Here is a 49,349-nt window from a genome sequence, read left to right on the forward strand (position 1 = left end):
CTATATTCTGGTAACTTTGCCCCCATTTGTTCTCCGTTTCGATTGAGTCGAGCCATCGGCGCGCCGGGTCGGTACTCATCCAATGTTTCGACATCCTGTCGTGACAAGAATTTTACGCGCGGGGCGTAAAATTCTTGCGGTCAGTTGTCTTTATGCCGCGTCCATGCGGCAGTTTCAAATTCGTATGATTATTAATCTCACATATATAATTCAATTAATTGCTTCAATTCATTAGTAGCACAAGTTTTTAAGTTTTGATACAAAAGCTCATCATCATGCAATACTTCTAAAAACCCGACAATAATTATATTTTCTTTATTCTTTCCATCTAATTGCAATGTCAAAAAATAGTTTAAAATATAATTAACATTATTCATATCAATAGAATCCCCTTTGCCCTCTATATAGCATACAAAATCTCCGATGAACAAATAAGGAAATTCATTGATATCCCATTCAGTAAAAAAATCAGGAAAAAACTTTTTCAACATAACAATAAAATTATTCACCTTTAATTTCCCCCTATGGCTTTTTGTAAATCATCAATCATAAATTTTACAATTGCTGTATCTTCTAGAGATAAATCTTGTGTTTGCAATAATTTTTGTAAACCTGCTAACGCTTCTTTTCCCTTTTGTAAGTGACCAGTAGGAGACAGAAGATTACCTGTTTGTAATTCATATCTTATTGCATCAGCTGTGCTGCCAGAACCTATTTGTGCACCAGGGCGATAGAGCATATTTACAAAATTCTTTAATTTTCCATTTGATACAGAATTTAATAATGAATCTCTATTATTTAAGACCTTGCCAACTATTGGAGCTAGCATGGAACTTAGCCCAGCAATTACCTTTCCGCCAATAACTGTACCACACGCGGCAATTTCTGCCTCTTCAGCAAAGGCTGTTACAGTAGCCGCACTACCAAGTGCTGTAGCACCTAAAGATACAGCAGCTCCTGCTCCTAAACCAATAGCTCCGCCAATTGCAGCTCCTTTTAACACTCTCCAGCCATCAACTTTACCAGTTTCTTCATAGGAGTTTACAGCTTCAACTGCAGCACCAATCAAGGCTCCTGCAATACCAGTTATTACCAAGAAAGGACACTTACCATCTGGGTCGTTGTACTTAATAGGATTGTTAGAGGCGTAGTTATACAAACTCAAATTGACTGTGTTGAATACACCGCCCATACCTGGCAAATTGCTGTTATGCTTCTTCGCTTCATCATTTATTGGTGCTTGTGGTATATACTCCCCAAAAGCCGGGTCAGTACTCATCCAGTGGCTATATTTCGGCTCTAAATATCTAGCCCCATAATAATAAAGTCCTGTCTCTTCGTCTAGTTCTTTTGCCGTAAATTTATACGGCAAAAACTCTAGGCCTGTATTTTGTGTCTTTTCTACCCAAGTTTCGCCATAAGGGGTGTACTCTATGCGCTGGTATTCGTTGCCTTTGTAGTCAGAGATAAGACTTGCAGAGCCTAAGTGGTCTGAGTGGTAGAAATATTGTTTGTAATATTCTTCCTGATAGGTCGGATTTTCACCGCTGTTCAGCTTCGTAACAATCCTTGTTTCACCCAAATAAATATTTTTTGCAGATTGCCCGCCATAAACATTGTTTCCACTGTCGGTGTGGAGAGTCCACATTTTGTTGAAGTAAAGTGTCTCGGAATTCTGTGTGTATTTGTTGCTTCTCTGTCCGTCCTGTCCGTACACGTACGAAGTAGAGTAGTTCGCATCAACGGAACTTATCAACTGGTTCTTTTCGTTCCAAGAATATGTGCGTTTGTATGAAGCGGCGGTGGCAGAGCCATTAGATTTTTCTTTCTTGAACAAGCCCCAGCCATAATCTGTGGAGTACACATCTTCCGCCTCTTTCGTTATCTTGTGGTAAGTAACTGTCTCGTCAGAGCCGTCAAAAGTTCCGTCTTGTTCGACCGTAATATTTCCGTTCGCATCGTACTCGTAGTTGAAATGCAAAGGGGAAAGTCTTCCCCTCGCTCCAACCGCATTCGCGTTTTCCGCTACCCCTTCTCCTAAGGGGCAAGCCCCTTAAAATCCCCGGTTATTTTATTGCCACACGGATTTGAAAAATCTAACGATTTTTCTTCTACAACATCCGTGTGACTATTTTCAAAGAACTGGTTTCAAATCTTCTGATTATAATAGAAGAAAGTTATTGGTTTGTAAATCAACAAAAAATGTTACTGATACTCACAATATTTTTTTTCAAGCAATGGCAGGTTGCAGCACCGCTGTTTTATAATTTTATCGTGCTCCGACAAATCATTTTCATTTTCAAAAATCATTTTTCTGAGGGTTTCTGCAGTTCTCAAAATAGCACTTTCATCAGCCTTTATGTAATTGTACTGGTTCTGAAGCAAACGGCGGTATTTGACATCGGTGATATTCGCAATGTCTATTTCAATTAGGGCGGAAGCCAGAACAGGAATCATATTGTTGAAATTTATCGCACCGTAAATTCCATTGTTTATTTTCCTGAAATCCTTCCCGTTTTTCATTTTCTTGTGCTTTAGTTTCGGTGAAGTAAAAGGTGCATAATATTTTATGGTCTCGATCTCAAGCACAACCCCGACATACGGACGGCTTTCATTTTTGTTGTCTGGAACTTTCTGGTCAAACTGACGCAAAAATGTAATGAAATCGTCTTTTATGTGATAAAACTTCATATTCTTCTCAAAAAACAAAAGGAGCCATTTCCGACTCCTTTATAAAAACTTGCGTTTTTGGGTTTTCACTTATTGGCAGAAACTCGCCGCTTTTTTAGCATTCCACTTTATGGCAGGAATTCACCGCTTTTTTAGGGCTTCGTAAATGTGGTAGAAGCTCACCGTGACTTAAATTTAGCAAGAATTCTGTTTGCCGTCAAGTTTCCGGTGAAGAATTCTCACTGAGAAATTTTAAAAAGTCATCTAATTTTTTTGTCCTAAATATAACTTTCCGCACAATAGCACAAAATCTATCAAATAAACTATACACAGAAACTTAAGCGGTATGCTGATAAGCATTTCATTAAGCACATTTATTTTTGATATTAAAAAAATGATGCTTGTATAAAACGCAAAAATATATGACAGGATTATTACGATTATTGTAAATTTTATAATCATATCATTCTGCCAATAATATGTACCTAAAATTTTCCCCATTAAACAACTCTTACCTTTTTTGTGTTTACTGTTATCAAGAGCAAATAAAAAAAATTGAGTCATAAGTCTGTTTAATAGAAATATAGTCAAAAAATATACCATCTGCTTACTCATCTTTCCAAAGCTCCTTTAATTCTGCTTCAGCCTTTTTGTAAATCTCTGCTCCTAAATTTATCGCAGAAGGAATTGTCCCTTTTAAAATAGCAACTACACTGTCTTTAGTAATTGATTTTATACCATTTGTTTTAAAATAATACGCAAGAGCTTTACCAGTTTCCGATATTAAATCATTTCCAGATTTATATTTGAAAGCGTTACCCATTCTATGTAATAACTGCCTTGTAGAACTAGCCATTATGTGAGATGAATCTGCACCTTTACCACCAAGCCATCCTGCAGCACAACCTGTTACAAAAGACATTCCTAATTCAAGATAATCTGCATCAGATAGATTTTTATCCTCAAATACAAATTGGGTTACAGCATCTTGTGTTAATGAAATACATCCATTAACTAATACTTGACCTACCAATCCAACACCGCTTGCAGCCAAACCTCCACTTATAGCACCACCAGCAGCGGCTAACAAAACTTTATTGCGATCTATTTTTCCATCTTTTGCATATTGTGTGGCAGCAGAAACTGCGGCAGCTACAGTACCGCCAATAGCGGCTCCTATTACAATATGTAAAAACCTTCCATCCGGATCCGTATACTTCACCGGATTATTGGCCGCATAGTGATACAGATTCATGTTGACCGTATTAAACACACCACCCATGCCAGGCAGATTCTGGTTATATTTCTTTGCCTCCTCGTCTATTGGCGCTTTTGGGATGTATTCCCCAAGTGCGGGGTCAGTGGAAATCCACATTGAATATTTAGGATCTAAGTATCTAGCTCCATAATAATAATTCCCACGGCGGAACGCAAGCTACCGCCGTAGATGTTGTTGCCGGGATCTGTGTGCAAAGTCCACATCTTGTTAAAATAAAGCGTCTCGGAAAAATCTGTGATTTTTCCGCAGTCATATCATTGCAAAAAATTCATCACCTTCTTTAATACATTTCACTTTACGCATAGGGAGCGACGGCGAAGCCGGCAAAAGTCGTGAGACGACTTTCTTCACTTCGTTACGCGCGAGTCTCGGAAAAATCTGTGATTTTTCCGCAGTCATATTATTGCAAAATTCGCAATACCCGCTTTCAAATATTTCACTTTACGCAATAAAATCTCCCCTATATAATAATCCGAACAATAAAACGAGGTACATTATGGCAAAAAAATCTGATAACGCAATTGTGGGAACGGCTCGCGCTCCGCACCGCTCTCTTTTTTATGCTTCTGGCTACACTGATGAAGAACTCGCCCAGCCTATGGTTGGAATCATCTGCGCAAAAAACGAGCTGATTCCGGGTCACATTGAGCTTGACCGCATCGCAGAGGCCGTAAAGGCTGGTGTCCGCTTAGCTGGCGGCACTCCAGTGGAATTCCCGGCAATCGGTGTATGTGACGGTATCGCCATGGGCCACGAGGGCATGAAGTATTCTCTGGTCACCCGCGAGCTTATCGCCGACTCAGTTGAGTGCGTGGCAAAAGCCCATCAGTTCGACGCTTTGGTTATGATTCCCAACTGTGACAAAATCGTTCCGGGTATGCTCATGGCGGCAGCCCGTCTGGACTTACCGACGGTTTTCGTTTCCGGCGGTCCTATGATGCCAGGTCATTTACCAGGTCACGACGCGTCAAACCCCTACTCTGGAAAAAATCTTTCTTTAACGGATATGTTTGAGGCTGTTGGAGGACTAGCTGTCGGTAAGGTTACCGAAGATCAGCTTAACGAACTTGCCCAGTACGCTTGCCCTGGCTGCGGAGCCTGCTCAGGAATGTTCACCGCAAACTCAATGAACTGCCTCACCGAGGTTTTGGGATTGGGCTTACCCGGAAACGGAACAATTCCTGCCGTTACAGGTCGCCGCATCCAGCTTGCAAAACACGCCGGAATGCAGGTAATGGAAATGTACAAGCGGGGAATCACTGCCCGCAAGATGATGACAAAAGAGAACTTTGAGAACGCTCTTGCCGCAGACATGGCTTTAGGCTGCTCTTCAAACACAATGCTCCATGTTCCGGCCATCATGCACGAGGCCGGCCTTAGCCTCGACCTTCACGAAGTCAACGAGATTTCAAACCGCACTCCAAACCTCTGCCACTTAGCTCCAGCCGGCCACACATTTATGTGCGAGCTTGACGATGCTGGCGGCGTTCAGGCGGTTCTTGCCGAGCTTGCAAAGAAAAATCTCATCCACACAGACCTTATCACGGCCACAGGAAAGACAATCGCCGAAAACATCAAGGGAGTGAAAAACCGAAATCCTGAAATCTTGCGCCCAATCGAAAACCCATATTCTGACAACGGCGGAATCGCTGTTCTCTTCGGAAACCTTGCTCCTAACGGCACTGTCGTAAAACGCTCTGCCTGTGCAAAAGAACTTATGCTTCACACAGGCCCTGCACGAGTCTTCAATGACGAGAGCGAGGCAATGGAAGCCGTTCAGAAAGCCCAGATTCATCCGGGCGATGTTGTTGTAATCCGCTACGAAGGCCCAAAGGGCGGCCCTGGAATGCGCGAAATGCTCGCCGTCACAGCAGCACTGGCAGGTCAGGGCTTAGATAAGCAGGTCGCCTTGATTACAGACGGACGATTCTCAGGAGCAACCCGTGGAGCAAGTCTCGGTCACTGCTCGCCGGAAGCTGCCGTGGGAGGTCCAATCGCTCTCGTTCAGGAAGGAGACAAAATCACACTGGACATCAACAACTACAAGATTCACCTTGATGTAAGCGATGAAGAGCTTGCCAAGCGAAAGGCCGCATGGGTCGCCCCGGAGCCAAAAGTAAAGACAGGCTACCTTGCCCGCTACGCAAAACTGGTCTCTTCTGCTGACAAGGGAGCGATTTTACAATAGAAAAAGGGAAAAATTCCTCACAGAGGGCACAGAGTTCACAGAGAGATTATTTTATCTCTAATCCTTTAATTCTCTGTGCGCTCCTAAGCTCTGTGAGGAATTTAGTAAGATTATGACTGAAACATTTGACACTTGGACGGCCTATGACAACTGGCTTATCCAGAATTATGAGCAATACGCCATGACTAAAGTCGATGAAATTGATGGAAAAGTCGTCGTGGAATACATGCCGAAAGCTGACTGGGAAAAACAGGAAAAGGCTGCCGGAAGAATGTAGCAAAATCCTTAATAATTATCCCACTTAAAATCATCGAAATCCTTAATCTGGCTTTCCCGCTCGTTGCGGAAATATTTTTCCAGTTTGCGGATTGTAAGGGGCTTTTTGGCGGCGTAGTTGGGGTTCAGGTAAAAATATGCGCTATAGAGTTTATTTTCGTCGCTTTCCACAGGACTTTCGTCATCGATGAAGATTATTCCTGCCAGATTTTTTGCCACATCCTTAACTTTGATTCTGCCCTGAGCGTAGCTTGAAGAATAGAGGGCGGCGTCATCTTTCATGCGGTTGAGTTCGATGAAGGTGCGGCGGGCCAGAGAACGGTAGAACATATTGTTGAAATCACCAAAATCCACGGTCTCTTCGTTAAAATAGGGATTTCTGACCATTGTAATCACTGAATATTCGTTATCAAGAAGTTTTGAGCCGTAATCGAGGAATTTGTACTTGTAGGCTTCTGCCATGGCGAAGGGGGAATACTCCCGCACGGTGCTTATGGTGTCGGAATATTCGATTCGGAAAGTGAAGATTATGCCGCTTTGAGACTGATACATAAGAAGCCGCTGATTTTTGCTGACGGCGGCGGCAAGAGCCCGGTAAATTTTCCGCTTTTCGTAGCCCAGATTCTGTTTGACTTCGGTGTAGTCCAGGCTTGAAAGGTTGTCCACTCCAATCATCACGCTTTTTGAGAGGGTAATAAGGGAATATTCTTCAACGGCCTCAATCACCTCGTCCAGGATATTCTGATGAATACAGTTAAAGCTTTTTACATCGGTGAAAATCAAATCGTGGCGCAGGTGCAGGCACAAATCAATGTCTATGACTTCCTTCTGACCGTTCTTCGCGGGAATGGACTTGGGGTGATTTTTTATTGGAAGCTGATTTATATAAGAAAGATTGAAAAATTCAGAAAACTGAGAGTAAAAATCCAGGGCCACCAGTTCGGAATAAGGGCCTGCCCAGCCGGAATTTTTCGCCTCGCCGATATTCTTGACCCTCTCGGCAATGTCGATTAAGGCAGGAAAATCCCCTTTGAATTTTTGATTCAGCCGTTCAAGTCGGGCAAGAAAATTCTTGGCAAAGAGATTGGGAGGTCTGCGGTTGAGGGGAGAAATGCAGGAATTCGTGTTGGCCTTGTTACGGATTGTCTTTTGAATCCCAAAGGTGCGAGAAATTATCTGCTCAAGATTCTCAATATCGGTCAACCGCAGTTCCTTTTCTACAATATGTAACGGCTTAAATCCTGATCTTTGACGACCCCGGTGAGCTTTTCGTCCACATATTTTGCGTCCACATTTACGGTTTCGCCCTCGTGCTCGTCAGCGTCAAAGCTGATTTCCTCAAGGACTTTTTCCATGATTGTGTGAAGGCGGCGCGCTCCGATATTCTCGCTGCGGCTGTTAAGTTCCTCGGCGATTTCGCTCATGCGGTCGATTGAATCTTCGGTAAAGACGATATTCACGCCTTCCGTTGCCAGCAAAGCCGAATACTGCTTGGTAAGGGCATTTTTCGGCTCGGTGAGGATTCGCTTGAAGTCGGCTTTAGAAAGAGACTCCAGCTCAACTCTGAGAGGGAAACGCCCCTGCAATTCAGGAATCAAATCGCTGGGGGCAGCAAGACTGAAAGCTCCCGCCGCGATAAAGAGAATGTGGGTTGTGTCCACCACTCCGAATTTCGTGTTGACTTTAGAGCCTTCTACAATAGGAAGAATATCACGCTGGACGCCTTCCCGGCTCACCTGACCGCTGGAATTGGCGTTTTTGGTGGCAATTTTATCGATTTCGTCGATAAAGATGATTCCGCTCTGCTCCACCCGCTCTTTTGCCTTGTCAGCCACTTTGTCAGCGTCAATCATCGAATCCAAGACTTCTTCTGTGAGGATTTTGCGCGCTTCACGGACAGAAACATTCTTCTTTTTGTGATTGCGGCCTGAAAGCATGTTCTGGATTTCCATCATGCCGCTCTGCAAGTCGTCCATTGAGCCGCCTGCGATAATTTCCATGCTGGGCATTGTGTTCTGCCTTTTTACTGTAAGCTCAACCTCGCGGTCTTCAAGTTTGCCCTCACGGAGCATCTGGCGGAATTTTTCTCTCGTAGAGTTGTCAAGCGGAGCGATTTCTTTATTTTCGCCCTCGCCTTTTTCATCTTCTTTTTTGTCGCCGCTTCCCGGAAGAAGAAGGTCAAGCAATTTTTCCTCGACTTTGGGAAGGCTTGCCTCCCTCATTGAGTCCTCGACTTCTTTTTTGACATTATTGAAGCCCACGGCCATTAAGTCACGGACCATAGACTCAACATCACGGCCAACATAGCCCACTTCAGTGTATTTCGTGGCCTCAACCTTGATAAAAGGAGCATTCACGAGTTTTGCCAGGCGGCGGGCAATCTCGGTCTTACCAACGCCAGTAGGTCCAATCATGAGGATATTTTTGGGCGCAACCTCGTCACGGATATCATCCGCAAGATGAATACGGCGGATTCTGTTACGGAGAGCAACGGCCACCGCCTTTTTAGCCTTTTCCTGCCCGATAATATAGGCATCCAGTTTTTCAACAATCTGCTTAGGTGTAAGTCCTTCGATAGACATAAATTATCCTTATTTTAAATCTCTTCTACGGTGATGTTATTGTTTGTGTAGATACAAATGTTTCCGGCGATTTTTAAGCTTCGCTCGGCGATTTCCCTTGCGCTCAGGTCGCTTGAATCAAGGTAGGCCAGGGCCGCTGAATAGGCGTAGTTTCCGCCGCTTCCGATTGCAAGGACATCGTTTTCAGGCTCAATGACATTTCCGTCGCCTGAAATCAAAAGAATCTTGCTGGAATCGGCCACGATGAGCATGGCCTCAAGCTTCTGGTACATTCTGTCTGTTCGCCACATTTTTGCAAGTTCAACGGCACTTCTAGTTAAATCCCCATTGAATTCCTTGATTTTTTCTTCGAATTTATCAAGCAAAGTGAATGCGTCGGCGACGCTGCCTGCAAAGCCAGTGAGAATCTTTCCGTTGTAGATTTTGCGCACTTTTCGGGCATTGCCCTTGCAGACTGTATTTCCCAGGGTAACCTGACCGTCCCCCGCCATAGCCACCTTTCCGTTCCGCTTTACCGCAATAACGGTGGTGCTTCGAATTTCAACCTTTTCCATATATTAAAGATAATGAAAAAAATGAGTGACGGCAAGGGAATAACCTTCCTTTTGTGCCTTTACTTTCCAGCGTGAGGATGAGCTTTATTGTACATTTCAATCATTTTTTCTGTACTGATGTGAGTGTAACGCTGGGTGGTGGAAATACTCGCATGGCCCAGCATTTCCTGAACCATGCGCACATCCGCTCCGTTGGTAATCATGGCGGTGGCGAAAGTGTGGCGGAAGGCATGTGGCGAAACATGATGTTTAGTTCCCTCGCTGCCAGAATAGCGGCTGATTATCATGCGGATTCCGCCAGTGGTAAGGGCGCCTCCCCTCTGGTTGACGAAAATATGCCGCTCTCTATCTTCCTCTCCAAAGCGCTTTTTTCGGTCTTCAAGATAGGCTTTCAATGCATTCCGGGCATCTTTTTCAAAATAGACCCGACGGTCTTTGCTTCCCTTACCAGTGACGATTGCAGAAGTATAATCCCCGCCAAAATCATCAAGGGTGAGGGAGGCGATTTCCGAGACACGGCAGCCAGAAGAATAGAGCATTTCAAAAAGCGCCCTATCCCGTTTTTCCCACAAAAGCTCGTTCACTTCAGGCTCGCGGCAGAGCTTGTCGATTTCTGCCCCGGTCATGAATCTGGGAAGTTTTTTGGGATTTTTTACGGTTTTTAGCTCAAGGGCGACATTTTTTTGAAGATGACCAAATTTCCTGCAATATGCAAAAAGAGAACGGACGGAAGAAATAAAACGGTTGATAGAGGCTGCAGAACGCTTTTTTTTGGAGAGAAAGCCCACGCACTGCTTTAAGTCTTCAAGCTCAATGACAGAAATATCTCGCGCAGAGCCGATAAAGGGCATTTCCTTGAACTGGGTCAAATCATTTCCGCAAGCGGTGAGCGTGTTGGCAGAAAGAGTGCGCACGGATTCAATGTAAGAGAGATATTCAGAAATCGCATCAGAGACAGTCATGCTTTAAATATCGGCGTTTTCGCCCGAATATTTTATTCAGCGGCCATCTCAGCAAGTTTTTCTGCATCCACAGTCTCTTCATCGGCAGAGTGGAGATAATCGCAATCCGGGTTGATGCAAGACTTGTAGTTGCCGTTCTTTTTGTCGAATTTTTCAACAAGGAACCATCCGCACTTAGGACAATACTGATTGTCCAGGGGCTTAAAGTGAGAGATAAAATCGCACTTTGGATAGTTGGTGCAGCCGTAGAATTCCTTGCCCCTGCCCTTTGTTTTTCGGGCAACGATTTCACCGTCACAGCCTTCTTTCGGGCATTTTGCCAGAGGAATTGACTTTGTATTGTGGCACTCAGGGAAGCCAGAGCAGGCAAGGAAGTAACCGAAGCGGCCAAGTTTTTTGACCATAGGCTTACCGCACTTGTCGCAAACCTTGTCCGTCGTCTCGTCCAAAAAGCCCTTTATGCTTTCAACGGAAGTCTCCACTTCCTCACAGCGTTTTTTGAAAGGCCCGTAGAAGTCGCGTATCATGTTATTCCAGACAATGCCCCCCTGCTCCACTTTGTCGAGGGTATTTTCTACATCAGCTGTAAAATGCTCGTTGATTACATCAGGGAAGGCTTCGACCAGAATCTTACAAATCATCTTGCCTAAAACAGTCGGCATGAGCTGTTTGTTGTTCCTTGTGACATAATAGCGGTCAAGAAGGACGGAAATAATCGGCGCATAAGTTGAAGGCCGGCCGATTCCCTTTTCTTCAAGGGTGCGGACAATCGAAGCGTCAGAATAGCGGGCAGGTCCCTGGGTAAAGTGCTGCTCCGGGTAGAAGGCATGGCTTGACTCAAGGACTTCGTCTTTTTTGAGGGAAGGAAGATTTCCCGTGACATCTTCTTTTGAAGAAAGCAGTTTGATAACTGAATAAAAGCCCTTTTCCACCAATTTGCTCGCGCTCACACGGAAGAGAGCCTCTCCTGCAAGGATTTCCACAGAAGTAGTGGCGGTCTTTGCGTTGGTCATCTGGCTTGAGACAAATCGCTCCCAGATGATTGTGTAAAGGCGCAACTGGTCGCGGGTGAGATAATCTTTTACATATTCTGGAGTGTATTTTGAGTAGGTCGGGCGGATACATTCATGGGCATCCTGGGCACTTTTTCCAACGGCATAGTGAATCGGCTCTTCGGGAAGATTTGAGGGAAATTCCTTGCCAATCCATTCACGCACCTCGTCCAAAGCGGTCTGGGCGATTCGCACGGAGTCGGTTCGCATGTAAGTGATAAGACCAACACGCCCCTCTCCCATCTGAATGCCTTCGTAGAGCTGCTGGGCAATCTGCATGGTCTTTCGTGAAGTGAAGCCCAGCCGGTTTGCCGCCGCCTGCTGCATTTTTGATGTGGTAAAAGGAGCCTTTGGCCTGACAGTCTTTTCGGTGACTTTAACATCGCTGACTCGGCACTCTGAATTCTTGATTTCTTCAATGATTTCATTGACGGCTTTTTCGCTCTTTAACTCAGGATTTTCGCCCTTGTATTTTGCAAGCTGAGCCGTAAATTTTGTCTTTCCCTTCTGGAAATCCGCTTCGAGAGTCCAATACTCTTCCGGGATAAAATCTTCGACTTCCTTTTCGCGCTCACAAATGAGGCGGAGGGCGACAGACTGAACCCGGCCCGCGCTCAGGCCGTTCTTTACCTTTTCCCACAAAATTGGGCTCAAATTGTAGCCCACCAGGCGGTCAAGGACACGGCGGGCTTTCTGGGCATTTACCTTGCTCTCGACGATTTCGCCGGGGTGCTTTACGGCCTCTTTGATTGCCACAGGAGTGATTTCGTTGAAGACGATTCGCTTGATGTCAGCGTCGGTTTTGTCTTTAAGCGCATTGTTCAGATGCCAGGCGATTGCCTCTCCCTCGCGGTCGTTATCGGAAGCCAGCAGGACATGGTTTGATTTTTTCGCGTCTTTCTGAAGTTCTTTTAAAAGTTTTGCCCGGCCTCGAACTGTGATGTATTCGGGCTGAAAGTTGTCCTCAACATTGACGGCCAGCCTTGACTTGGGTAAGTCAATCAAGTGACCCATAGAGGCTTTTACGGTGTAACCGGGACCTAAGTATTTTTCGATGGTGGTTGCTTTTGCAGGGGACTCTACGATAACAAGTGTAGTTTCCTTTGGAGATTTTTCAGTCTTTGCTTTAGCCTTTGCCATAATTAAGAACTTCCTTAAATTCCTCAAAATTTGCGATAACCGCCGCCCCGTCATCAACGAAAGACTGCGGTGTATTTGTATTTTTCTTCTTATATTGTAATTCTGAAAACTGATTTATTGCAAGTGCTTCTGACGAAAAACATTGTTTATGGAAGAAAACTTCACGATTGTAGTCCAGTGCAAAATCTGCCGTAATCATAGCTCCACTTCCTGCAGGCGCCTGAATTACTAGGGTTGCTGGTGAAAGAGCTGCGATGATACGATTCCGCTGGACATATCTGAACTGAACGGAAGGAGTCCCCGGAAGATATTCCGACATGATAAGCCCGCCCCTCTCCAAAATCTTTGCGGCAAGTTTTGTGTGGCTCTGGGGAGTAATCATATCGATTCCGCTGGGAAGAACGGCACAAGTGGCAGGATTTTGAGAAAGAAGAGCACCCTTGTGTGCAGCCCCGTCGATTCCAAAGGCAAGACCGCTCACGACGCAAAAGCCCTCATCACAGGCAGCCTTTGAAAAGTCAGTGGCGGCTTTTAAGGCAGAAGAACCCGCCCTTCTCGTTCCCACCACAGATACACATTTTCGATTTAAGATTTCATGATTTCCCCGGTAAAACAAAAGAAAGGGTGGATCCCGCATTTCACGGAGCATGGCAGGATAATCAGAATCAAGGTAGCAAGTCTGAAAAATCTGCTGGGCGCTCATTATTTTTTGCGCTATACGAACTTTTTTAAGGGTCCCGGAAGAGCTCCATTTGGCTCTGGGAAAAACCCGTTTAACAGCAAGGGAGATATCAGTAATCGTCAAGGAAAGAAAACGGTCAAGGAAGGAGTTTTCATCCTGAAGAGGATTTTCGCCGTCATTAAGCAAAAAGCGCAGGAAGATGAATTTTTCCCGCAAAGTCAAAAAAGACGCGCCTGAAACAATCAGACGCGCCAAAAGCTCAATATTGTAGGAGGTGTGAGTTTTTATATTTTCTACAGCTTCATATTCTTTTTTATCCAAATTTCAAATTCCTTTGGATAAAAGATAATTATTTTGAATATGAAGCGTCAAGAACAATTTTTTTATTCGACAAGGCTTCCTGCTTTTTCTGCTCAGATTTTGTCTGGGAAGCGATTTTGTCGTAGAGGCTGGCAGCCTTTTCGTAATCTCCCTGCATGTAATAGGCCCTGGCTAGGACGAACATGGCGTCGAAATTGCGGGTATCAAAGGAAAGGAGTTTTTCAAGGTGGGGAATTGCCTTTTCGCTCTGGTCAAGTTCGAAGACATAGAGGATTCCCAAGCCGTAAAGGGCGCGACCGTATTTTTCTTCAAGTTCAATGGCCCGGAGATAGGCGCTTTCTGCAAGTTTCAGATAATTGTATTTTTCGGTAGTCGTTGCAGCTCCCGTAGCCTTGTAATCAAGGCTGGCTTTTGCCATGTATCCTGCGCACAAGCCCACATAATAGTAAAGGTTCTGATTTGTCGGCTGGAACTGAATCGCTTTCTGGAAGTATTCCAGTGCCTGACCGTACATTTTTGCGTCAAGATAGCGAACAGCCAGCATTTTGTACCATACGCCGACCTGACTGTCAGCCAGCTGGTTGTCTGCAACGCGAGTCTGATATTTTGCAATAGCCGCCTTTAATTCCTCTTCGCTTGTAGGATGGTCGATTCCTTCCTCAAGTTTTTGCATACGAATGATTGATTTGTTAGACTTTGTACAGCCGCACAAAACAAAGACCGCAAATGTAATCGCAAAGAGTGATTTATACTTTTTCTTCATAATCCGTCCTCTGATGACCAGGGAAATATTTCCTGTGTCCCTCACGCAACTGTTTATCGTCAACATGCGTGTAAATCGTCGTGGTTGCAAGATCTGAGTGACCAAGCAATTCCTGTACGCTCCGCAAATCCATTCCTCCAGCAAGAAGATGGGTTGCGAAAGAATGACGGAGCGTGTGCACTTTCGCATAGACTCCAGCCTTTACTTCCAGAGCCTTGAAATTCTTCCAGATTCCCTTTCGGCTCATGGGCTCGCCCTTGTAGTTCACAAAGACTTCATCCACGATTTTGTTACCAACGAGAACTGGCCTCACTTCCTCAAGGTAATGCTCAAGTTTTTCTTTTGCGCTCTCACCGAAGGGAACCATGCGCTCTTTATCGCCCTTTCCACGGACAATTAAAAGTCTTTCCTTTAAGTGCAAATCCGATACCTGCAAGGTCGCAGCCTCGCTGATTCTCAACCCACAGGAATATATCAGCTCAAAAAGCGCACGGTCGCGAACCCCAAGAGGCTCACTCACATCGATTGAGTCAAGCAGCTTGTCTACCTGCTCAACGGAAAGAACTTTAGGAAGCGCGCGACTTGCCTTAGGCCGGTCAAGCATCATTGCGTGGTTCTCTTCCCAGATTTTTTGCCGGACAAGATATGAGCCAAGGGCACGCAAGCCGGAAATATCTTTTGCAATCGTAAGTTCGTCGCACTTCAACTCAGTCCGTCGCCATATCAAATAGGAAAGAAGAACCTGCGGATTGACAGCGGCCAGCTTAACTTCCTCGCGGGAAAGCCAGTTCAGAAAAATCTTCGCACATTCCTCGTAGGTTGCCGCAGAATTTTCTGAAAGGCGCTCAACCGAGACCATATCACTATGAAACATAAGAAGCAGGCTCTCGATTGTCATTACGCCCTCGTATTATTTTTTACCAAGATTGATTGTTCGTGAAAGCCCTTCGAGATTTCGTCTCCAAACGGCAGGTTGCTCCACATCGCCCAGACCAGAGAATCCTGCTGGAGGAGTAAGAGGGCTTGAACCTTGCTGAGAGTGGCCCTGTGCCTGTGAAGCTCTTGAAAAATCAGAAATGAAATCTTTCTTTTCGGCAGACTTTTCCTCACGGATAAGAGATACGCTCTGGGCGGCAGTTTTGTCGTCCTCGTAAATCTTTTCGTTTCCGAAGATTCCTGACATAAAATCGTTCTTTTTTGGCTCAGCTGTTTCAATAGCAGGCTTGCGGCTTCCGATTTTTACGAAATTATCGATTGACATGGTATCAGAATTAATCTGCTCCTCAACCTTTTGAATTTCAGGAGATTTTTCAGTGACACTTGCTTTATTAAAGCCTGTCGCAATAACAGTGACGCTTATTTTGTCTTCCATCGTGTTGTCTGAAACTTGCCCCCAAAGGACCGTTGCATCTGGATTTGCGCGTTCCGTAATAATCTGGGCAATTTCATCACATTCTGACATTGCAACATCATCATTTCCACAAATATTGATAAGGACATTTTTTGCACCGTCAATATTTGTATCGACCAAAAGACGATTATTTATTGCGTTGTGAGCAGCGTCTACGGCGCGGTTTTCACCTTCACCCACACCGATTCCAAGGATTGCGTCCCCCTGCCCCTTCATTACTGACTCAACATCACGGAAGTCACGGTTTACCAAGCCAGGTTTTGTAATGATGTCAGAAATGCCCTGAACACCCTGACGGAGAATATCATTGATAATAATGAAAGCATTTTTTACAGAAAGGCGTTTTTCTGCATCTTTAAGGATAAGCTCATTAGGGATTGCGATAAGGGAATCAACTTCATCACGAAGTTTTTTCACGCCCTCTTCGGCATGGGCCATTCGCACCTTTCCCTCAAACTTGAAAGGAGTTGTGACTACGGCAACTGTAAGGGCTCCAAGCTCACGAGCGATTTTTGCCACGACAGGAGCAGAACCAGTTCCAGTTCCGCCACCCATACCAGCCGTAATAAAGACCATATCCGAATCTTTAAGGATTTCCTTTATTTGTTCCTGCTGTTCTTTTGCCGACTCTTCACCGACTTCAGGCTTTCCGCCAGCACCAAGACCGCCGGCAAGTTTCTGACCAATCTGGATTTTATACTGAGCTTTATTCTGGCTTAGAGCCTGCAAGTCAGTATTCATGGCGATAAATTCAACGCCAGCAACGCCACTTTCAATCATGGTATTGACGGCATTTCCGCCACATCCGCCACAACCAACTACTTTGATTTTGGTTGGGCTTGCCGTGTTTAAAGCCGGGCTATCACTGCCCGCAGCCTTCACTACTTCGTATTCAAAACTCATGTTGTCCTCCCACCTACAACTGATTTTGTATTATATATTTTTTACTTTTAGAAAAAGCCTTATCCTTAGAAGAACTTTTTCAAAAACTTCTGGAATCCGCTTTCCCCTTCACGCTTAACGTTAGCTACCTCACGCTTTTTGGAATGCTTTTTTTCCTGCTGGGCATGCTCCTTATGAGCAAGAATCAAGCCGACCGCTGTAGCATATTCCGGCACCCGATATTTGTCTTCCATGCCACCCATAGACTGAGGATAGCCAAGACGCACAGAAGAAGTGCCGAATACGCTCTGTGCCATTTCCACAGCACCGTTAATCTGCGCACCGCCGCCAGTAAGGATAATGCTTCCCGAAAGCTGCATTGAAGAAAGCCTGCGGGCGATTTCATCCCTTACCATTGTAAAGATTTCTTCCATTCTTGGGTAGATAATCTGACATAATTCTACTTTAGTGGTGAGTTCCGTACTTCGGCTTCCAAAGCCTGGAATCAAGACTTCCTCGTTTTCATTCTCGACCAATGGGAGCCAGCAGCAGCCACTTTCCACCTTGATTTTTTCAGCCGTGGCGTTGGGAATTCCCTTTACTATTGCAATATCGTTGGTAACAAGGTTTCCGCCGATTGGAATTGAGCAAGTACAAATAGGAGCGTCATTCAGGACTACGATTACATCAGTTGTGCCGCCACCGATATCAATTAAGATTGAACCGAGTTTCTTTTCGTCCTCAATCATGACAGCTTCGGTACAGGCCAGTGTTTTGAGCATGACTTCATCAAGCTGATAATTTGCCTGATCCACGCAGGTGGTTATGTTCTGAACCGCCGTTCTGCTCGCCGTGATAATATGAACATCAGCTTCAAGACGGATTGCAATGTTATTCACCGGATTTTTGAATCCGTCCGTTCCATCGATTATATACTGCTGGGGAATTACATGGAGCAATTTGCGGTCAAGAGGAACTTTAATTGAATTCGCGCAATCGATTACCCGCTTCACATCGTCTTCGGTGATGGCCCGCTCGCTCTTTCCGTAAGAAGAAATGGCAACGGCTCCCTTTGAGTTAATGCTCTCAATCTGAACGCCGCCGATTCCAGTGACACAAGACTGTACTTCAAGGCCTGTATTCTGCTCAACTTCGTCAATTACCTCATGAATGCATTTTTTTGTCGCCTCAATATTGACAATCGTGCCGTTACGGAGACAACCCGCCGAAGGCTTTTTTGCCACATCAACGATTTCGACCGTTTTGTCTTCATTTACGACGCCGATTACTGCACGAACGAAACAAGTTCCAATGTCAAGACCAACAACTATATTACTCACCGAATTCTCCTGTTTGCCCGCGTGAAGCCGATTTTGTGCGATAGGTGACAGAACCATAACGCAAGTCGATTTCCTCGACATCTGGCTCAAGAGCGTTCACTACATCAAGTGCGACCATCATATACTGCAAGTCTTCTTCTTTTAATTGCCGTCCCGTCAAGATTCTGGTTTTCGAATGAATCGGATACAAGACCAACTCATAGTTTCCGTATTCTTTTGGAATGACATGAATTTCAGAAACAGCCGCAAAGTAATTTTGCGAAAGTGAACGGATTGTGTCAATCTGCTCCATCAAGGCACGATACTTTTGTGGAATTCTCATCCCCTCTGGTATATTTTCGACAGGAATTCCAGAAATTAAAGGAAGAGATGTATCAGAATTGGCAGAATTTGTCGTTCCGTAGAAAAGAACTCCGTTTTTATCGATTTCAACTGGAATAGTGCGGCCGCCGTTTGATACAAAAGTCATTGCCACAGGTTTTCGCTCGCTGACATGAATGTAAACCTTGTTGGGAAAGCGTTTTGAAATCTGGACGCTCTCAACACCGGGAACTGACATAACGAGTGATTTTGCCTCATTCGTGCTGAAATTCATAAATTTCTTGCCCATGCAAGAAGAAATCACGCCGTTCATGCTTTCTTTTGAATATGAAGAAAGTCCGCTCCAGGAAATTTCCACGGTATCAAGGCAGGGAACGACAAAAAAGTAAACGCAAAGCTCGCAGATAAGCAAAATTCCAAAAATCGCGGCAAAAATCTTCACCGCGTTCATCTTCGAACTTGAAACAGTTTTTCTTTTTCGGCTCCCATGAACTTCAAAATTCTCAAAGCCCTGAATCACAAAATCACTCATACAAAACTTCCTCCATTTCAATATCGTCATTCGGCCCGATTTCATTACGGGATGCATTCACCAAAAATCCGCAAGTCGCTAATGTGAATAAAATGGATGAGCCACCCGAAGAGAAAAAGGGAAGCGGAATTCCCGTCGTAGGAATCACGCCGCCGACAACTGCAATGTTCATAACCGATTGAGCCACAAGGGAAACAGTAAATCCGAAGGCAGCAATCGAAGCGAAGCGGCTCTTTGTGGTAAGAGAACAATGAAGGCCTCGCCATGCAAGCAAAACAAGAAGTGCGAAATAAATAAGCACACCAAAATAACCCATGGACTCAGCCCAGCCTGCAAATATGTAATCCGACTGGATTTCCGGGATTGAGTTGATTCGGGAAAGATTTGAGCCAAGTCCCTGCCCCCAGAATCCGCCGGCAGAAATCGCACGCCGAGCCGCATAAGTCTGATAATTCAGAGTCTGCAAGTAACTGTCCTGATCCAAAAAGCCGATGATTCGGTTCAAACGGTAAGGCTCCAAAAAAACGAAAAGAGCCGAAAGTGGAACGACAATCGACATGACAGGCACGAGCCAAAAAATCTTGGAACCTGACGCAATAAAAAGAAGGATTGCAAGGGCAGCTACAAAAACCGATGTGGAAAGATCAGACTGCATTGCAATCGAGCCGATTAAAACAAAGCTCACCAGAACAGCAGGAAAAACCGTTTTATCGAAGGAATCAACGATTTTGGACTGTTTCTCAAAATAATTGGCAAGGTAAAGGACGATGACAAATTTTACCATTTCAGAAGGCTGGAAAGTCGTAAAGCCAAGGCGAATCCACCTTCGCGCACCGTTTCGCTCAATTCCGATTCCGGGAACAAAGGTTAAAATAGAAAGAACAAGGGTTATCACTACCATAAGTGGAAGGAAGCGCTTTATCGTATCCATGTTAAATGTGGCAAAAATGATGAAAAGCATGAATCCCAAGAAGGAACTAATCATCTGTCTTTTTACGAAATAAAGAGAGTCGTTAAAGGCTCTCATTCCATAGTTTCCAGAGCAGACATAAAGGGTAAACATACCGATTCCCCAGAGAAGAATCGTAAGGAGAATCAAGGAAATGTCACACTTTTTGTATTTTTCCAAAGGACGGTCGGCAACGATACTGAAATTCACGATTGAACTCCTTCAGCCATGCCGATTTTTGGCAGGATTCTCTCCAAGCCCATGCCACGGGAGCCTTTCAAAAGGATAAGGTCTCCGCTTTCAGCAAAGTCAAGGATTTCTTTTGACGCGTCTTCTATCGCTGACTCGTCTTTGTTTCCAATGTAAATGAGGCGCACAGAGGAGATTTTTTCGTCCGCAAGAGAAGATTTTTTCTGGGCAATTTCAATTGCCTTTTCAAAAGCGTAGTTCATCTCAAATCCGAAGAAAATAATCATATCTGCGTCAGAGAAAAGGGCTTTTTCGCCGATTTTTGAATGCGCCGCTTCTGACTCTTCTCCAAGCTCCAGCATATCGCCGAGAACATAAATCTTTTTGCCTTCGATTTTGGTGTCAGCGCAAAGGTCGAGGGCTTTTTCCATTGAGTCAGGGTTTGCGTTGTAGCAGTCTTCAAGGACTGTGTATTTTCCCTTTTTAAGGGTTGAGCGGCCACCAAGAGGCTTGAGGCTTTCGATTCCAGCCTTGATTTGCTCAGCCGTGCAGCCCAGTTCTTTTGCAAGGGCGATTGCCCCCAAAGCGTTGAGGAAATTGTATTTTCCGGGCAAAGAAAGACGCATGAGAAGACCGTCCACGGTGAAGACTGTTCCTGCCAAGCCCTCGTCCACCACGACTTTTACGCCTGGGTCTGCATCAAGGCCGTATTTTACGACTTTCCCTTTAACGCCTTTTTCGAGGAAGGAAGCGAAGTCATCTTCTTTGGGGATAAAAGCCGCCCCGAATGAATCTATGTAATTGAAAATCTTTTTCTTTTCGCTGGCAATGTTCTGACGGCTTCCCAAAATGCCGATGTGGGCAGTGCCGATGTTGGTGATAATGGCATAGTTAGGCTTGAAAACCTCAGCGATTTCACCGATTTCATTCACACGATTCATCCCCATCTCAAAGAGGCCCAGTTCATGCTCAGGCCGGATATTGAAAACCGAGAGGGGAAGTCCTGTCTCAGAATTGAAATTTCCTTTTGTAGCGATTACAGAAAATTTCTGGCGGAGAATTGAGGCCGTAATCTCTTTCGTCGTGGTTTTGCCGCTTGAACCAGTCACAGCGCAGCGAATCAGACGGGGAAACTTACGGACATAGGCGGCCGCCGCCATCTGCAGGGCGCGCATCGTGTTCTCCACCAGAATAAAGGCTACTTTTTTGTTATGGGCGGCCTCGTTTTTGAAGCCGTCAAGGAGATTTTTAGATGTTTTTTTAGAAATAAAAACGACAGACGCGCCATTTTCAAGCGCCTTGGGAACATAGGAATGACCATCCTGAAATTCACCGATAAGGGGGACAAAGAGAGAATTTTCCCGCACCAATCGGCTGTCGGTTACAACGCTCGTGAAGCAAAAGTCCTCAGAATCAAAATCCTGATTCAAAAGAACTCCTCCCACTGCTTCAAGAGTTTCCGACAATTTCAAGAGACTTTCTATATTTTCAGCACTTACAGCGTCTGCCATTTTCGTTCACCTTTTTTTTATCCACAGATTCTCACAGATTTACACAGATTCATATATTTATAATCTGCGTCTATCAGCGTGCATCCGCGTCAAATTTTACTTAATCTCTACCCGCACAATATCTTCCGACTTGGCTTTGTGCATTCATGGAACGCTTCGCGTTCCTAACGAGTTTTGTTCCAAAACTCGCCGAATCACTTGATTTCCACTCGAACTATATCTTCCGATTTAGCCTTATGCATCCCAAGTTCTTCTTCAGCAATTTTTTCAATCCGGTCGGAGCTGGAAAGGAGGCTGATGTCTGAAATCAGCTTGCGATTCTGCTCCACGATTTCAACCTGCTTGGCCTCAAGTTTCGCCAGCTCATTTTTGAGCTTTGCGTAACGGTGAGCCTGAAAAGCGTCCAGAGCAAGCAAAAGGGGAATCAAAACCACCGAAGCATAAGCGACAAAGCGCAATTTCGTATCATGCCTGATTTTCATCGTTTACATTGCCTCCATTTCGATCGCAAGCCTGTGCTGTTCAGTAGCATCCCGCAATTTCCGCACCACTCGGAGCTTGGCGCTTCGGCTGGGGGAATTGAACTTCACCTCTTCCGCGCTTGGCTCCACTGGCTTACGGGTAAGAATCTGGGCGCAGGGAGAGCCGCCGCAAGTACACTGGGCCTGCTGCGGCGGGCAAATGCACTGCTTCCCAAGATTACGGAAGTAATTCTTTACGATCCGGTCTTCCAGGGAATGGAAAGTGATTACCCCCAGCTTTCCCCCGACTTCAAGCACATTGAATGCGTCATGAAGGGCCTGGGGAAGCCGCCTGAGTTCGGAATTCACCGCAATCCGAAGGGCCTGAAAAGTCCTCGTCGCCGGGTGAATGGCTCCGTGCTTATAGTTTGAAGGCACCGCATTAAAAATGATGTCCGCAAGCTGTTTTGACGATTCGATTCTGCCGCCTTGCCGCGCCTCGACTATTGCACGGGCGATTCTCCGGCTCATCTTCTCGTCACTGTATAGATATATCATGTTGGCGAGCTCTTCTTCCCGCCAGCTGTTTACGATGTCAGACGCACTCTCTCCCTCTTCAGAATTCAAGCGCATATCCAGCGGCTCGTCATAACGGAATGAAAATCCCCGGCCGCTTTTTTCATAGTGATAGACACTGATTCCCAAATCAAAAAGGATGAGATTTGGCTTTTCTTTATCTGCGGGATAATTCGCGTAAAAATCATTGAACCAGCCGTTGAAAAAATCCATGCGGTCGCCGAAAACAGAAAGCCGTTCCCGCGCGCGAGCCTGAATCGTTTTGTCACGGTCGAGTCCAAGAATGTGAAGGTTTGGAAATTTAGACAAAAATGCGTTTGAGTGGCCGCCCTCGCCGAGAGTTGAGTCAATCATAAAGGCATTTTTTTCGAAAGTTTCACCGACAGGGCTTAAATAAGACAAGCACTCTTCAAGCAAAACCGGAGTGTGAACGATTTCCACCTTTTTACATCCCACATTTTTTTATTTAGAAACTGATGTTGCTGAGGGCTTCGGCGGCTTCTTTTAGAGAATCCTCGTTCTCAGAAAGGTACTTGCCGTAGGCTTCAGCGTCCCACAGTTCCATATATTTGTTGATTCCAAGAATCACACAATCTTTTGAAAGATGAGCATACTCTCGTAAGCTCTGCGGGATAGAAAGGCGTCCGGCTTTATCAAGCTCAATTTCCTGAGCAGGAGCGATAAAGTGTCGGAGAACAAGAGAATTCCGTGCATTGAAGGGAGAAGCTGTCTCCATAATCTTTGACGAAATGTTTTTCCATTCTTCGGGAGTATAAAGCCATAAACAGTGGTCGAAGGATTGTGTAACGATGAGGACGTTTTTGTCTGTATCTGCAAACAATTCGTTTCGCAATCTCGTCGGAAAAAGGATTCTGCCCTTTTCGTCCAGCGTGTTGCGGTACTCACCGGTTAACAACTCCATACCACTATTTACCACTTTACCCCACAATTTCCCACTTGATTATCATTTTATCCCTCAAATTTACTAAAGTCAACCGAAAAAACGCCGATAATGCGAGATTTTTGAAAAAATTTTTAAAGCAAAAAAAAGCCGCCCAAAAAGGACAGCTTAAAAAAGAAAACTAAAAATCAGTAAGGGGAAAAATAAGTTCTGACTCCTAGGGAAACGCCGTGAACATCATCAAGATTCGGAAATTTCTCGCGCTTTGAAAAATCAAGCGTTTTCCATGCGGCAAAAATTTCAAACCGCTTCAGCATGACTCCCAGATGTAAATCCGACTCAAAAACGCGGAATCCGTGAGAGTAAAGTTGCCAGCCGAATTTGTATTCAAGGATGAGCGGCTTGATTGGATAGGAGCGGAAAAAGCCGCCCAAATTGCAGCCCCAGCCCATAAAATTTCCGCACTTAGACTCAGAAAGCCCGTTGCCGTACAAAGCAGAAGCCTGCGCAACAAAACTCGCGCTCAGAATATTGGACTGCAGAACCGAAATCTGCCCACCCAATTTTATGTTATCGCGAAAACCTTTGCTGTCAAAGTCCTGACTTCCCTTGTTAAAATCGTAAAGCGCAAGATTTTCGAGAAAAGGTCCAATATACGAAAAGAAAAAGCCTTCAAACTGAGTTTCGTTCCCAATTCCGAAATCATTCAGATACACCAATGAAGTGCCGAGCGAAAAGCGGGAATAATTGCAATCAAACTGAGAAGCCGGGAACTGAGGGCGCAAGGCCTCTAAAGTACCACGGACAATGTAATCGTTATATTTAGGATCGCTGTACGGATAATCAGTAAAACCAGCAGTGTTAGCCCACATATATACGATACCTGAACCAACAACACAACCAACACCAGCGGCAGCTACCAGAAAAAAAGCATATCCCCAAGGATCTCCAAGCTTTCCGTCTTCTTGTATGGCAAAATCAGTATGCAACGAAGATTTTTGGAAAACATCCCCCGGAAATGTAAGCGAAAACGCGTTCACCCGAAGCGAAAACAGAATGCAAACAAAAAGCAGAATCTTTTTCATATACTTATTCGTAAAAATGAATTTACAACAAAAAAGTATATCAGACCTCAAAAACAAATTAAAGACTAAAAGATTCCTTCCAGTTTATCAAGCATTCCGCTGATTTTCGCTCGTGAAGATTCTGTTCCGTCAAAATTCTGCGCTTCGCTTGCGAGCCTGGCAAAAAAATCCTGCATGGAAGTAAGTTTTTCCAGCGGAACTTTTGAAGGGCTGTACTCAATGAGCACGCTGCCGGTCAGAAGATTATTCTCGATTTTTTTGACCGCGTCCGATTTTTGGAGGATTGATTTCGCCTTTTCGACCAAATCCGATTCCTTGAAAACAGGAGCGCGCAGGCGAATGCGGCCGGGGAAAAAGCTCGTTATCACGACCGGCCTCCTCCCGCAAGAAGACCTTGCATTGCCTTTACGCTGATTCCCACAGTCGTTGAATTATGCAAAATTGCGGCCAGCTGGGGCGTAATCAGACCGAAAACGCCGAGAAGCAAAAGCGCGGAATTCACTTCGATAATGAAACGGTTGTTGTCGTTGATTTTACGAACCAGTTCCTGCCCGATAAGGCGGGTCATGTAAACGCTGTGCAAGCCGCCCTCGCTCAAAACGATGTCCGCAGTGTCGCTGGCAATTGAAGAGCTTCCCTCGATTGCGATTCCCACATCGGCGGCGCTTAAAGCAGGCGCGTCATTTATCCCGTCACCCAGCATAATCACTTTGTTTCCAAGAGCCTTTTCTTTTTCAATCAGAGAAACCTTGTCTTCGGGGAGTGCCTGTGAATAATAGCCGTCAAGATCCGCACTAGAGGCGATTTTTTTCGCCGCGCCCTCGGTGTCGCCCGTAATCATCACGCAGCGGCGGATTCCAGACTCTTTGAGACGCAAGATAACTTCTTTAGCCTCTGGCCGCACCGGGTCTCCGATTGCAAGGACACCGGCAAGTTTACCGTCATAGGAAAGATAAAGGAGAGATTGCCCTGTTTTGAGAGAAGTTTCCTGAATTCCGCTGACTTCCTTTTCAAAGGGGATTTTTTCATCTTCAAAGATAAAGTGGGCACTTCCGATTCTGACCTTCTTTCCTTTAATCATAGAGGCAATTCCGTGAGCCACGATATATTCGACTTTAGTGTGGGTCTCTGGATGGAAGAGATTTTTTTCTTCGGCGTGAGCGACCACAGCCCTGCCCAAAGGATGGGGAAAATGCTCTTCAAGGCAGGCCGCCGTCTGCAAAACGAAATCCTCGTCAAAGCCCTTCATAGGATAGATTTTTTCGACGACAGGATTTGCGTAAGTGAGGGTGCCGGTCTTGTCAAAAATCACAGTCCCGGCCTCGGCGCACTCTTCAAGATACTTTCCGCCCTTCACGCTGATTCCAAGACTTGCCGCCTCCTTCATGGCAGAAAGAACTGCAATCGGCGCGGCAAGCTTCATGGCGCAGGAATAATCCACCATGAGGGTGGACATCGTTTTCGTGACATTGCGGGTAAAAATCCATGTCAGGCCGGCAAGGGCAAAATTAAGAGGAACGATTTTTTCAGCAAGAAGCTCAGAGCGCCGCTGGACATTTGCCTTTAAGTTCTGGGAATTGTCTATCATCTGAATGATATTCTGAACTTTTGTGTCCCGACCAGTGGTACGGGTACGGATTACAAGCTCACCCTCGCTTAAAATCGTGCCTGCAAAGACTCCGCTTCCAGCCTGCTTTTCCACAGGCAGAGATTCGCCGGTTATGCTGGCCTGATTGACCATTCCCTCGCCCTTCTCTACCGTGCCGTCGCAGGGAATCATGCTTCCCTCGCGCACAATGACCAAATCATCTTTTTTAAGGGCATCAGCAGGAATCGTTTTTTCTTCGCTTCCTTCAAGGATATGCACAGGCTCATTCGAAATCAAAAGTTTTTGCGCCAGGTTTCCGTAAGAAGCGCGCTTGGTAACATCCTCAATATCCTCACCCATTTGAAGGAGCATTGAGATAGAGCTTGCCGTATTCGTGTTGCCTGTAAGGGCGGCCACAGAAAGAGCCGTCGCGTCCAGCATTTGCGTGCTGAAGATTTTCCCCTCTGAAATGCAGATTTCAAGAGCCTCCAAAACCCTGGGCAGAATATTCTTTAAAAGAAGGAGCCGTCGAAGCGGGAGAGGAAGCATTTTTTTGAAAAAATAATCAATGAGCGTGGAAATAAAAATGCTCATGATGCTCTCTGTAATCGGAATTTGGGAGACAGCTTCAAGAAGTTTTTCGTCTTCAAGATATTTTGCCCCAAGAGCTTTAAAGAGATTTTCGATTTCTTTTTGGGAAATTACGGAAATATCAAAAAGAATGAGATAAGAGCCGATGTTCGTGTTGACGGAAATATCGGTGATTCCTTCCTGAACAGCAATCAGGCTCTGGGCGAGAAGTGCCTGCCGGGGAGAGATTTCCCGCAAATCATAATGAAGGCGAATCCGGCCTGGCAGGGAATGATGAATCGTGACAGTCACGGCTTTTATGCCTTTGCTTCTGTCTTTTTCTGATTGTTGTATTTTGCCTCGGCAACGATGTCCTGAGCGTCTTCTTTTACGCTCTCGGCGAATGCTGCGGCCTCGTCCTTAAGCTGCAAGCCCTTTCCTACCACGGCGGCACAGGCTTTTTTGAAAGCAGGATTTTTAATCAAAGAGACTGCCGCAACTCCAGCAACGACACCAACACCAAAAGCAACCCATTTGTTAGAAATAATCATATTAGACCTCGATATTTATTGTTATATAAAACTAAATAAAAATTTATATAGCTATTTATTGTTGCTATACAACAACATCTTAACACAAAGAAAACTAATGTGCAATTAAGAAACATCGTGAAATAAAAGATTATTTACGAATTTGTGCGGCAAAGATTTTCCGCATCTTCATAAGACTGAGGCCTTCCCCAAACAAAGCCCTGTATAAAATCGCATTTATGTTCTTTAAGAAGGGCAATCTGATTTTCATTTTCAACACCTTCTGAAATAACCTCGCAATTCATGATATGCCCCATGTAGATAACAGAGTCAACCATATCGCGCATTGTCTGGTTCGTTTCGATGTCATCGATGAGGCTCTTGTCAATTTTAAGAAGATTTATCGGAAGTTTCATAAGCTGGGCAATAGAAGTGTAGCCCGTACCGAAGTCGTCAAGGGCGACCTGAACACCCAAATCTTTGAGGGCAAGAATATTTGCAACAGTTTTTTCTGACTCGGCGAATGAATACTCCGTGATTTCGATTTCAAGATTTTTGGCAGGGAATCCACTTTCTTTAATCATTCGCCCTACCTTTTCGGCAAATCCCTCGCTGGCTATGTTCTTTGCGGACACATTTACAGAAATAATGCACTCGTTATTAGTAGAGTCAACAAGAATTTTACCTTCTGTGAGAGCACGGCGAATTACATAATCATCAATTCGCATAATGAGATTAGTTTTTTCGGCGGCAGGAATAAAGGCAACTGGGCTCACAATGCTTCCGTCCGGCTTTTTACAACGAATAAGGACTTCAAAGCCACGGAGTTTTTTCTCATTCGTAGTAAATTGAGGCTGATAAACAAGATAAAAATAATTCTTTTCAAGGCTTTCCTGAATTAAGAGTTCGGCTTCTTTTTGCTTAGCCTCAGCATTCTCAAGGGAGTCATCAAACTCACAGATTTTTAAATCGAGCTTGTTGCGGGCGGTAAGCATAGCTGTTTCTGTATCTTTAAGTATCGAAGAAGCATTCATCTTTTTGGTAAAAGGAGGATGAATATAATTGATGCCAGCCGCAAAAGAAAGGGCGCAAAAATTCTCAAGTTTTTGCCCGCCCTCACTTTCAGAAGGAATATTAACCGTCTCCGGCTTTATGATTTCACGAACGCGCTCCTCTATGATTTTTTTGTCAGATTCTTCAAATATAAGGACAAATTTCGCACCTGTTATCTTGAACATTCGGACATTTTTTTTGCACAGTCGTTTTAATTTAAGGGCAGTATGCCTGAGAATAAAATCACCGGCAAGGATTCCGAACATTGTCGTTGTTTCCTTAAAACCTTCGACTTCAAGACAAACAAGGGTAAAAGCTTTTGTCTCCGAAAGACGAATCGTTGCATCTCGAACGAAAGACCTGCGGTTCTCTAAGCCTGTAATGAAATCAGTGTAGCTTCCGATGACGGCTTTTTTGTAAAAAGTATGAATGATGTAAACAATAATAAGCGATACAAGAGAATTTATGATTCCGGGGAGAGAAGCCAGGGAATGCCTGGTAAAAACAGGAACAAAGGAATTTCCAATATTAAGCAGGATAAGCGGCAAAGCAAAGAATATACCGATTTTATAGTCAATAAAGACCATGAGGATACAGGACAATTCCCGGATTCCAGAGAAAACTCCTTGCAAAGCAAAAGCAGGAATGTAAAAAGAGCCAATGGAAATAACTTGCCGAGCGGAAGCTGAAAAAGAGCGCAAAATTTTTTCACAGGCAATATTCACAAACACACAAAGAAGTAATAGTCCGATTTTCCGAAGTGTATATTTCATCTTTGCTCCCGCATCTAAATATCTCCATAATATAGTATAACAGATTATAATAGCATTTCAGCAAATTTTCCAAAAATTATTGAAAAAACAATCAGCCCAAAGCTACATCAAGCACCATCATAAGGGCAAAGCCCACTGCAAAACCAATAGTGCAGACATCAGTTTTTTCATCTCTGGTCGCTTCAGGAAGCAATTCCTCAACGACGACATAAATCATTGCTCCGGAAGCAAATGCGAGCAGATAAGGTAAAAATGGCAGTACAAGGGATGTCAGCAGAATCGTGATGACAGCAGCAAGAGGCTCAACTGCGCCAGAAAGAGTTCCGTACACAAAAGACCGCAACTTGCCGTTTCCCTCAGTGCGTAAGGGCATGGAGATAATGGCTCCCTCTGGAAAATTCTGAATTGCAATACCAAGAGAAAGCGCAAGGGCTCCAGCCTGAGAGATTTCCACACCTCCGTTCAAGAGGCTGGCGAAAACAACGCCCACAGCCATTCCCTCAGGAATATTGTGAAGGGTAACAGCAAAAACGAGCATCACGGTGCGACTGATTTTGTTTACAGAAGACTTCGGACCTTCTGGATTCTGAGCCATGGCATGCAAGTGAGGCGTAATCCTGTCGAGAAAAAACAAAAAGGCCACGCCCAAAGCAAACCCCGCAAGGGCAGGAAAAAAGGCCAGCCGGCCAAGAGAATCTGACATCTCCATCGCGGGAATCAAAAGCGACCATACACTCGCCGCAACCATAACGCCAGCCGCAAAACCGAGAAGCGCACGCTGGACAGTATCATTCATCTCTTTTTTCATAAAAAACACGCAGGCAGAGCCAAGCGTTGTTCCGAGGAAAGGAATCAAAAGTCCCCAAAAAGTCGTATTCATAATAAAAAGTTTAACACAAAAATTTGATTACTGGCAGTAAAAACTTAAAAAATAGAATTCAAAATGCCAGAATTTTATGCTAATCTTGAGCGCATAAAAAAATGATTAACACCTACAATGAATCGAATTTACACGCGACTCTCAAAAAAATCTACGCTCTTGAATCCAATGGCAGGATGGAAGTTCAGCTGGATGACACGCCCTGGATCTGCGACATTCTTGACGAAGACGGAAACGCAATCGAAATCCAGACTTCAAACCTCTCGGCACTCACCGAAAAAGTCCAGTATATTCTTGAGACAGGAAGAAAAGTCAAAATCGTACACCCAGTCGCCGAAAGCAAGTGGATTGAGCTTTACGGCAGGGACGGTTCTCTCATTTACAAAAAGAAAAGCCCCAAAAAAGCGACAATATTCGATTCTCTCAGGGGAATGACTCAAATCTGCCCCCTCTTCCTGCACAAAAACTGTACTCTGGAAGTGCTTTACTGCCAAATCACGGAAATGCGGCGGCAGACCGAAAATCCCGCCCAGACCCAGAATTTGGCCCGCCGTCACTTAAAGAACTGGCTGCCTCTGGGAAAAAGACTTGAAAAAATCACGAAAAAAGAAATTTACAGCAAGAAAGATGATTGGTCAAAACTGATTCCAGAAACCTTGCGCAAAAATGAAGACGGCTCTTTTCCTTTCTTCCGCAAAGTTGATTTTGAGAGGGAAATAAAAAAGACCTGGGGCTCGAAAAACGCGCGCTGGTCAGGTCTTTTGATTTGGATTTTAGTAAAAATGGAAATCCTGGAAATCACCGAAACAAAAGGCAGAAGCAAGATTTACGAGTTGAAAGTTGAAAGTTGAAAATTCGGGACGAGCGAGCGAAGCAAGCAATGTCCCGTGCCTAACTTTCAGTTTTCAGTTTTCAGTTTTCATCTTTCCGTTTTTAGTTTTTCTTCCCTTTCTTTGATTTCTTCCTGGGATTTTTTGATGCTTTCTACCAGCTTTACTACATTCTCATCGCCAGCCAAAAGAGAGTCAGCCTTATCTTCAATAAAAGCCTTGTATGCCAAATCGCCGAGAGCAGCCTTGTCTTTTTTAATCTGAGACTTGAACTGCTGGATTTCAATCTTAAGAATGCTCTCGTCACCGAATTTTGAAGCTGCCTTGCTCGCCTTTCCCAAAGCCTGCTTCGTAGCCTCAACTCCCTTATCAAAATATCCTTTCAAATCATCCTTTGTCATAAAAAGCTCCTAAAATTAATCATTGTGAATTATGAATTGCTAATTATTATATCTCACATTCTCTTAATTGCAAGCAAAGTAAGGTCGTCTGCCTGAACATCCTCGCTTACGCCGGTGTAGTAAACATAGTTGGTCTCGTCTTCGTCCACCTTGTTCACGCAATAATAATCGTAGCGGTTGAAGTATTTGGCAAGGAAAGCGTCGATTTTTCGGTCAATCTTGATTCCGTCACCAGAAACCTGAATGACAGTCTTTTTCTTTCCGTCCAAGTCCATCTCTGTTTTCTCAACCTTTCCGCTGGAACCAGGCTTTTTGTACATTCGGAAGACTTTTTCAACTGCCGTAAGAGCGATAATCGCCTCTTCAATCGTGCCCTCGCATTTACTAAAGTCGAATTCAAGTCTTTCGTCGGCAAGAGGAGCATGGTAGCGTTTGAGAACATATTTTTTCTTGTTGAGGACAGCCTCGATAATGTCCTGAACCCGTTTTGGCTCCATCTGCTCAGACTGCTCGCCTTTTTTGTGGGTGTCGTGGACTTGTCCCTCTTTCAAGCCCGGCTCATCGCAGGCAATCACCTCGTAGTCAGCATTTCTGAAGAATCTCGTGGACTCTTCGATGCCGTCAGTGTAGAGGAAAAGCACATCGTCTTTCTTGAGCTTGATTTTTTCGACCTTGTAGCCGCCCTTCATCTCCACCATAAAGCTGGGAAGAGGACCTGCCGCCGGGGCTTCATGGAGAGTGATGACTTTGATTTTCTTTTCGGCGGAGTCAAAAATTCGCAGGATATTGTCGCCCGCATTGCAGGTGTAGACATCGCCGGTTTTCGTGTCAAAAAGACAAATCATCATGGCAGCGAATTTGCCCCGTAATCCCAAAGATTCGATAAAATCATTGATATCAGCGGCAAGAAGGTTGAGCTTGACTCCGTTCTTTTCGAATTTCCAGTCAGCAAAATAACGGCGGAAAATCGTCGCAACAATTGTCATGATTAGGGCGGCAGGAACTCCGTGACCGGAAGCGTCGCACTTGATGAAGGCATACCAGCGGTCGTCAAGTTTTTTGTAATCGAAGTAGTCGCCGGAAACCGCATCCGTGCCCTCGTAATAGCCGTAGAGCTGGATTTCTTTTTCGTTCAAGGCGGCTACCGTCTCCTTTTCGTTGCCTTCACTTACAAGGGGAATAAAGGCTTTCTGAACGGCCTGTCCGTCAAGGTTCATGATATTCATTTCGGCAGCCTCAGCGCGAGCCTTTGCTTCCTCCGCCTGAGCACGAGCCGCTCGTTCCCGGTCTTTTGCCGCCCGCTCATAAGCAAGTTTTGCCCGCTTCTCATCCTTGGCACCTTTTACAAGACCTTTGGTCATGTCGTTTACCGAGTCGCCCAGAGTACGGAGCTCATCATGTGAGGTGATTTTAATCTCAACACCCTCAAGCAGAAGTTTATCCTCTGTATCAGTGATTTTTTTGACATGAGAGACAATGCGCCGAATCGGAGAGACAATGAGCGAAGAAAGCAGGAAGGCTGAAAAAAGTCCGAAGAGTGCCGCCACAACGCCAGCAACAAAAGCGATAGACATTACAAGACGATGAGACGAGTCAATCTGAGAAATCAAGGTATCGGTCGAGACTTCCATCAAAATCATAGCCTGAAGGAAATTCTCATTATCGCTACCCTTCTGATACAAAACGGGCCAGTAAAAATAATATTCCGTCACATTACGGTCAAGTTTTTCATCGGACATTTCCGGGTAAGAATTATAGCTCGCGGCTGAAAATTCGTTTAATTTCCTGAAAATAAGATTTGCGTTGTTTCCAGTTGTATTTGAAAGTCCTGAAACGACATCTCTGGCACCCCTGTTCAAATTCTGACATAAATCCGCATAGAAATTATCATTGCTCTCAAAACGCACCGTTCCGGCATCAAAAGACACCGAGTTAATTTTTCTGACAATATCTTCGTCGTTTGTTGCCCAAACATAATCCATGGGTCGGCTTCCGTCACTAAGTTTTTTTCCGTCAATCTCATAACTCAAAATAGTAGCGTAGTGAGACTCGGCAAAATTATCTGTCTGATTGACAATCGCTCCAATTTCCACAAGCTTGTCGCGGCCATCGTCAAGATAGCTCTGGGTTCCGCTGGACATGTTTCCCATAACGACTTTTACGCGGTCCTTCAGGCCGGCAATCAAGATTTTCTCCTGAGTCTTCGACATCTGCTCGCCAATGGCAAGCGCAACGCCCGCAACGATAAAAAGAAGCAAGCCTGTAATCATAAAACCAAATTTCAGGCGCAGGGAGAAGCGAACGCGCAGGCTCGACTCAAGTTTTTCCATCTGTTCTTTTGCCATATAATCTCCTGTCAAAATTAACTCAACATCTTTTCGTATTTTTATCGCATCGCCCACAGTCACAAACAGACCGCGGGAGCAGACAAGAATTTCCAGCAGAAGGAGAAGCATCGAAGACCAGAAAAGGAGCCTGTCTGTATCTATGTGATATTTTTTTGTCCCTTCCGGGAGTATACGCCATAAGGGCTCGAAATTATATTGCTTCTCGTATTTTATCGTGCCATTTTCTTTGATAATGAGATTCTTCTTCCATGTAGAAAGACCCCGCTGCGAATGTCGGATTTGCAGGGTGTAGGTTCCAGCATTCATTCCTTCGATTTTTATTCCTGAAATAAGTTCCTGCTCACCCTTGTCCTTTGAAATCTTAAAATCCTCTCCGTTTTTAAGAATCATTTTTTCGCCGTTTTCCTGCTTAGTAAGAATGACTTCAGAAATATTTCCATCATAAGAAAATTCCTCGCCCTTTACGGAAAGAGAGACATTTCCAAATTCATCAGTGCTGGCGATGACATCTTTTATTTGAGTGGCAGCCTTGTACTTATTGAGGAAAAGCAGGCATGTTTCCACATCACCAGCATTTCCTACGCTGTCAATAGCCCGAACGGAAAACACATACAGACCATTATCGCGGTTTTTGAATGAAGACTGGGGCTTATCGGAATCAATCTTTACCGACGGGATTTTTGCCTTGGAAAGATTAGCAGCGTTTTTTTCAACAATGCCAGAAAGAATCACCTCGCTTTCTTCAGGGGCATAGGGAAGAGCTTTTGTCTTTGATACGGCAAGATTTTTTTCAAGGGGAGCAATTTTTGTAAGAGTCCATGAATACCCCGCAATCTCATCCTCCTCTGTCTCGCCATTTTTCCATGATAAAGCTACATCGTTGGACGAAGCAAATCCCCATTCATCCTTGTCAAAAGAAATATCCCTGACTTTTTGCGGAGGCGTCTGGTCAAAGTAATACTCAAGTGTAGCAGGCTCAGACCAGTTTCCTGCTTTATCCAGAACAGAGGCCTTAAAATAAACGATACAATCTCCGCTCACACCTTCAGGTATCCGTGCAGAAATCACCGGATCAGACAAGGCGTGATAATTATCCGCGAACATACTTTTCTCTGGCTCTTCATTTTTATCCAGAGTCCAGATTGCAGAAAATCCTGCGATTCCAGAGGCATCGTTTCCCGGTATAACGCGGACTGAAGGATTTTTTATATTTCCGTGCCTGCCGATTTTAAAGTTGCGGGCGCTGAATGTTGGCGGAAGAGCCCGGTAATCTTCTGGCAAAAGGACAATTTGCTCAGCGTTTCCAGATTTTTTTTGCCATGAGAGGGAAAGCGATGCTTTGTCACCAGGGAGAATCACCGCGCAGGGGAAAGATGCAGCCGACTGATTTCCCTGAATTCTCTGTATAGAGTCAATCTCCGTCCACTGAACGCCAAGATTTTCAGAAAGCCGCACCGTGCTCAAGCCGTTTCTGTCATCAAACCAAAGCGCGAAGAATTTTCCGTTAAAAAGAAAAAGCGACGGACGGCGGGCATTTCCAAAAGCATTCAGTTCCTCCACATCATTTTTATAGAGGATTTTCCCATCGATTCCAAGAGAAGAAACAATGACAGTGGCAGTTCCGCTTGTCTTTGCAGTTCTCTCCCAAATCATTTTTGTTTCGTTTCCATCCGACAGGACAAAAGGCCGGAAATTCTTGAAATCAAGGTAAGATTTTGAACTGTCGGCAAGGGAAGAATCATCGGTTACAACAAATGGCTCAGACCATGAGCTTTTTCCGTGGACACGGGAAGCCGCATAAATCAGTGAAGTAGTAGAATTCCTGCCGCTCCAGCCTTCAAAAAAAACAAAATCACGGTCAGCGATTCTCGCAAAAAAAGGAGAAAAGGCATTTGCAATGTTTTGAGCCGGACGAAAAACGCTTAATTCAGACCAGTGAATGCCGTCTTCAGACTCGGAATACAAAAGTGAAAAAGAAGATTCGGTCGGGCTTTGCTTTCCCTCACCTAATGAAATAAAAAGAATAAACCCCTTGCCAGAAGAAAAAATTCTTGAAGAGGCAATCTGTTTTTGCTGGGGCGGAAAAGCAAACTGTGAGAAAGAGGCTGCATGATTATCAGACAAGTAGACTTTTACAAGGCTGCTTGAGGAAGAAGAATCAAGGACAGAGACAGCGATGCGCTCATCTTCAGAAATAGCAGTGGAATACATGTCAGGAACATCGTCCCCTGAATAACGGAATGAGTCTTCAAGGGAAAGAATATCAGACCAGTCGCGTCCGGCCTCTTTTTGTCGCCATGAAATTCTAATTTCTTTTTTTGCTTTATCGACTGACTCAAAAAAAACATAGGCATTGCTACTATCCGCAAATGAAACTGGGAAATAAGAATTTTTTTCTGAAATCTCCTGAACAGAATCCCAGAAAAAATTCTCTTTCGGCTGCGCAAAAAAATGAGAAACAAGAAGTGAGAATACGAAAACGATGAATATTTTTTTCAATTCTTTCTCCGCTACAAACGCTTCAGCAATCGGTTATACAAGTCAATAACCTTACGGCTTCTCTTAGCCGCATTTCCAGTCAAAAGCTTGTCCATCAACTGTTTTGCCTCGTCAAACCTTCGCAAGTTAAACAAACGCGCAGCCTCAGCATACATTTTTTCGTCACTCTGTGAAAGGATTGCCGTCGCCGTCGCACCGATTTTGAGCTGAATGTCAAGTTTGAGTTCTTTGGCAGCTTTATTGGTTCCGTCAATTGAAATCGCCTCGTTCACGAGTCGCAATGCCTGATTCAACTTACTCTCATCGTTTCCAGCCGCCTTAAATGCCCTTCTAGCCTCGGCGATTTTTGAATCAGCTGATTTCCTGACATCTTTCTGAACCGTTTTTTTTGGGAAAAGCCCCAGTGAATCCTTAAGATTATAGATTTCCTGAGCCAATCCTGGATATTTCGGATTGATTTCATACAAATCCTCAAGGTCGGCAAGCTGCTCATTTTTATTTGAGTTCATCTTCGCCGCATTGTACTGATTCTCAAACTGACGGGGAAAGCCTTCCGGGTCAAGTTCGCGCTGTATTTTCAGGGCAATCAGCCGGGCTTCCTTGTTAAGAGGATAAACATTCTGCACGTTCCGGATATTCGTGAGGGCGGCATTAAAGGCTTCGCTTGCTTTTTGGGCATCTCCATTTTTCTTTAATTCACTTCCACGGTCAAAATTCTGCTTTGCCATATCAAGGCTGTATGAAAGTTCCGGATAATGGGGATCAGACTGCAGGAGCACGCGGCCAAAACTAACGCTCTTTACGGTCTTAACGATGTTAAGCAAATCTTCGATTTCAGAATCAGGCTCAGTGCTAACCTTAGCCCACTTAGTCTGAGCGGAAACAAGCGTATTTTCCGCGGCGTCAAAATTACTTGAATAATAATATGTCGTGGCCTTGTCTTTAAGAGCGAAGACCTCTCTGAGTACTTTTTCATATTCCGCCTGCTGAATGCGTACAGCAAGGTCGTTGAGAGTGACTTCTCTCATAGAGCGGATTTTTTCAGAATATTCGATATCAAGGGCCTGGGCAAATTTTTCAGAAGCACTGTCAACGGCGGCATTTGCATTGTCAAAGTTTTCTTTTTTGAAAGCGGCTATGGCAGCATCATACTGCTCGTAAGCATCCGCAAGAGCAGCCTCATATTTTCTGATTTCGATCTCCGCTTTTGCGATAACATCATTATTTCGGGCGACAAGGGAATCAAAATCCTTAATAACCTTATCAAGGGCAAGCGTTCCAGAATCAAAGTCTTTTTCTAGCAAGCGGTATTCCTCACCCCCAGAAAGATAACTTCTCTGAGATTGGAGCTCCTGTTTTTTGACAGCAATATCAGCATTGATTTTTTCTGCGTCAGCCTTAGCCTCTACCGGATATTTTTTTATAAAATCAGAATCGAATTCATCAGCTGAGGCAGAGCTTTTTTCTCCTGTAAGAAGCAGATCTGTCGATGAGCAGCGTTTTTCAAATTCATTATAAGAATTTTGAGCATAAACGGCATAAGCATGGGCGACATAAGCCCACAGAATTCTTGCGCCTTCTGAAGCCTCATTCAGATTCTGATTATTCACTGAAGTGAAATAATCTATCTGCTTTCGGAAATCAAGCGGGTCATCGGAAATTTGAACGCCAGCCGTATTTCTCCTGTTGAATTCCGCAAGACTGATTTTTCCGCCACTCATTTCGATAAGTTCTTCAATCTCCCGCTGTCTCTGCGCTTTTTTGTCAAAATAAGCCTTTTCTTTTTCAAGCTCGTCATCTATGAGGGAGAGATATTTTTTTGAGTCAGCCTTGATTTTTTCATAACGATTCAATTTTGCAAGGTTAGACTCAAAGACTGCTGACCTCAAATCATTTTTGTCGATTTCCTCTTTCTGAGCTTTTTCACCAGCAAGGCGGACAACGCTGTCATAAGCAAGGGCAAGATCAGAGATGTATTCAGAAACAAAAGAAATCGATGAGCTGTGGGCAGAATGTTTTTCGAGGACCGTCGAGCCATCTATGCTCTTTTCAAGGGCATAAAGATTATGCAATGCCACGGAGAATTGGGCGAAATCTTTCGCTGAGGCAACATTCTTCTGCTCTGGTTCGATTTTTTTTGCGAGAGAATAAATTTTGTTTTCTGGAAGCCGCTTTATCAGAGAATTAAGCGTATCAAACACAAGGGTATGAGTCTTCGACTTCATGGATTCCACCCGGCGGTTAAAATAGGCATCGAAAGCACCGATGATTCCAGTGTCAGGATTCGACTCATCGCCAAGAATAAATTTCTGCTGAAAAGTAATGTATGAAGTTCCCATAAGGAGGGGATTCCGTTCGTTTGCCAGTTTATCAGCCTTTTCCAAAATCTGCGACTGAGCAAGGATTTTATTTCGCAAATCTGCATATTTTCCAAAAGCGTCATTTACTTTCTGAAGCGCATTCCTTACGGCTTCCGTATTGTTTTTTTGAGAGAGCGCGTGCATGTATTCTTCATAGGCTTTCTCACAGTCATCGATGCGGCTCTGGAGTCCTCCAGTTACAATTCCGCCTGACACGAGACTTTTTACAGAATTGATTGCAGACTTTACAGGGGAAGTAATATCGTTCTCATAGACGACGAGTTTTCCTTCCGCTCCATTTTCAATGTCCTCAGTGTCAAAGACAAGGTCAGAGAATTCATTTTTTATTGCGAAGCCTTCTTCGAATTTTATGGCAGCCGCCTCATAGGATTCTTTTCGAACCAAGGCGACCCCCTCACGCATAATTCGGTTGTACTGTAGCAAAACTTCGCCCAAAGTGACAGTTCGACGGGCAAGGTTTGTAAATTCAACGGTTATCTCTGACGGGTCACTCTCAAAGCCCTCAAGTTCAGTGATTTTTGTCAGTTTTTCTGCCTTTGTTTCATCTCCGTTTTTGATGATATCCACGAGAGATTCAGCCCCTTTATTATATTCTTCCCGGATTTTCATGATTCTGGAAATTCTCTTTTGCGCCCGGTCAAAATCATTGGGATAAGCGGAAAGATACCTTGTAAGCTCTAGAAGAGCCTCATTATATGAAGTATCGTCAATCAGCTGATCAATTTCTTTTAAAGACAAAACGCGTTCCTGAGCAGGCTCTTCCTGAGAAAAGAGCCGCCCTTTGCAACAGAGAGAAAGAGAAAGAAAGATAATGAGCACGATCTGCTTTCTACGCATTTTTTTTGAAAATAATATCTTTAAATTCTCGGTTATAATTGTAAGCCGATAGAGATATTTCTCCGAAAATACATTATAATATAATATGATGAAAAAAATCTTCTGTATAATAGCATTTTTCATTATTCTCAGCCCGCTTTCAGCCCTCGATCTTTCCAGCACGGAATCTTCCCTCGCAGATATTTTTTCATCTTCAATCGACGACAATGAAGGCTGCACTGTATTCCGTTCAATGAATATTCCTTCAGGAGGCCGCACGGAAGCACTTGGCACGGCTTTTACTGCCATAGCCGATGACAGTTCTTTTTTTGATTACAATCCTGCGGCAAGCGCAGTCCTTGAAAACACGGAAATATCGGTTTCTCACAACGCCTGGATTGCCGATTCCGCCCTTGAAACAATCGCCCTCACCCGCAGAAACGGCTCCTTGGGTTACGGAACACAGTTCAAGTGCTTTTACGTCCCCTTCTCAGAATACAATCTTTACGGAGACCGGGTTACTGGCAATTATTACAGCGAGACAAGCGCGACATTTAATATTGCCTACAATTTTTTCTCAGGCTACACATTCCGCGGTCTTGCTTTGGGAGCTAACGGAAAAATCGCATGGAGAAATGTTCCTGATTACACTGACAACAAAAGCGATCAGGTTATTTCAGGCTCCGGTCTTGAGCAAAGTGCCCTCGGTCTCATGGCAGACGGCGGTATCCTGCTCAGATTCAACGCACTTAAATTCTACAGCGACCGCGAGCCTAACATAAAAATCGGGCTAACGCTCAACAATTTTGGCATTGCCCTCACTGGCTTCGGAAAGGAAATCAAAAAGGACGATGACACTCCGGCCCGAATTACGATGGCAAGTTCCTACCGCATAGCGCCCCGTCTTCTGCTCTCTGCCGAAGTGAGAAAGCCTGTCGCCATAAGCAATTTTTCTTCAAGCGGTGCGCTCTCAATAGCGGCTGGGCTCGAAGCTACCGTCACTCCGATTTTTGCCTTTCAATGCGGATTTCTTTTACAAGGCTCAAACCCCCGTTTTTCAATCGGAAGCGAATTCGACATCAAGGGAATCAAAATGGATATTGCCTATATCCTTGACCTCACATCTTCGGCAAATCCTGCCAACCATATCAGCCTCAGCGCGAAAATGCGTTTCGGAGACCGCGGAAGAAAGGCCACAATGGAAAAGGTTGATGAATATTATCTATCCGGGCTTAAATTCTACGCAAACGGCTATTACAACGAAGCCATTGATTTATGGAACCAGGCAATTTATCTCGCGGCATCAAGCCCTCTCAACATCCGCTTTGAGCCTGCAATTCAGGCAAGAAATTCTGCCTACAATTTTATAAAAAACAAGACCGAGCTAGAAGACATCTACTCGGTCGTTGTAGAAGATTGATTTTTATTTTTTTCGAGAGAACATGCGGAAGTTCATCCAAGGAAATATGGCATGTTCCCGTTCAAGTTTCGTAAGCCACTCCGTGCTCACAGTGTTAGAACCAAGCGCGTCAAAAACAATCATAAAGGACTCAATAGCCTCCTTAAAACGCTCTGTGGCATATTCCGGGAAATAGCCGTCATGTATCATTTTCGCCCACTCGGCACTTTGGGCAATCATAAGTTCTTTTGCGCCCAAATTCAACAAACGGACTTTCAAACCAGTCTCATTCGGGAAGCGGTCTGACAAATCAATCATTCGTTCGCACATTTTTCTTGTGTAACGAATCATCCAGCCGTTTGAACTGTCGAGCAAATCCTCACCATAGCTGTTTCCTTGAGCCGCACCAGGATAAGGCACGATTTTCTGCAGCGAGAACTGATTCCCGATGAGAGGGGAAATAGCAGACAGTTTGATTTCGAAAGCAGCCGCTTTTCTCAAAACAGCTTCAAGCCAGTCAATTCCCTCAGCCCAGTCCTGCCCCAGTTGCTTCGCATCGATTACGCATAGAAGCGAAGGCTCTCCGCTTTTCATACATTTTTCGGCCTCTGACAGTTTTTCATTTTTACACCGGAGGAAAGAATCTGCATCTTTCTGAACTTGGGCAAGGGCATCACTCTGCTTGTACACGCCCTCATCGTCTTTATTCCAATAACGGAAATATGACGGAAACCTTGCCATTCCGTCCTCAATAAAACCAGCTTTAATAAGATCCTCTGCCGGCAAATCAAATGCGACATCTTTTCCTTGATTTTTATAAACTGGAGCAGAAGCAAATCCGTTCTCTCCAGTGATATCATCAGGAGTGTCAGCATCCTGACAGAAAAGAGCAAGTGATGCCTGAGAAAGGCTTGTATTTGTGTCAAGGTCACAGCGAACAGGAGAGAAAATGCCATTTTCCGGGAGACTATCACTGAAAAGCATGGTTCTCACATCAACAATAGTGTAACGGAAGCCGTATGAACGCAGAACTTTTTCAATTCCTGGAGTGTAGCCCATGAAAGGCAGGTAAAACCCATCTGGATTTGAGCCAAAGTAATGTCGGTGAGAATACAATCCTACCTCTACCTGAGCATTTAATATTTCAGTCATGTCACCGTAGTGTGGAAGGAAAGCATAAGTACCGCAAGTTGAAAGAAGCTCAAGTTTTCCTTTTTCTGCAAAACAGGCAAATTCCTTGAGGAGATTCCGTGAATAAACCTGAGTAAAATCAATCAAGTCTTTTTTTGCCTTCTGAAGACAAGTTTTGGCATTTTCAAGAAGATCATCTTTTCCAGAGAGCCGCACAACCTCCCTTTCTCCAAGAGCAATCCGCTTTTCAAGCCAACGAACAAACTGTTCTTTTACCATTTCATCGTCGAGCAAGGCGCAAAGGGACGGCGAAAAAACCATGGCAAGCTTAAAATCGACTCCTTCGTTTTCGAGGCGATGGAACATATTAAGCATTGGAAGATAAGTCTGCACAATCGAACCGAATAAAATATCATTCTGAAGCGCAAATTCTTTTTCATTTTCGTGGCGTATATACCCTTGATGACCGACAATCGTTAAAACTAAATTCTTTGACATTATAAGCTCCGACTAATCCACAAAAGACTGTCTGTATTTTTCGTAATGAGATTTTAAAAGTTTTTTCATTCCAGAAACCTCAAGGATTTTAGGAATATCGACTTCCTGACCGGGAAAAGCCTTAGAAAAAATCGCGGGAGTTTCAGGAAGCCTGATTCGATCGGAAATCGTGAGATTGTCAGAAGAGCCATCGTTAAAAAGCGCTACCAAATCCACACGGAAGAATTTTTTGCCAGGCTCAAGGAGTATATATTGCTCTCGGTCTTCAAGGCTTATCTGTAAATCAAAATATTCAATAGGGTTCGTTTCACTTTCGTTCTCAAAATAAAGAACCCTGAGAAGCAGATTTTTCAGGCGAGAGGATTCTGAAAGTTTCTTAACTCCATCAGCACTGATATCCCAATAAACGAAGGCCCATGCCGGATTTCTTAAGATGACAGAAATTTCTGTTTCGTTGAAAGAAGAAGGAAGTTCCCCAGACTTTTCGGGGAATTCCCCCTGCTCGTTCATCACCTGTACAGGTTCCGATTCGGCAGGCATATCCTGAGCAACCTCAAGCAATTCCCCGATAATAAAGCGGCGGTTTAAGTTATCAGGAATATCTATTCCATAATCATCGGCAAGAGCAATCAAATCAGCCGAAGATAAAGTCTCCAAATGAGCAAGTGTTAAAGCGTTATTTTCCATAATTTTTATTTTTTATTGTGTATGATTGTCTTAAAAACTTGAAAAAAAATCAACTAGTATATTAAAATAGAATGAAAAAGGAGTTCATCTTGCCCAAAGAATTTGCCAGCGAAAAACTCTGCGATCTCATTTCCGTACTTACAAGCAGCGTAACGACCCTTGCCGAAATGAACGAAAAACTTCAGGAAACTCTGCCAGCCCTAGCCGAAGAACTCCAGCTAGGCCGTCTTTCCGTAGTCGTGTCAAATCCACAAAATGTTTATGAACCTCTCGGCATCAACAAAGAGATGGTAAGCTATGAAAGCCCTGCTGGATTCAATCCTGACACATACGAAAAATTTTACTTTACCGAAGAAAACGGCTTTATCCGTCTCAAGGCAAACCTGCTCCCCCAAATCGAATGGACAGATCAAAACAAAAAATTCGTGGATTTTTATGTAGATCTCTCCTATCTTTTGTGCAGCCGCGCCCGCCTGATGAACCTCATGGATGCGGTCAAAATCACAGACTCGCTTACGGGAGCTTTGAATCTTCACGGCTTGCAGGAAACCGTAGGTGAAATCCTCTCCAAAAAAGAGATTCAGAATTTCTCCGTAGTTCTCCTTAACTTCAAGAATTTCAAGTACATCAACCAGCGGGTCACCACCGATAACGGCGACATCATCCTGCGGAAATACTCGATGCTCGTCCAGGGATTTCTGGAAGGGAAAGGCTATCTTGCCCGTCTCGGAAGCGACAATTTTCTCACGCTGGTGGAAAAAAAACGCCTTTCAGAATTCATCGAATTCATCAAAAATGTTTCAATCAGCGTAAACAACAAGGGAACCGTCGAATCCATAAAAATCGATGTAAGGGCCGGAGTCTACGAAACAAACGAAGAAACCACATTCGGTGATATCATGTCGAATTCGGCCGTGGCACTGGACAGCGCGCGGCATTCGCGCAACAAAGACATACTTTTCTTTGAGAGAGAAATGCTTGAAAAAGCCCTGCACGACAAAAGCATCTCGAACATGTTCCTGGACTCCCTTGCAAAAAACGAATTCAAGGTCTATTACCAGCCAAAAGTCGATTTACAAACGAACATGCTCTGCGGCTGTGAGGCTCTTTCCCGCTGGTACGCCCAAAGGCTCATAACTCCGGCAGAATTCATCCCCATACTCGAACAGGAAGGCACAATCAAGAATCTGGACTTTTATGTCCTCGAAACCGTTTGCAGGAATATCCGTGAGTGGATAGACAAGGGAATTGAGCCAGTCTTAATATCCACGAATTTTTCAAAACTCCACCTTTCGGACGAGCACTTTGAGGAACATATAATTTCTACTCTAAAGAAATACGATGTTCCTTCAAAATACCTTGAGCTTGAACTTACGGAACTTTCTGATTACCAATATTTTGAACGGCTCGTCTCTTTCGTAAATAAAATGCAGGACGAGGGTTTTAAGATTTCAATCGATGATTTTGGAACAGGTTATTCGTCCATGAGCCTTGTCCGAAACCTTAACCCAGATGTAATCAAGCTCGACAAATCATTAATCGACAATGTGGCGGCCGGCGACGATAAAAAAGCAAGGACAGACCGAATTATAAGCCGCTCAATCATCAAGATGGCTCAGGAACTGGGAATAAAAGTGATTGCGGAGGGCGTTGAGACAAAAGAACAGGCAGAATTTTTACTCAAGAATGATTGTTTCATGGCCCAGGGCTGGCTTTTCGATAAGGCCCTTGACCATGATGAATTTGAAAAGCGGCTTGTCACGCGGAAATACGAGATTTAACTTCCGCCCTATTTTTTAGCTTTTCGGGCTGCCCGACTTCCAATCGTCTGGATAATCTGAACAAAGACAATCAGTATTATCACCGTTGATGTCATAAGCGGCTGATTAAAGCGCTGGTAACCGTATGTGAGTGCCAAATCCCCCACACCGCCACCACCGACAGCACCGGCCATTGCCGTCGCACCCAAAAGGCCTACTGTTCCAGTCGTGACGCCCAGCACGATTGAGCCCAGGCTTTCAGGAAGAACGAATCTTATTATCGTCTGGAAGGTGCTTGCCCCCATACTTTGCGCAGCCTCAATGATTCCTTTGTCAACCTCAAGAAGCGCATTCTCTATCAGCCGGGCCAAATAAGGCGCGATATATGCCACCAGAGGAACCAAAGCCGCCGTAGAGCCGACGCGGGTTCCAACAATAATTTTCGTAAGCGGCATAATATAGACAATCAAAATGATAAAAGGCACGCTGCGGATAATGTTAATCACAAGACCAAGACTCGTGTAAATCAGTTTGTTTTCTTTAAGACCGTCCTTTCTGGTCAGAAAAAGAATCACTGCAAGCGGAAGGGCAATAAGAAGCCCCGCCAAGAGCGAAAGCCCGACCATGTACAAAGTCTGAAAAATGCTGGTATAGATTTTTATCGCACTGATTCCGAAAATCATAATACACTCCTTCTAATCCTATAATTCAACCGGAAATTTCGGCACATTTCTTTCATCGAAGAATTTTTCTGCGGCGGCAATCTGCTCTTCGCTACCCCTGAGCTGCACTGTCTGAAATCCGACGATTTTCTCCTCAAGCTCAGTTACAATTCCGTAAAGAATCGAAATGCTAACGCCGGTCTCCCTGATTGCATCTGCCATAATCGGCTCGTCCGCGTTTTTTCCGTCAAAGCGGAGCCTGAGGACTTTCTGGCTTCCAGTATAATTTTTAAGGAAAGACTTCACGCTCTCAGGCAGGCGGTCATTTATAACCGTGCGAATAAAATTCTTCGTTACAGGGGATTTTGGATTACCGAAAACATCGATTACGGAACCGCTCTCAATCAGGCTTCCTTTCTCAAGAACGGCCACTTTATTACAAATCTGCTGAATTACATTCATTTGATGGGTAATCATCAGAATCGTAACCCCCAAATCCTTGTTGATTTTTTTCAAAAGCGCAAGGATTGAGTCCGTTGTCCGGGGATCCAGGGCGCTGGTAGCCTCGTCACAAAGAAGGATTGACGGATTAAGGGCAAGAGCCCTGGCAATTCCCACCCTTTGTTTCTGTCCGCCAGAAAGTTCTTTGGGATAAGAGAGGATTTTATCATCCAGCTCAACGAAATGAAGCAAGTCTTTTACCCTGGACTCAATATCCCCTTTCGACTTTTTTGCAAGCTTCAAGGGAAGTGCCACATTTTCATAGACCGTTTTGCTTTCCAAAAGATTGAAATGCTGGAAAATCATGCCTATGTCTTTTCGGAATGCACGCAATTTTTTTCCTTTCAATTCCGCGACTGAAAGTGAATTCACGGTTACCCGGCCTTCCGTAGGAACTTCAAGACCGTTCACCATACGGAGCAGGGTCGATTTTCCCGCTCCGGAAAAGCCAATCACCCCGAAAATATCGCCCTTGCTGACTGAAAGAGAAATATCCTTCAGGGCATGGACAGTATTAGTCTTTGTTCTGAATATTTTTGATACATGCTCAAGTTCAATCATCTCAGGCGACCTCTTTTTTTTAGTTGAAAGAATAATCCTCAGGAATCCAGAAAAGTCCGTTCTCATAATTGGTCTTTTCAAGATATGCCTTGAATTCTGCAGAATGATAGGCGGCAACAATGTCCTTAGCCCACTGACTGTCTTTATTTTCTGCCTTTACTACAACCTGCAAGACAAGATGCGGGAGAACGCTTTCCTTTGCCAGTGCCGTGCTTGCGTCAATGCCTGCGTTGTAAACGATAGAGCCTGTAATCACGACAAAGTCAAAATCATCCTGAACCTGTGGAATGTTAAGCGACTTCATCTCAGTGAAGACAATATTATATTTATTTGAGGCAATGTCTTCGCTTGTAACTGTGGAAAGATTCACTCCATCCTTGAGAGTAATCCAGCCGATTTTTGAAAGAAGAACATAAGCCCGTGCCGTATTGGCAGGATCGTTCGGAACTGCAATCTTCGGATTTGCAATTTTCTCAATATCAGAAAGAGACTTGTATCTGCTTGAGAACATACTGGCTGGAACTGTTGGAATCGGTGTTATCGGCAGAAGGTCACCATTATTTCCTTTATTGTAACTCTCTGCGTAAGCTGTATGCTGCTCAACATTGAAGTCAACATCGCCTCCATTTACTGCGTCATCGGCGAGGGAAAGTTCTGAATAATCAATACCTTTCAGAGTGTAGCCTTTTGCCTCAAGAATCGGCGCGACACCATTTTCAAAAAGGACAGTATAAGGCCCCTGTGAACGGCTGTAAGTCAAAGTCTTTTTCTCGCTCGAAGAGTTTTCTTTTTTGTTGCATGAAACAAAGGAAGAAAGAACTGCGACAGCACCCAAGGTTAAAAGTGCGATTCTCAAGGAATTTTTAGTAATTTTTTTCATATTTTTGCTCCTTACCTATTGGAATACTAGGTTTATTTATGATAAGATATTTATATACCTAGTAACCTACTGTGTCAATAGGTTTTGAAAAAAAAAGGAGTTTTTATGAATATTTTAGACGAAGCAAAAACACTGAAACCGTATATGGTAGAACAGAGAAATTACTTTCACCAGCATCCGGAATTAGGATTGGAAGAATTTCTCACCTGTCAGAGAATTGAAGAAGAGCTGGATAAAATCGGAGTCACACACTTCCGCGTTGGCAAAACAAATGTCATTGCGGAAATTGATTCTGGAAAAAAAGGAAAAACTCTCTTTCTCCGCGCAGACATTGATGCCCTTCCCATTCAGGAAGCCAATGATATTCCATACAAGAGCCAGAATGAAGGGGTGATGCACGCTTGCGGTCATGACGGACACGCCGCATATCTTTTGGGAAGCGCAAAACTTCTATCTGAACATAAAAATGATTTCAAGGGAAAAGTCATTCTCGCCTTTCAGGCAGCCGAGGAAATCGGAAAGGGAGCAAGAGACATTATCGCATCCGGAGTCTTGGACAAAGCTGACCGTTGTTTTGGGATTCACTTTCAATCTTCTTTAGATGTGGGAAAAATCGGAGTAAAAGCAGGAGCAGACATGGCAAGTTGCGACCGTTTCAAAATAAGCATTTATGGTAAATCAGCTCACATTACCCGCCCCCAGGACGGTATCGACTCACTTTTTATAGCCTCTCTCATATCCACACAATTACAGACTGTCGTCTCGCGGCTCGTCAGTCCGGTGGAGGTCGCATTAATCGGAGTCGGAAGAATCTCTGCAGGGACAACCTACAACATAATTCCAGGGCAAGCAGAGTTGGAGGGAACAATCCGTGCATTCTCAAAAGAAGTCCGTGAAAAACTTGGAAGCACTATTGAAAAGATTGCCAGAAATGTCGCCGATGAATACGGAGCAAGAGTTGATGTTTTTATTGAGGATATTTGTGACCCGTGCTTTAATGACGAAAAAAGCGCGAGGGAAGTCATAGAATCAGCCCAAAAATTGCTGGGAACTGAAAATGTCATAACCACGCTGGACAAAAGATTCGGTTCGGATAATTTTGCAGACTATTTCAGGAAAACGCCAGGCTGTTATGTTCATGTCGGCTCAGGTGATTCCGAAAAAACAAGGGTCGCCCATCATAACGATCATTTTGATTTATCGGAAGACAGCTACACCTACGCCGCCGCCCTTGCAACACAATACGCTCTGGACTTCCTTAGTCCCGCAAAGCCTTAAAGTGAAAACTAAAGCACAAAAATGCAAAAAAAACGGCTTGTGGGACGCAGACAAAAAGTAAGGGGGCCCCTGTGAAGGGAGAATCCTTGCTTTTTGTCGTCGCTGGGACCCGCAAGCCGTTTTTATTCAGCTATTGCTTTTTCGCTTAAAAGCTACCTGCAACTGCTACTGCACAAGCTACTGTACAGCCTACCATCGGGTTGTTACCCATGCCCATGAAGCCCATCATTTCGACATGTGCCGGAACTGATGAAGAGCCTGCAAACTGAGCGTCTGAGTGCATACGACCCAAAGTATCAGTAAAGCCGTATGAAGCCGGGCCTGCAGCCATGTTATCAGGGTGCAAAGTTCGGCCTGTTCCACCACCAGAAGCTACAGAGAAGTATTTTTTACCGGCGAGGAGGCGCTCCTTTTTGTAAGTGCCTGCGACCGGGTGCTGGAAACGAGTTGGGTTTGTAGAGTTTCCTGTGATAGAAACATCAACATCCTCGTGCCACATGATTGCAACGCCCTCGCGAACATCGTCTGCACCGTAGCATTTTACGATGAGGCGGTCAGGGTTTGAGCCGTAAGGAACTTCTTTAACGACTGTGAGAGCCTTGTCAGTTCCCTGGCCGTTGAAGTAGTCGAATTTTGTCTGAACATAAGTGAAGCCGTTGATTCGGCTGATAATCTGAGCTGCGTCTTTTCCAAGAC

At 44.4% G+C, this 49,349-nt stretch carries 40 protein-coding genes and 1 pseudogene; 6 read left to right on the plus strand and 35 right to left on the minus strand.

All coding sequences use genetic code 11. The annotated features are described in order from the left end of the window. Positions 1-197: 197 nt before the first annotated feature. The 4 genes and pseudogenes from B2089_RS00670 to B2089_RS00685 all read right to left on the minus strand — a co-directional run. Positions 198-491: a DUF7674 family protein gene (locus tag B2089_RS00670; RefSeq protein ID WP_296685354.1), complete on the minus strand. Its 294-nt coding sequence runs from the start codon at positions 489-491 to the stop codon at positions 198-200. A 20-nt stretch (positions 492-511) separates the two neighbouring features. After that, complete coding sequence (locus tag B2089_RS00675) at positions 512-1,981, minus strand: RHS repeat domain-containing protein (protein ID WP_296685356.1); 1,470 nt, start codon at positions 1,979-1,981, stop codon at positions 512-514. Positions 1,982-2,205: 224 nt separating this feature from the next. After that, the gene (locus tag B2089_RS00680) at positions 2,206-2,691 is read right to left on the minus strand and encodes a type III toxin-antitoxin system ToxN/AbiQ family toxin (protein ID WP_296685358.1); all 486 of its coding nucleotides are present in this window, start codon (positions 2,689-2,691) and stop codon (positions 2,206-2,208) included. A gap of 1,174 nt (positions 2,692-3,865) precedes the next feature. Continuing rightward, positions 3,866-4,090, minus strand: a pseudogene (locus tag B2089_RS00685) (RHS repeat-associated core domain-containing protein); the annotation flags it as partial. A 355-nt stretch (positions 4,091-4,445) separates the two neighbouring features. Between B2089_RS00685 and ilvD the strand changes: the two are divergent. Continuing rightward, positions 4,446-6,137: a dihydroxy-acid dehydratase gene (ilvD, locus tag B2089_RS00690; protein WP_296685362.1), complete on the plus strand. Its 1,692-nt coding sequence runs from the start codon at positions 4,446-4,448 to the stop codon at positions 6,135-6,137. 112 nt (positions 6,138-6,249) lie between these two features. Next, positions 6,250-6,414 carry a hypothetical protein gene (locus B2089_RS00695; RefSeq protein WP_296325902.1) on the plus strand — a complete coding sequence of 55 codons (165 nt, stop codon included), beginning with the start codon at positions 6,250-6,252 and terminating at the stop codon, positions 6,412-6,414. An 8-nt stretch (positions 6,415-6,422) separates the two neighbouring features. Here B2089_RS00695 and B2089_RS00700 read toward each other — a convergent pair whose 3' ends face one another. From B2089_RS00700 to B2089_RS00805, 22 genes are all read right to left on the minus strand, one after another. Further along, entirely contained in the window at positions 6,423-7,616 is a 1,194-nt protein-coding gene (locus tag B2089_RS00700) for a hypothetical protein (protein WP_296325905.1), read from the minus strand. Positions 7,617-7,630: 14 nt separating this feature from the next. Further along, positions 7,631-8,995: an ATP-dependent protease ATPase subunit HslU gene (hslU, locus tag B2089_RS00705; RefSeq protein WP_296325907.1), complete on the minus strand. Its 1,365-nt coding sequence runs from the start codon at positions 8,993-8,995 to the stop codon at positions 7,631-7,633. A 14-nt stretch (positions 8,996-9,009) separates the two neighbouring features. Next, a complete protein-coding gene (hslV, locus tag B2089_RS00710; protein WP_296325909.1) occupies positions 9,010-9,549 on the minus strand; it encodes an ATP-dependent protease subunit HslV in 540 nt (179 codons plus the stop codon). Positions 9,550-9,608: 59 nt separating this feature from the next. After that, the gene (locus tag B2089_RS00715; protein ID WP_296325912.1) at positions 9,609-10,511 is read right to left on the minus strand and encodes a tyrosine-type recombinase/integrase; all 903 of its coding nucleotides are present in this window, start codon (positions 10,509-10,511) and stop codon (positions 9,609-9,611) included. A 32-nt stretch (positions 10,512-10,543) separates the two neighbouring features. Then, complete coding sequence (gene topA, locus B2089_RS00720) at positions 10,544-12,703, minus strand: type I DNA topoisomerase (RefSeq protein ID WP_296325914.1); 2,160 nt, start codon at positions 12,701-12,703, stop codon at positions 10,544-10,546. Then, the gene (gene dprA, locus B2089_RS00725) at positions 12,690-13,706 is read right to left on the minus strand and encodes a DNA-processing protein DprA (protein ID WP_296325916.1); all 1,017 of its coding nucleotides are present in this window, start codon (positions 13,704-13,706) and stop codon (positions 12,690-12,692) included. Before dprA ends, topA begins: the two co-directional genes overlap by 14 nt. 28 nt (positions 13,707-13,734) lie before the next feature. Continuing rightward, positions 13,735-14,469, minus strand: coding sequence for a tetratricopeptide repeat protein (locus B2089_RS00730; RefSeq protein ID WP_296325918.1), 735 nt, complete (start codon positions 14,467-14,469; stop codon positions 13,735-13,737). Next, complete coding sequence (locus B2089_RS00735; RefSeq protein WP_296325920.1) at positions 14,453-15,367, minus strand: tyrosine recombinase; 915 nt, start codon at positions 15,365-15,367, stop codon at positions 14,453-14,455. Before B2089_RS00735 ends, B2089_RS00730 begins: the two co-directional genes overlap by 17 nt. 12 nt (positions 15,368-15,379) lie before the next feature. Further along, positions 15,380-16,783, minus strand: a complete 1,404-nt coding sequence (gene ftsZ, locus B2089_RS00740; RefSeq protein WP_296325922.1) for a cell division protein FtsZ — start codon at positions 16,781-16,783, stop codon at positions 15,380-15,382. Between the two features lie 65 nt (positions 16,784-16,848). Next, entirely contained in the window at positions 16,849-18,102 is a 1,254-nt protein-coding gene (ftsA, locus tag B2089_RS00745; protein WP_296325923.1) for a cell division protein FtsA, read from the minus strand. Then, complete coding sequence (locus B2089_RS00750; RefSeq protein WP_296325926.1) at positions 18,095-18,955, minus strand: cell division protein FtsQ/DivIB; 861 nt, start codon at positions 18,953-18,955, stop codon at positions 18,095-18,097. The genes ftsA and B2089_RS00750 overlap by 8 nt, the downstream gene beginning before the upstream one ends. Further along, the gene (locus B2089_RS00755) at positions 18,948-20,114 is read right to left on the minus strand and encodes an FtsW/RodA/SpoVE family cell cycle protein (RefSeq protein WP_296325928.1); all 1,167 of its coding nucleotides are present in this window, start codon (positions 20,112-20,114) and stop codon (positions 18,948-18,950) included. Before B2089_RS00755 ends, B2089_RS00750 begins: the two co-directional genes overlap by 8 nt. Beyond that, positions 20,111-21,604, minus strand: coding sequence for a UDP-N-acetylmuramoyl-tripeptide--D-alanyl-D-alanine ligase (locus B2089_RS00760; protein ID WP_296325930.1), 1,494 nt, complete (start codon positions 21,602-21,604; stop codon positions 20,111-20,113). Before B2089_RS00760 ends, B2089_RS00755 begins: the two co-directional genes overlap by 4 nt. 194 nt (positions 21,605-21,798) lie before the next feature. Further along, entirely contained in the window at positions 21,799-22,086 is a 288-nt protein-coding gene (locus B2089_RS00765; RefSeq protein WP_296325933.1) for a cell division protein FtsL, read from the minus strand. Positions 22,087-22,089: 3 nt separating this feature from the next. Further along, on the minus strand, positions 22,090-23,082 hold the full coding sequence (gene rsmH, locus B2089_RS00770; protein ID WP_296325971.1) for a 16S rRNA (cytosine(1402)-N(4))-methyltransferase RsmH: 993 nt from the start codon (positions 23,080-23,082) through the stop codon (positions 22,090-22,092). Between the two features lie 25 nt (positions 23,083-23,107). Next, entirely contained in the window at positions 23,108-23,563 is a 456-nt protein-coding gene (mraZ, locus tag B2089_RS00775) for a division/cell wall cluster transcriptional repressor MraZ (RefSeq protein WP_296325934.1), read from the minus strand. Positions 23,564-23,730: 167 nt separating this feature from the next. Then, positions 23,731-24,627, minus strand: a complete 897-nt coding sequence (locus tag B2089_RS00780) for a hypothetical protein (RefSeq protein WP_296325936.1) — start codon at positions 24,625-24,627, stop codon at positions 23,731-23,733. Positions 24,628-24,692: 65 nt separating this feature from the next. Next, on the minus strand, positions 24,693-24,995 hold the full coding sequence (locus tag B2089_RS00785) for an HMA2 domain-containing protein (RefSeq protein ID WP_296325937.1): 303 nt from the start codon (positions 24,993-24,995) through the stop codon (positions 24,693-24,695). Next, entirely contained in the window at positions 24,992-27,097 is a 2,106-nt protein-coding gene (locus B2089_RS00790) for a heavy metal translocating P-type ATPase (protein WP_296325939.1), read from the minus strand. Before B2089_RS00790 ends, B2089_RS00785 begins: the two co-directional genes overlap by 4 nt. A 5-nt stretch (positions 27,098-27,102) precedes the next feature. Next, the gene (locus B2089_RS00795; protein WP_296325940.1) at positions 27,103-27,336 is read right to left on the minus strand and encodes a hypothetical protein; all 234 of its coding nucleotides are present in this window, start codon (positions 27,334-27,336) and stop codon (positions 27,103-27,105) included. A 134-nt stretch (positions 27,337-27,470) separates the two neighbouring features. Continuing rightward, the gene (locus tag B2089_RS00800; protein ID WP_296325941.1) at positions 27,471-29,141 is read right to left on the minus strand and encodes a GGDEF domain-containing phosphodiesterase; all 1,671 of its coding nucleotides are present in this window, start codon (positions 29,139-29,141) and stop codon (positions 27,471-27,473) included. Between the two features lie 91 nt (positions 29,142-29,232). Beyond that, positions 29,233-30,021, minus strand: coding sequence for a ZIP family metal transporter (locus B2089_RS00805; protein WP_296325943.1), 789 nt, complete (start codon positions 30,019-30,021; stop codon positions 29,233-29,235). A gap of 101 nt (positions 30,022-30,122) precedes the next feature. On the opposite strand from B2089_RS00805, the gene B2089_RS00810 reads away from it, so the two are divergent. Beyond that, positions 30,123-30,872 (plus strand): hypothetical protein, encoded by a 750-nt coding sequence (locus B2089_RS00810; RefSeq protein ID WP_296325945.1) that lies wholly within the window; start codon positions 30,123-30,125, stop codon positions 30,870-30,872. 68 nt (positions 30,873-30,940) lie between these two features. Here the strand turns inward: B2089_RS00810 and B2089_RS00815 are convergent, their stop codons facing one another. From B2089_RS00815 to B2089_RS00825, 3 genes are read right to left on the minus strand one after another with little or no spacing between them, the layout of a single operon-like run. Beyond that, positions 30,941-31,252, minus strand: coding sequence for a hypothetical protein (locus B2089_RS00815; RefSeq protein ID WP_296325947.1), 312 nt, complete (start codon positions 31,250-31,252; stop codon positions 30,941-30,943). 53 nt (positions 31,253-31,305) lie between these two features. Further along, complete coding sequence (locus B2089_RS00820) at positions 31,306-36,099, minus strand: SpoIIE family protein phosphatase (RefSeq protein ID WP_296325949.1); 4,794 nt, start codon at positions 36,097-36,099, stop codon at positions 31,306-31,308. Between the two features lie 11 nt (positions 36,100-36,110). Beyond that, a complete protein-coding gene (locus B2089_RS00825; protein ID WP_296325952.1) occupies positions 36,111-39,317 on the minus strand; it encodes a hypothetical protein in 3,207 nt (1,068 codons plus the stop codon). 88 nt (positions 39,318-39,405) lie between these two features. Between B2089_RS00825 and B2089_RS00830 the strand changes: the two genes are divergently transcribed. Then, positions 39,406-40,716: a UPF0164 family protein gene (locus tag B2089_RS00830; protein WP_296325954.1), complete on the plus strand. Its 1,311-nt coding sequence runs from the start codon at positions 39,406-39,408 to the stop codon at positions 40,714-40,716. A gap of 3 nt (positions 40,717-40,719) precedes the next feature. Here the strand turns inward: B2089_RS00830 and B2089_RS00835 are convergent, their stop codons facing one another. Then, positions 40,720-42,324 (minus strand): 1,4-alpha-glucan branching protein domain-containing protein, encoded by a 1,605-nt coding sequence (locus B2089_RS00835; RefSeq protein ID WP_296325956.1) that lies wholly within the window; start codon positions 42,322-42,324, stop codon positions 40,720-40,722. A gap of 12 nt (positions 42,325-42,336) precedes the next feature. Then, positions 42,337-43,011 carry a DUF4912 domain-containing protein gene (locus B2089_RS00840; protein WP_296325958.1) on the minus strand — a complete coding sequence of 225 codons (675 nt, stop codon included), beginning with the start codon at positions 43,009-43,011 and terminating at the stop codon, positions 42,337-42,339. 71 nt (positions 43,012-43,082) lie between these two features. Here B2089_RS00840 and B2089_RS00845 point away from each other — a divergent pair, with 71 nt between their 5' ends. Next, positions 43,083-44,792 carry a GGDEF domain-containing phosphodiesterase gene (locus B2089_RS00845; RefSeq protein WP_296325959.1) on the plus strand — a complete coding sequence of 570 codons (1,710 nt, stop codon included), beginning with the start codon at positions 43,083-43,085 and terminating at the stop codon, positions 44,790-44,792. Between the two features lie 8 nt (positions 44,793-44,800). Here B2089_RS00845 and B2089_RS00850 read toward each other — a convergent pair whose 3' ends face one another. From B2089_RS00850 to B2089_RS00860, 3 genes are read right to left on the minus strand one after another with little or no spacing between them, the layout of a single operon-like run. Continuing rightward, the gene (locus B2089_RS00850; protein WP_296325961.1) at positions 44,801-45,454 is read right to left on the minus strand and encodes a methionine ABC transporter permease; all 654 of its coding nucleotides are present in this window, start codon (positions 45,452-45,454) and stop codon (positions 44,801-44,803) included. A gap of 18 nt (positions 45,455-45,472) precedes the next feature. Next, complete coding sequence (locus B2089_RS00855) at positions 45,473-46,495, minus strand: methionine ABC transporter ATP-binding protein (protein ID WP_296325963.1); 1,023 nt, start codon at positions 46,493-46,495, stop codon at positions 45,473-45,475. A 19-nt stretch (positions 46,496-46,514) separates the two neighbouring features. Then, entirely contained in the window at positions 46,515-47,375 is an 861-nt protein-coding gene (locus B2089_RS00860) for a MetQ/NlpA family ABC transporter substrate-binding protein (protein ID WP_296325965.1), read from the minus strand. 105 nt (positions 47,376-47,480) lie between these two features. Between B2089_RS00860 and B2089_RS00865 the strand changes: the two genes are divergently transcribed. Then, on the plus strand, positions 47,481-48,653 hold the full coding sequence (locus B2089_RS00865) for a M20 metallopeptidase family protein (RefSeq protein WP_296325967.1): 1,173 nt from the start codon (positions 47,481-47,483) through the stop codon (positions 48,651-48,653). A 145-nt stretch (positions 48,654-48,798) separates the two neighbouring features. On the opposite strand, the gene B2089_RS00870 is transcribed toward B2089_RS00865, so the two are convergent. Then, the coding region (locus B2089_RS00870; protein WP_296685383.1) for a GGGtGRT protein at positions 48,799-49,349 on the minus strand (551 nt) is incomplete at its 5' end.

Source organism: Treponema sp. UBA3813 (genome assembly GCA_002368605.1).
GTDB lineage: Bacteria > Spirochaetota > Spirochaetia > Treponematales > Treponemataceae > Treponema_D.

Coding starts and splice junctions, on each gene's coding strand:
- B2089_RS00670 (WP_296685354.1), bottom strand. CDS start 491: ATGTTGAAAAAGTTTTTTCCTGATTTTTTTACTGAATGGGATATCAAT.
- B2089_RS00680 (WP_296685358.1), bottom strand. CDS start 2,691: ATGAAGTTTTATCACATAAAAGACGATTTCATTACATTTTTGCGTCAG.
- ilvD (WP_296685362.1), top strand. CDS start 4,446: ATGGCAAAAAAATCTGATAACGCAATTGTGGGAACGGCTCGCGCTCCG.
- B2089_RS00695 (WP_296325902.1), top strand. CDS start 6,250: ATGACTGAAACATTTGACACTTGGACGGCCTATGACAACTGGCTTATC.
- hslU (WP_296325907.1), bottom strand. CDS start 8,995: ATGTCTATCGAAGGACTTACACCTAAGCAGATTGTTGAAAAACTGGAT.
- hslV (WP_296325909.1), bottom strand. CDS start 9,549: ATGGAAAAGGTTGAAATTCGAAGCACCACCGTTATTGCGGTAAAGCGG.
- B2089_RS00715 (WP_296325912.1), bottom strand. CDS start 10,511: ATGACTGTCTCTGATGCGATTTCTGAATATCTCTCTTACATTGAATCC.
- topA (WP_296325914.1), bottom strand. CDS start 12,703: ATGGCAAAGGCTAAAGCAAAGACTGAAAAATCTCCAAAGGAAACTACA.
- B2089_RS00730 (WP_296325918.1), bottom strand. CDS start 14,469: ATGAAGAAAAAGTATAAATCACTCTTTGCGATTACATTTGCGGTCTTT.
- B2089_RS00735 (WP_296325920.1), bottom strand. CDS start 15,367: ATGACAATCGAGAGCCTGCTTCTTATGTTTCATAGTGATATGGTCTCG.
- ftsZ (WP_296325922.1), bottom strand. CDS start 16,783: ATGAGTTTTGAATACGAAGTAGTGAAGGCTGCGGGCAGTGATAGCCCG.
- B2089_RS00750 (WP_296325926.1), bottom strand. CDS start 18,955: ATGAGTGATTTTGTGATTCAGGGCTTTGAGAATTTTGAAGTTCATGGG.
- B2089_RS00760 (WP_296325930.1), bottom strand. CDS start 21,604: ATGGCAGACGCTGTAAGTGCTGAAAATATAGAAAGTCTCTTGAAATTG.
- B2089_RS00765 (WP_296325933.1), bottom strand. CDS start 22,086: ATGAAAATCAGGCATGATACGAAATTGCGCTTTGTCGCTTATGCTTCG.
- mraZ (WP_296325934.1), bottom strand. CDS start 23,563: ATGGAGTTGTTAACCGGTGAGTACCGCAACACGCTGGACGAAAAGGGC.
- B2089_RS00780 (WP_296325936.1), bottom strand. CDS start 24,627: ATGAAAAAGATTCTGCTTTTTGTTTGCATTCTGTTTTCGCTTCGGGTG.
- B2089_RS00795 (WP_296325940.1), bottom strand. CDS start 27,336: ATGATTATTTCTAACAAATGGGTTGCTTTTGGTGTTGGTGTCGTTGCT.
- B2089_RS00800 (WP_296325941.1), bottom strand. CDS start 29,141: ATGAAATATACACTTCGGAAAATCGGACTATTACTTCTTTGTGTGTTT.
- B2089_RS00805 (WP_296325943.1), bottom strand. CDS start 30,021: ATGAATACGACTTTTTGGGGACTTTTGATTCCTTTCCTCGGAACAACG.
- B2089_RS00810 (WP_296325945.1), top strand. CDS start 30,123: ATGATTAACACCTACAATGAATCGAATTTACACGCGACTCTCAAAAAA.
- B2089_RS00815 (WP_296325947.1), bottom strand. CDS start 31,252: ATGACAAAGGATGATTTGAAAGGATATTTTGATAAGGGAGTTGAGGCT.
- B2089_RS00825 (WP_296325952.1), bottom strand. CDS start 39,317: ATGCGTAGAAAGCAGATCGTGCTCATTATCTTTCTTTCTCTTTCTCTC.
- B2089_RS00830 (WP_296325954.1), top strand. CDS start 39,406: ATGAAAAAAATCTTCTGTATAATAGCATTTTTCATTATTCTCAGCCCG.
- B2089_RS00835 (WP_296325956.1), bottom strand. CDS start 42,324: ATGTCAAAGAATTTAGTTTTAACGATTGTCGGTCATCAAGGGTATATA.
- B2089_RS00840 (WP_296325958.1), bottom strand. CDS start 43,011: ATGGAAAATAACGCTTTAACACTTGCTCATTTGGAGACTTTATCTTCG.
- B2089_RS00845 (WP_296325959.1), top strand. CDS start 43,083: ATGAAAAAGGAGTTCATCTTGCCCAAAGAATTTGCCAGCGAAAAACTC.
- B2089_RS00850 (WP_296325961.1), bottom strand. CDS start 45,454: ATGATTTTCGGAATCAGTGCGATAAAAATCTATACCAGCATTTTTCAG.
- B2089_RS00855 (WP_296325963.1), bottom strand. CDS start 46,495: ATGATTGAACTTGAGCATGTATCAAAAATATTCAGAACAAAGACTAAT.
- B2089_RS00860 (WP_296325965.1), bottom strand. CDS start 47,375: ATGAAAAAAATTACTAAAAATTCCTTGAGAATCGCACTTTTAACCTTG.
- B2089_RS00865 (WP_296325967.1), top strand. CDS start 47,481: ATGAATATTTTAGACGAAGCAAAAACACTGAAACCGTATATGGTAGAA.